Source organism: Enterobacter cloacae complex sp. 309I3 (assembly GCF_050031595.1).
Lineage (GTDB): Bacteria > Pseudomonadota > Gammaproteobacteria > Enterobacterales > Enterobacteriaceae > Enterobacter > Enterobacter cloacae.
Genome location: NZ_JBLGWI010000001.1, coordinates 1,034,641 through 1,091,319 on the forward strand (window position 1 = coordinate 1,034,641; position 56,679 = coordinate 1,091,319).

General features: G+C 55.2%; 56 protein-coding genes (2 of these 56 cut by a window edge). 38 read left to right on the top strand and 18 right to left on the bottom strand.

The window, feature by feature from the left end:
• Window positions 1-254 carry the start of an MASE1 domain-containing sensor histidine kinase gene (locus tag ACQG22_RS04780; protein ID WP_013095791.1) on the bottom strand. It extends 1,288 nt beyond the left edge of the window, so only the first 254 of its 1,542 coding nucleotides appear in the window; the start codon lies at window positions 252-254; its stop codon lies beyond the left edge, outside the window.
• Window positions 254-883 carry a response regulator transcription factor gene (locus ACQG22_RS04785; RefSeq protein WP_013095792.1) on the bottom strand — a complete coding sequence of 210 codons (630 nt, stop codon included), beginning with the start codon at window positions 881-883 and terminating at the stop codon, window positions 254-256. The genes ACQG22_RS04780 and ACQG22_RS04785 overlap by 1 nt, the downstream gene beginning before the upstream one ends.
• A 241-nt stretch (window positions 884-1,124) precedes the next feature.
• Between ACQG22_RS04785 and tauA the strand changes: the two genes are divergently transcribed.
• From tauA to tauD, 4 genes are read left to right on the top strand one after another with little or no spacing between them, the layout of a single operon-like run.
• Window positions 1,125-2,087: a taurine ABC transporter substrate-binding protein gene (tauA, locus tag ACQG22_RS04790; protein ID WP_369706583.1), complete on the top strand. Its 963-nt coding sequence runs from the start codon at window positions 1,125-1,127 to the stop codon at window positions 2,085-2,087.
• A gap of 10 nt (window positions 2,088-2,097) precedes the next feature.
• Entirely contained in the window at window positions 2,098-2,865 is a 768-nt protein-coding gene (gene tauB / locus ACQG22_RS04795) for a taurine ABC transporter ATP-binding subunit (protein WP_094916650.1), read from the top strand.
• Window positions 2,862-3,689, top strand: a complete 828-nt coding sequence (gene tauC, locus ACQG22_RS04800; protein WP_369706584.1) for a taurine ABC transporter permease TauC — start codon at window positions 2,862-2,864, stop codon at window positions 3,687-3,689. Before tauB ends, tauC begins: the two co-directional genes overlap by 4 nt.
• On the top strand, window positions 3,686-4,534 hold the full coding sequence (gene tauD, locus ACQG22_RS04805) for a taurine dioxygenase (protein WP_013095796.1): 849 nt from the start codon (window positions 3,686-3,688) through the stop codon (window positions 4,532-4,534). Before tauC ends, tauD begins: the two co-directional genes overlap by 4 nt.
• A gap of 76 nt (window positions 4,535-4,610) precedes the next feature.
• Here the strand turns inward: tauD and ACQG22_RS04810 are convergent, their stop codons facing one another.
• On the bottom strand, window positions 4,611-6,311 hold the full coding sequence (locus ACQG22_RS04810; RefSeq protein ID WP_038418777.1) for a lysophospholipid acyltransferase family protein: 1,701 nt from the start codon (window positions 6,309-6,311) through the stop codon (window positions 4,611-4,613).
• 127 nt (window positions 6,312-6,438) lie between these two features.
• Window positions 6,439-7,413: a porphobilinogen synthase gene (gene hemB / locus ACQG22_RS04815; protein ID WP_013095798.1), complete on the bottom strand. Its 975-nt coding sequence runs from the start codon at window positions 7,411-7,413 to the stop codon at window positions 6,439-6,441.
• Window positions 7,414-7,864: 451 nt separating this feature from the next.
• On the opposite strand from hemB, the gene ACQG22_RS04820 reads away from it, so the two are divergent.
• Together ACQG22_RS04820 and ACQG22_RS04825 are read left to right on the top strand one after the other, a co-directional pair.
• A complete protein-coding gene (locus tag ACQG22_RS04820) occupies window positions 7,865-10,639 on the top strand; it encodes an autotransporter outer membrane beta-barrel domain-containing protein (protein WP_369706585.1) in 2,775 nt (924 codons plus the stop codon).
• An 87-nt stretch (window positions 10,640-10,726) separates the two neighbouring features.
• Window positions 10,727-11,350, top strand: coding sequence for a helix-turn-helix domain-containing protein (locus tag ACQG22_RS04825; RefSeq protein ID WP_100168803.1), 624 nt, complete (start codon window positions 10,727-10,729; stop codon window positions 11,348-11,350).
• Here the strand turns inward: ACQG22_RS04825 and ampH are convergent.
• Window positions 11,347-12,513, bottom strand: a complete 1,167-nt coding sequence (ampH, locus tag ACQG22_RS04830; RefSeq protein ID WP_369706586.1) for a D-alanyl-D-alanine-carboxypeptidase/endopeptidase AmpH — start codon at window positions 12,511-12,513, stop codon at window positions 11,347-11,349. The genes ACQG22_RS04825 and ampH overlap by 4 nt on opposite strands.
• A gap of 204 nt (window positions 12,514-12,717) precedes the next feature.
• Here ampH and ACQG22_RS04835 point away from each other — a divergent pair, with 204 nt between their 5' ends.
• The 3 genes from ACQG22_RS04835 (at window position 12,718) to ACQG22_RS04845 (ending at window position 15,699) form a co-directional block, all read left to right on the top strand.
• Window positions 12,718-13,251: an isochorismatase family protein gene (locus ACQG22_RS04835; protein WP_029882454.1), complete on the top strand. Its 534-nt coding sequence runs from the start codon at window positions 12,718-12,720 to the stop codon at window positions 13,249-13,251.
• Between the two features lie 115 nt (window positions 13,252-13,366).
• Window positions 13,367-14,587 carry a peptide antibiotic transporter SbmA gene (sbmA, locus tag ACQG22_RS04840; protein ID WP_013095803.1) on the top strand — a complete coding sequence of 407 codons (1,221 nt, stop codon included), beginning with the start codon at window positions 13,367-13,369 and terminating at the stop codon, window positions 14,585-14,587.
• A 14-nt stretch (window positions 14,588-14,601) separates the two neighbouring features.
• Window positions 14,602-15,699, top strand: coding sequence for a DUF1615 domain-containing protein (locus ACQG22_RS04845; RefSeq protein ID WP_369706587.1), 1,098 nt, complete (start codon window positions 14,602-14,604; stop codon window positions 15,697-15,699).
• Here ACQG22_RS04845 and ACQG22_RS04850 read toward each other — a convergent pair.
• Window positions 15,696-15,998 carry a DUF2755 family protein gene (locus ACQG22_RS04850; RefSeq protein ID WP_369706588.1) on the bottom strand — a complete coding sequence of 101 codons (303 nt, stop codon included), beginning with the start codon at window positions 15,996-15,998 and terminating at the stop codon, window positions 15,696-15,698. The genes ACQG22_RS04845 and ACQG22_RS04850 overlap by 4 nt on opposite strands.
• A 247-nt stretch (window positions 15,999-16,245) precedes the next feature.
• Between ACQG22_RS04850 and ACQG22_RS04855 the strand changes: the two genes are divergently transcribed.
• Complete coding sequence (locus ACQG22_RS04855; protein ID WP_013095806.1) at window positions 16,246-16,482, top strand: DUF2754 domain-containing protein; 237 nt, start codon at window positions 16,246-16,248, stop codon at window positions 16,480-16,482.
• Here the strand turns inward: ACQG22_RS04855 and ddlA are convergent.
• Complete coding sequence (ddlA, locus tag ACQG22_RS04860) at window positions 16,479-17,579, bottom strand: D-alanine--D-alanine ligase (RefSeq protein ID WP_048970445.1); 1,101 nt, start codon at window positions 17,577-17,579, stop codon at window positions 16,479-16,481. The genes ACQG22_RS04855 and ddlA overlap by 4 nt on opposite strands.
• A 102-nt stretch (window positions 17,580-17,681) precedes the next feature.
• Here ddlA and ACQG22_RS04865 point away from each other — a divergent pair, with 102 nt between their 5' ends.
• The 5 genes from ACQG22_RS04865 (at window position 17,682) to adrA (ending at window position 22,041) form a co-directional block, all read left to right on the top strand.
• On the top strand, window positions 17,682-18,365 hold the full coding sequence (locus ACQG22_RS04865; RefSeq protein ID WP_102752444.1) for an extensin family protein: 684 nt from the start codon (window positions 17,682-17,684) through the stop codon (window positions 18,363-18,365).
• 169 nt (window positions 18,366-18,534) lie between these two features.
• Window positions 18,535-19,749 carry a multidrug efflux MFS transporter gene (locus ACQG22_RS04870; protein ID WP_013095809.1) on the top strand — a complete coding sequence of 405 codons (1,215 nt, stop codon included), beginning with the start codon at window positions 18,535-18,537 and terminating at the stop codon, window positions 19,747-19,749.
• Window positions 19,750-19,960: 211 nt separating this feature from the next.
• Complete coding sequence (gene iraP / locus ACQG22_RS04875) at window positions 19,961-20,221, top strand: anti-adapter protein IraP (protein WP_013095810.1); 261 nt, start codon at window positions 19,961-19,963, stop codon at window positions 20,219-20,221.
• 292 nt (window positions 20,222-20,513) lie between these two features.
• The gene (gene psiF, locus ACQG22_RS04880) at window positions 20,514-20,834 is read left to right on the top strand and encodes a phosphate starvation-inducible protein PsiF (protein ID WP_013095812.1); all 321 of its coding nucleotides are present in this window, start codon (window positions 20,514-20,516) and stop codon (window positions 20,832-20,834) included.
• A 103-nt stretch (window positions 20,835-20,937) separates the two neighbouring features.
• On the top strand, window positions 20,938-22,041 hold the full coding sequence (gene adrA / locus ACQG22_RS04885; protein WP_369706589.1) for a diguanylate cyclase AdrA: 1,104 nt from the start codon (window positions 20,938-20,940) through the stop codon (window positions 22,039-22,041).
• 17 nt (window positions 22,042-22,058) lie between these two features.
• Here adrA and proC read toward each other — a convergent pair whose 3' ends face one another.
• On the bottom strand, window positions 22,059-22,868 hold the full coding sequence (gene proC, locus ACQG22_RS04890; protein ID WP_013095814.1) for a pyrroline-5-carboxylate reductase: 810 nt from the start codon (window positions 22,866-22,868) through the stop codon (window positions 22,059-22,061).
• Between the two features lie 96 nt (window positions 22,869-22,964).
• On the opposite strand from proC, the gene ACQG22_RS04895 reads away from it, so the two are divergent.
• The 5 genes from ACQG22_RS04895 (at window position 22,965) to ppnP (ending at window position 25,604) form a co-directional block, all read left to right on the top strand.
• On the top strand, window positions 22,965-23,426 hold the full coding sequence (locus tag ACQG22_RS04895; protein WP_013095815.1) for a YaiI/YqxD family protein: 462 nt from the start codon (window positions 22,965-22,967) through the stop codon (window positions 23,424-23,426).
• Between the two features lie 142 nt (window positions 23,427-23,568).
• Window positions 23,569-24,093 carry a shikimate kinase AroL gene (gene aroL, locus ACQG22_RS04900; RefSeq protein WP_369706590.1) on the top strand — a complete coding sequence of 175 codons (525 nt, stop codon included), beginning with the start codon at window positions 23,569-23,571 and terminating at the stop codon, window positions 24,091-24,093.
• Window positions 24,094-24,137: 44 nt separating this feature from the next.
• Complete coding sequence (yaiA, locus tag ACQG22_RS04905) at window positions 24,138-24,329, top strand: protein YaiA (RefSeq protein WP_013095817.1); 192 nt, start codon at window positions 24,138-24,140, stop codon at window positions 24,327-24,329.
• Window positions 24,330-24,567: 238 nt separating this feature from the next.
• Window positions 24,568-25,245, top strand: a complete 678-nt coding sequence (locus ACQG22_RS04910; RefSeq protein WP_013095818.1) for an AroM family protein — start codon at window positions 24,568-24,570, stop codon at window positions 25,243-25,245.
• Window positions 25,246-25,316: 71 nt separating this feature from the next.
• Window positions 25,317-25,604, top strand: coding sequence for a pyrimidine/purine nucleoside phosphorylase (ppnP, locus tag ACQG22_RS04915; RefSeq protein WP_013095819.1), 288 nt, complete (start codon window positions 25,317-25,319; stop codon window positions 25,602-25,604).
• A gap of 46 nt (window positions 25,605-25,650) precedes the next feature.
• On the opposite strand, the gene rdgC is transcribed toward ppnP, so the two are convergent.
• Complete coding sequence (rdgC, locus tag ACQG22_RS04920; RefSeq protein WP_013095820.1) at window positions 25,651-26,565, bottom strand: recombination-associated protein RdgC; 915 nt, start codon at window positions 26,563-26,565, stop codon at window positions 25,651-25,653.
• Window positions 26,566-26,688: 123 nt separating this feature from the next.
• Between rdgC and mak the strand changes: the two genes are divergently transcribed.
• Entirely contained in the window at window positions 26,689-27,600 is a 912-nt protein-coding gene (mak, locus tag ACQG22_RS04925; protein WP_058678423.1) for a fructokinase, read from the top strand.
• A 99-nt stretch (window positions 27,601-27,699) separates the two neighbouring features.
• Here the strand turns inward: mak and sbcC are convergent, their stop codons facing one another.
• On the bottom strand, window positions 27,700-30,831 hold the full coding sequence (gene sbcC, locus ACQG22_RS04930) for an exonuclease subunit SbcC (protein WP_369706591.1): 3,132 nt from the start codon (window positions 30,829-30,831) through the stop codon (window positions 27,700-27,702).
• Complete coding sequence (gene sbcD / locus ACQG22_RS04935) at window positions 30,828-32,033, bottom strand: exonuclease subunit SbcD (protein ID WP_061772549.1); 1,206 nt, start codon at window positions 32,031-32,033, stop codon at window positions 30,828-30,830. The genes sbcC and sbcD overlap by 4 nt, the downstream gene beginning before the upstream one ends.
• A 187-nt stretch (window positions 32,034-32,220) precedes the next feature.
• Between sbcD and phoB the strand changes: the two genes are divergently transcribed.
• From phoB to malZ, 5 genes are all read left to right on the top strand, one after another.
• Complete coding sequence (gene phoB, locus ACQG22_RS04940; RefSeq protein ID WP_010428026.1) at window positions 32,221-32,910, top strand: phosphate response regulator transcription factor PhoB; 690 nt, start codon at window positions 32,221-32,223, stop codon at window positions 32,908-32,910.
• A gap of 21 nt (window positions 32,911-32,931) precedes the next feature.
• Window positions 32,932-34,227: a phosphate regulon sensor histidine kinase PhoR gene (gene phoR / locus ACQG22_RS04945; protein ID WP_029883416.1), complete on the top strand. Its 1,296-nt coding sequence runs from the start codon at window positions 32,932-32,934 to the stop codon at window positions 34,225-34,227.
• A gap of 409 nt (window positions 34,228-34,636) precedes the next feature.
• Window positions 34,637-35,956, top strand: coding sequence for a branched-chain amino acid transporter carrier protein BrnQ (gene brnQ, locus ACQG22_RS04950; protein ID WP_038418789.1), 1,320 nt, complete (start codon window positions 34,637-34,639; stop codon window positions 35,954-35,956).
• A gap of 81 nt (window positions 35,957-36,037) precedes the next feature.
• Window positions 36,038-37,411 (top strand): proline-specific permease ProY, encoded by a 1,374-nt coding sequence (proY, locus tag ACQG22_RS04955; protein WP_045902420.1) that lies wholly within the window; start codon window positions 36,038-36,040, stop codon window positions 37,409-37,411.
• Window positions 37,412-37,549: 138 nt separating this feature from the next.
• Window positions 37,550-39,364 carry a maltodextrin glucosidase gene (gene malZ, locus ACQG22_RS04960; protein WP_369706592.1) on the top strand — a complete coding sequence of 605 codons (1,815 nt, stop codon included), beginning with the start codon at window positions 37,550-37,552 and terminating at the stop codon, window positions 39,362-39,364.
• A gap of 55 nt (window positions 39,365-39,419) precedes the next feature.
• Here the strand turns inward: malZ and ACQG22_RS04965 are convergent, their stop codons facing one another.
• Together ACQG22_RS04965 and acpH are read right to left on the bottom strand one after the other, a co-directional pair.
• A complete protein-coding gene (locus tag ACQG22_RS04965) occupies window positions 39,420-40,022 on the bottom strand; it encodes a peroxiredoxin (protein WP_013095829.1) in 603 nt (200 codons plus the stop codon).
• A gap of 127 nt (window positions 40,023-40,149) precedes the next feature.
• On the bottom strand, window positions 40,150-40,731 hold the full coding sequence (acpH, locus tag ACQG22_RS04970; protein ID WP_369706593.1) for an ACP phosphodiesterase: 582 nt from the start codon (window positions 40,729-40,731) through the stop codon (window positions 40,150-40,152).
• 92 nt (window positions 40,732-40,823) lie between these two features.
• Here acpH and queA point away from each other — a divergent pair, with 92 nt between their 5' ends.
• From queA to ACQG22_RS05005, 7 genes are all read left to right on the top strand, one after another.
• Window positions 40,824-41,894, top strand: a complete 1,071-nt coding sequence (queA, locus tag ACQG22_RS04975; protein WP_029883413.1) for a tRNA preQ1(34) S-adenosylmethionine ribosyltransferase-isomerase QueA — start codon at window positions 40,824-40,826, stop codon at window positions 41,892-41,894.
• 55 nt (window positions 41,895-41,949) lie between these two features.
• Entirely contained in the window at window positions 41,950-43,077 is a 1,128-nt protein-coding gene (gene tgt, locus ACQG22_RS04980; RefSeq protein ID WP_013095832.1) for a tRNA guanosine(34) transglycosylase Tgt, read from the top strand.
• A gap of 22 nt (window positions 43,078-43,099) precedes the next feature.
• Entirely contained in the window at window positions 43,100-43,432 is a 333-nt protein-coding gene (gene yajC / locus ACQG22_RS04985) for a preprotein translocase subunit YajC (RefSeq protein ID WP_000007630.1), read from the top strand.
• Between the two features lie 27 nt (window positions 43,433-43,459).
• Window positions 43,460-45,307, top strand: a complete 1,848-nt coding sequence (secD, locus tag ACQG22_RS04990) for a protein translocase subunit SecD (protein ID WP_071830016.1) — start codon at window positions 43,460-43,462, stop codon at window positions 45,305-45,307.
• A 10-nt stretch (window positions 45,308-45,317) separates the two neighbouring features.
• Window positions 45,318-46,289, top strand: coding sequence for a protein translocase subunit SecF (gene secF / locus ACQG22_RS04995; RefSeq protein WP_013095834.1), 972 nt, complete (start codon window positions 45,318-45,320; stop codon window positions 46,287-46,289).
• A gap of 139 nt (window positions 46,290-46,428) precedes the next feature.
• On the top strand, window positions 46,429-46,794 hold the full coding sequence (locus ACQG22_RS05000) for a VOC family protein (RefSeq protein WP_020686373.1): 366 nt from the start codon (window positions 46,429-46,431) through the stop codon (window positions 46,792-46,794).
• 14 nt (window positions 46,795-46,808) lie between these two features.
• Window positions 46,809-47,489 (top strand): helix-turn-helix transcriptional regulator, encoded by a 681-nt coding sequence (locus ACQG22_RS05005; RefSeq protein ID WP_020686374.1) that lies wholly within the window; start codon window positions 46,809-46,811, stop codon window positions 47,487-47,489.
• A gap of 78 nt (window positions 47,490-47,567) precedes the next feature.
• Here ACQG22_RS05005 and ACQG22_RS05010 read toward each other — a convergent pair whose 3' ends face one another.
• Both ACQG22_RS05010 and ACQG22_RS05015 read right to left on the bottom strand, forming a co-directional pair.
• Window positions 47,568-48,452 carry a nucleoside-specific channel-forming protein Tsx gene (locus ACQG22_RS05010; protein WP_025756198.1) on the bottom strand — a complete coding sequence of 295 codons (885 nt, stop codon included), beginning with the start codon at window positions 48,450-48,452 and terminating at the stop codon, window positions 47,568-47,570.
• Between the two features lie 271 nt (window positions 48,453-48,723).
• Window positions 48,724-49,263 (bottom strand): DUF3251 domain-containing protein, encoded by a 540-nt coding sequence (locus ACQG22_RS05015; protein WP_014830864.1) that lies wholly within the window; start codon window positions 49,261-49,263, stop codon window positions 48,724-48,726.
• Window positions 49,264-49,415: 152 nt separating this feature from the next.
• Here ACQG22_RS05015 and nrdR point away from each other — a divergent pair, with 152 nt between their 5' ends.
• The 5 genes from nrdR to thiL all read left to right on the top strand — a co-directional run bounded on the left by nrdR (window position 49,416) and on the right by thiL (window position 53,021).
• On the top strand, window positions 49,416-49,865 hold the full coding sequence (gene nrdR, locus ACQG22_RS05020; RefSeq protein ID WP_008503337.1) for a transcriptional regulator NrdR: 450 nt from the start codon (window positions 49,416-49,418) through the stop codon (window positions 49,863-49,865).
• A gap of 4 nt (window positions 49,866-49,869) precedes the next feature.
• Entirely contained in the window at window positions 49,870-50,973 is a 1,104-nt protein-coding gene (gene ribD, locus ACQG22_RS05025; protein ID WP_262819941.1) for a bifunctional diaminohydroxyphosphoribosylaminopyrimidine deaminase/5-amino-6-(5-phosphoribosylamino)uracil reductase RibD, read from the top strand.
• A gap of 87 nt (window positions 50,974-51,060) precedes the next feature.
• Window positions 51,061-51,531 (top strand): 6,7-dimethyl-8-ribityllumazine synthase, encoded by a 471-nt coding sequence (gene ribH / locus ACQG22_RS05030; protein ID WP_003859098.1) that lies wholly within the window; start codon window positions 51,061-51,063, stop codon window positions 51,529-51,531.
• Window positions 51,532-51,552: 21 nt separating this feature from the next.
• Window positions 51,553-51,972, top strand: coding sequence for a transcription antitermination factor NusB (gene nusB / locus ACQG22_RS05035; protein WP_006809908.1), 420 nt, complete (start codon window positions 51,553-51,555; stop codon window positions 51,970-51,972).
• 77 nt (window positions 51,973-52,049) lie between these two features.
• Complete coding sequence (gene thiL, locus ACQG22_RS05040; protein ID WP_013095840.1) at window positions 52,050-53,021, top strand: thiamine-phosphate kinase; 972 nt, start codon at window positions 52,050-52,052, stop codon at window positions 53,019-53,021.
• A 74-nt stretch (window positions 53,022-53,095) separates the two neighbouring features.
• Here thiL and ACQG22_RS05045 read toward each other — a convergent pair whose 3' ends face one another.
• The 3 genes from ACQG22_RS05045 to ispA form a co-directional block, all read right to left on the bottom strand.
• Entirely contained in the window at window positions 53,096-54,070 is a 975-nt protein-coding gene (locus ACQG22_RS05045) for an aldo/keto reductase (protein ID WP_048970470.1), read from the bottom strand.
• Between the two features lie 63 nt (window positions 54,071-54,133).
• Window positions 54,134-55,996, bottom strand: coding sequence for a 1-deoxy-D-xylulose-5-phosphate synthase (gene dxs, locus ACQG22_RS05050; RefSeq protein WP_023622252.1), 1,863 nt, complete (start codon window positions 55,994-55,996; stop codon window positions 54,134-54,136).
• 24 nt (window positions 55,997-56,020) lie between these two features.
• A protein-coding gene (ispA, locus tag ACQG22_RS05055) for a (2E,6E)-farnesyl diphosphate synthase (RefSeq protein WP_014830869.1) crosses the window boundary here: on the bottom strand, window positions 56,021-56,679 show its 3' portion. The gene runs 241 nt beyond the window's last position; the window shows 659 of its 900 coding nt (coding positions 242-900); its start codon lies off the right edge, out of view; it ends in the stop codon at window positions 56,021-56,023.

Below are 56,679 nucleotides of genomic sequence, written 5' to 3' on the forward strand. Positions count from 1 at the left end.
ATCATATAACGTGTGAGGAGTTGCTCGCCGTGCAGCCACAGAATGGCGGCAAGGGGGGGAAGAATTAATGCAGGCCAGTAGTGGCGTGAAAGTAAAATCATCAGTGCCAGCCACACCCCCTGCGGCAGAAACAGCACCGCCTGCTGGCCGTTGTGGGTAAGGTAGAAACTCAGCGTCCACAGCATCAGCCAGCCGGTTCCCCAGGCCAGCATAATGAACAGGGACAGGATCAGATGCCGGACAGCGCGCCGCATCAGTGACCCGTCAGCAGTTGGTTATCAAGCGCAAAGTGCACCAGGTCGATGGTGCTGTTGCACTGAAGCTTGCCCAGTACATTGGCACGATGAACGTGTACTGTTTTATGGCTCAGCGCAAGCGTATAGGCGATCTCCTTCACGCTTTCTCCTTTCACCAGCAGTTCAAACACTTCGCGTTCGCGCGGGGTGAGCGCCTCAAGCACTTTTGGCATCGGCTCGCCGCCGCGCAGCGCTTTTACCGCATCGGCACACAGATAATGCCCGCCCATGCCGACGGTGCGCACGGCCTGCACCAGTTCCTCCGGGCCGCAGCGCTTGGTCAGATAGCCGCTTGCACCCGCGTCAAGAGCACTTTGCACAAAGGCCGGGGTATCGTAGATGCTCAGGATGATGGCGCGAAACGTTGGCCGCTGCTGGCGCAGGCGCTTGAGCAGGCTAAGACCGTTTTCGTCCGGCATCGCAACATCCATCACCGCCACGTCGATATCGTTACGCGACAGGACGGGCCACGCCTCTGCAGCGCTGCTGAACTGACCCTCTACGACTAAATCCTCTTCCAGATTTAACAGTTGGGCGAAACCGGAACGCACCACCACGTGATCGTCCACCAGCACCACTTTAATCATCTCGACACCTTTTGCTCATTCGTTGACCTATGATGCCCGTTGCCGACGGGCTGGCAATACTGCGGCTGCGGTTATGGAATCGATGTAACAAAATTGCAATAAAGCCACAGCCCACTTTTTTAACTATCCTTTCCCGCTTTTTTTCTAAAAACGAATCGTTATTAGCGATTCGTTTTAATTCCTTTATCAAAATTCCCGCGCCGGAAATACTGCCCTCATAACAACAAGGGGAGCAGACAGGATGGCAATTACATCGCGAATTACATTACTCGGCGCGCTGGCGCTGTGGGCATTTCAGGCGCAGGCGGTGGACGTCACCGTCGCGTATCAGACCTCCGCAGAGCCTGCGAAAGTCGCGCAGGCGGATAACACCTTTGCCAAAGAGAGCGGCGCAAACGTCGACTGGCGTAAGTTCGACAGCGGGGCGGCCGTGGTGCGTGCGCTTGCGTCCGGCGACGTGCAGATTGGTAATATCGGCTCCAGCCCGCTGGCGGTAGCGGCCAGCCAGCAGGTGCCGATTGAAGTTTTCCTCCTCGCTTCACAGCTGGGTAACTCCGAAGCGCTGGTGGTGAAGAAAAACATCACCAAACCGGAAGACCTGATCGGCAAGCGCATCGCCGTGCCGTTCATTTCGACTACTCACTACAGTCTGCTGGCGGCGCTGAAACACTGGGGCATCAAGCCAGGCCAGGTGCAAATCATTAATCTGCAGCCACCGGCGATTATTGCGGCCTGGCAGCGCGGCGATATTGATGGCGCATACGTCTGGGCACCGGCCGTCAATGAGCTGGAAAAAGACGGCACCGTGCTGACCGACTCCGAAAAAGTGGGCCAGTGGGGCGCGCCAACGCTCGACGTGTGGGTGGTGCGCAAAGATTTTGCCGAGAAACATCCTGAGGTCGTGAAGGCCTTTGCCAAAAGCGCCCTCGACGCTCAGCAGCCCTATATCAGCAACCCGGATGCATGGCTGAAGCAGCCTGCCAATCTCGAAAAACTGTCCCGTCTGAGCGGCGTGCCGCAAGCAGACGTTCCGGGGCTGGTGAAAGGGAATACCTATCTCACGCCTGCCCAGCAGGTACAACAGCTGACCGGGCCGGTAAACAAAGCGATTGTCGATACCGCCACGTTCCTGAAAGAGCAGGGCAAAGTGCCGACGGTGGCGGCGGACTACAGCCAGTACGTGACCGATCGCTTTGTGAAATAAGGGGGCTGCGATGCTGAATATTACAAATCTGTCTGCTGATTACGGTGGCAAACCGGCCCTGGAGAACATCAACCTGACCCTGGAGAGCGGTGAGCTGCTGGTTGTGCTTGGCCCGTCCGGGTGCGGGAAAACCACGCTGCTGAATCTGATTGCCGGGTTTGTGCCATATCAGCATGGCTCCATTCAACTGGAAGGGAAAAAAGTGAAGGGCCCGGGCGCTGAGCGCGGGGTGGTCTTTCAGAACGAAGGTCTGCTTCCCTGGCGCAACGTGCAGGAAAACGTGGCGTTTGGGTTGCAACTGGCGGGTGTAAGCCGCGAGCAACGGCTGGCAACAGCACGGGACATGCTCAAAAAGGTCGGTCTTGAAGGGGCTGAAAAACGGTTTATCTGGCAGCTTTCCGGCGGCCAGCGTCAGCGGGTTGGTATTGCCCGCGCGTTGGCGGCCAATCCGCAGCTTTTGCTGCTGGATGAGCCGTTTGGGGCGCTGGATGCCTTTACCCGCGAGCAGATGCAAACCCTGCTTTTACGCCTGTGGCATGAAACGGGTAAACAGGTGCTGCTGATCACCCACGATATCGAAGAGGCGGTGTTTATGGCGACCGAGCTGGTGCTGCTGTCCCCTGGCCCGGGGCGCGTGCTGGAGCGGCTGCCGCTTGAGTTTGCCCGTCGCTATGTCGCGGGGGAGCCGGTACGCAGCATCAAATCCGATCCGCGGTTTATTGAACAGCGTGAATACGTCTTAAGCCGCGTATTTGAACAACGGGAGGCCTTCTCATGAGCATCGTCTTCAGCGAGAAAACGCGACGCGCGCGCCCGGCCTTACGCTGGCCTTTCTCGCGCCAGATAACACTCAGTGTCGGCACGCTGCTGGTGCTGCTGGCGGTGTGGTGGCTGGTTGCCGCGCAGGCATGGATCAGCCCGCTGTTTCTGCCGCCGCCGGGGCAGGTGCTGGCAAAACTCATCACCATTGCCGGGCCGCAGGGCTTTATGGACGCTACGCTCTGGCAGCACTTAGGGGCAAGCCTGGCGCGCATTCTGGTGGCGCTACTGGCGGCGGTGATAATCGGCATTCCGGTCGGGATCGCGATGGGCTTAAGCCCGACGGTGCGCGGCATCCTCGACCCGCTGATTGAGCTTTACCGTCCGGTGCCGCCGCTGGCCTATCTGCCGCTGATGGTGATCTGGTTCGGCATCGGTGAAACGTCAAAAATCCTGCTGATTTATCTGGCGATTTTCGCCCCGGTAGCCATGTCGGCTCTGGCGGGCGTCAAAAGCGCTCAGCAGGTGCGGATCCGCGCGGCGCAATCACTGGGAGCCAGCCGGACACAGGTACTGCTGTTCGTGATTTTTCCGGGCGCACTGCCGGAGATTTTAACCGGATTACGCATCGGCCTTGGCGTGGGCTGGTCAACGCTGGTGGCGGCAGAGCTGATCGCCGCCACCCGAGGGTTAGGGTTTATGGTGCAGTCGGCGGGGGAGTTTCTGGCGACTGACGTGGTACTGGCCGGGATTGCGGTTATCGCCGTGATCGCCTTTGGATTAGAACTGGGGCTGCGTGCGCTGCAGCGTCGTCTGACGCCCTGGCATGGAGAAATACAATGAGTGAACGTCTGACCATTACCCCGCTGGGGCCATATATTGGTGCGCAGGTGTCGGGCCTGGATGTGACCCGTCCGCTGAGCGATAACCAGTTTGAGCAGCTTTATCATGCGGTGCTGCGCCATCAGGTGGTATTCCTGCGCGAACAGGCAATCACCCCGCAGCAGCAGCGCGCCCTGGCACTGCGCTTTGGCGATCTGCATATCCATCCGGTTTATCCGCATGCGGAAGGGGTGGAGGAGATTATTGTGCTCGACACGCATAACGATAACCCGCCGGACAACGACAACTGGCACACGGATGTGACGTTTATCGAGACGCCACCTGCAGGGGCGATTCTTTCGGCGAAGCTGCTGCCGGAGACGGGCGGCGATACGCTGTGGGCCAGCGGCATTGCGGCCTTTGAGGCGCTGTCCGCACCCTTCCGTACCCTGCTGAGCGGCCTGCGGGCGGAGCATGACTTTAAAAAATCATTCCAGGAGTACAAGTACCGCAAAACAGAAGCGGAGCATCAGCGCTGGCAGGAGGCGGTTGCGAAACATCCGCCGCTGCTCCATCCGGTCGTGCGCACCCATCCGGTAACCGGCAAGCAGGCGCTGTTTGTGAATGAGGGATTCACGACGCGGATTGTGGACGTGACGGAAAAAGAGAGCGAGGCGCTGTTACGTTTCCTGTTTGCTCATATCACCAAACCGGAGTTTCAGGTGCGCTGGCGCTGGCAGGAGAACGATCTGGCGATCTGGGATAACCGCGTGACGCAGCACTATGCGAATGCGGATTATCTGCCACAGCGTCGGATTATGCAGCGGGCGACGATTTTGGGAGATAAGCCGTTCTACCGTCCTTGAACCATCGCACCCGGCAATTGTGCATCGTGCTTGCCGGGTGGCGCTGCGCTTACCCGGCCTACAAAAAACCGCACAGTTAAAGGTGCGCCTCAATATACCGCTGATAGCGGTTTGCCTTGAGGTAGCACAAGTCCACCAGCACCAGCCCGTCGATGCAGTTGTTGAACGCCGGGTCGCTGCCAAAATCGATAAACTGCACGCCGCCGGGTTCACACAGCTCGGAATACTGTTTGTAGAGCGGTGGAATACCGCACCCCAGATTACCGAGCAAGGATTTCAGCTTCGTCAGGTCATCCACGTAATCGACCCCGCCAAACTGCGCCAACACGTCCGGCAGGGAGGCCGGATAAGGCTGACGTGACGCGGCTAAGGGATGTGTCGCCGGGAACCAGAGGCGGTAAAACGCCACCAGCAGATCCCGTGCGGCAGGCGGTAAGCCACCGGAAATCGAGACCGGGCCAAAGAGGTAGCGGTAGTGCGGATAACGTGCCAGATAAGCACCAATACCGGACCACAGATAGTCCAGACCGCGACGACCCCAGTAGCGCGGTTGAATAAAGCTGCGCCCCAGTTCAATACCGTGTTCCAGCACGTCCTGCATTTTATCGTCGTAGTGGAACAGACTGTAGCTATAAAGCCCTTCCAGACCGCGTTGCTCGACCTGTCTGGCAGTGGGCATAAAGCGATAGGCGCCGACGATCTCCAGATCGTCTTCATCCCACAGGATCAGGTGCAGATAGTCATCGTCGTAACTGTCGGTGTCCCGACGTTTACCGCTCCCTTCCTCCACGGCGCGAAACGCGATCTCGCGCAGGCGTCCCAGTTCGCGCAGCAGGGGAGCCTCTTCCTGCCCGTTGCGTTGCCACAGATAAATGGTTTTGCCATCGCTGGTTTTGCCCAGACATTCGGCCTGGGCCAGCTCGCGCTTCAGCGTGGCCCGGTCTTCCGGACGGGCAATGGCGCATTGGGTTTTAAAGACGCCAGGCACTCCCTTGCCAAGACGTATCACGTGCTGACGGCACTGCTCGGCCATCTCACGCGATGAAAGGGTTGTGCTATACCAGTGATGCCAGGCTATCTGCTGGCCGATCTTTATCGGTAGCTGGCTGTGGCGGCGGCGGAACATCTGCTGCATCAGCAAGAGCATCGATACGGTGGGGGACACCAGCGTGCTGGCATAAAAGAGCAGGCTGTTGTGTGCCTGAATATGCACCGGCAGCAGCGGTACGCGCAGCTTACTGGCGAGTTTAATAAAGCCGGGGTGCCATTTTTTATCGCGGATCCCTTTGCGCGTAGGACGGGACACTTCTCCCGCCGGGAAGAAGATCAGCACCCCTGCGTTTTGCAGATGCTGTTCCATCTGCATCAGGGACGTTTTTGCCGTTCTGCCGCCCATATTGTCCACCGGAATAAACAGCGAGCTAAGCGGTTCAAGGTGGGTCAGCATCCGGTTAGTGACGACTTTCACATCGCGCCGTACACGGGAAACGGCATACATCAGCGCCAGCCCGTCCAGCGTTCCGGTTGGGTGGTTGGCAATAATGACCAGCGGGCCATGTTCAGGGATTTGTTCGAGATCGCGGGCGGAAACGGTGCAGAGAATATCGAGGTGCTCCAGAACCTGCTCCACCATATCTAGGCCTTTCAGATGGCGGTGTGTCGCGGCAAATTGCTGGAATTCTTCTTCGTAGAACAGTCTTTTTAACAGACTTTTTTGCCAGGGTGCAGGCCTCGCCTGAGGCCAAAGGTCGTCGAGAACGCTATCGAGACTAAACATGGTTACTCCTCCTGCCGTCTTGCTCAGACAGTAGAAGGGAGAGATGTCGGTTGTATTGCAGTTTGGTGAAGATTAGCGCAGAGAGGAGGCCGGGTAAGGCGAAGCCGCCACCCGGCGCTAAAGCGGATTAACGCAGAATTTTCTTCTCGGCCAGATCCAGCGCAAAGTAGCTGAAGATCAGATCCGCGCCAGCACGTTTGATCGCGCCCAGGCTTTCCAGGATCACTTTCTCTTCGTCGATCGCACCCGCCTGCGCGGCGAATTTGATCATCGCGTACTCTCCGCTCACCTGGTATGCACCCAGCGGCAGTTCGGTGCGCTCGCGAATGTCGCGCAGGATATCCAGATACGCGCCAGCCGGTTTCACCATCAGGCAATCTGCGCCCTGGGCTTCGTCCAGCAGCGATTCACGGATGGCTTCACGGCGGTTCAGCGGGTTCATCTGATAGGTTTTGCGATCGCCCTTCAGCGCAGTACCGGCCGCTTCACGGAACGGACCGTAGAACGAAGAGGCAAACTTGGTGGAGTAGGACATGATGGCGGTATCAGTGAATCCGGCCGCATCAAGCGCCTGGCGGATCGCCTGAACCTGCCCGTCCATGGCAGCGGAAGGTGCGATGAAATCCGCACCGGCTGCTGCAGCTACCACCGCCTGCTTGCCGAGATTCAGCAAAGTGGCGTCGTTATCGACACCGTGATCGCACAGCACACCGCAGTGGCCATGAGAGGTATATTCACAGAAACAGGTGTCTGACATGACGATCATTTCCGGCACGGTCTCTTTGCAGATCCGCGACATCCGGGCGACCAGACCGTCCTCTTTCCAGGCATCGCTGCCGGTAGCGTCAGTGTGGTGGGAGATGCCAAAGGTCATCACCGAGCGGATCCCCGCGTTGGCGATACGTTCGATTTCACGTGCCAGATATTTTTCCGGAATGCGCATCACGCCTGGCATGGCGTCGATGGCTTTGTAGTCATCGATCTCTTCTTCAACAAAAATCGGCAACACCAGATCGTTTAAGGTCAGTGTTGTCTCTTCAAACATAGCGCGCAGTGCAGGTGACTTGCGCAGACGACGGGGACGAGCAATTAAATCGGTCATGATATGCCTGACGTTTGTGGAACAAAGAAGGCTAGTGTACATGAAAGTGGAGGAGAGGGTTTTACGAAAGTAGGCTTTTTGTTAATGCGAAATGGGGTTTGCGATGTTTCACATGGTCAATATATATATCCAGTGTCAGCCTGTTTTTCACACGCTCGAGATATTGGTGCGATTTCTAAATTGAAGTAAATATATCATTAATAATGATCTATTATTCTTTATTATATTTTCTATATTTATATCAGATGATTTTAATTCGCTGTTTTTATAGTGTTTATTTATAATTTTTAATGTCGTTGCATTTTTTTCATGTTATTAGTCTGGATACGGACTTAATGGAATCATTCATTGAACCTTTTCGAAATGAAAATGCATAATTCCCTCCGCAATACAATGTTGCCAAATGATTTGATGGACAAACTTGCTTACGTCCCTGAGGAGGGATGACCCAATGCAAACATGGAAAAAGAAACTGGTTGTATCACAACTTGCATTAGCCTGCACCCTGGCTATCGCTTCTCAGGCCAATGCGAAAGATATTTCTGGTACCACATATAATACCTTCGGATATGATAATACAGCATCAACACCCTGGTATTATGGCTACGCTGACTGGGATTACTCGGATGCCACCCACGACGGTGATATTTATCCGGTGATTAATAAGTCAACGGTGAACGGTGTTATTTCGACGTACTACCTTGACGATGGTGTCAATGGAAGAGCGAATGCGCTGAGCATTTCTAACAGCACCATTAATGGCATGATCACCTCAAAGTGCATGACCACCACGTGTGCTGATGGGGTTGATACGGACGGCACGACCCATACGCAGTACGATCGTTTTAGCCTGACCGTCGATCACTCCACCATTAACGATACCTATGAGCATTATGCGTATGATGTTCTGAATGGTGACAACACCGAAACCCACTATCTGGATACCTATGGACTGGGTAATGCGATTACGCTGGATGTGGAATCGGATATTGTTATCCAGAACAACTCCCACGTTGCAGGTATCACGCTGACTCAGGGTTACCATGAGCTGGACAATACCCCGTATGACGGCGTTGAAGGCGTTGCGGATAGCAGTAATGTCTTTACTAACACCCTGGTGGTCAAAGACTCTGTTTTGACCTCCGGCGCATACAGCGATCTGGGTACCAGCGGGTTCTATGGTCAAACCGCGAAGCCGAGCGACTACGGTGAAACCAACGCGACCGGCGCAGATGACGCGGCACTGATCGTCGCGGCCAGCGCGTCTGACAACGCCATGCAAACCACCGCCACCTTCGATCACTCTACCGTTACCGGCGATATCCTGTTCTCCAGCACCTTCGACAATAACTTCTACGAGAATGGCGACCCGGCAACCGATACCACCGAAGACGGTGTGTATAACCCAACCACCAACGGCTGGGATGGTACCGATAAGCTGGATGTCACACTGACCAACGGCAGCAAATGGGTTGGCGCAGCACAATCCAGCGTTGAAGCGATCGGCACCGCGCAGATGTATGGTGAGGGTTACAGCAGCGTTGACTGGAGAACCTTGTCGCCAAACAGCATCTGGCCTGATTCCACCTACGACACCAACGGTCACGTTGCAGGTGAAGAGGTCTACCAGAGCGGTCTGTTCAACGTCACCCTGAACAACGGTTCAGAGTGGGATACCCGCAAACTGTCTAACATCGACACGCTGGCAGTGAATAACCAGTCGCAGGTTAATGTTGAAAACTCTGGCCTGCTGGCGGATTCCATCACCCTGACCAACGCCTCTACCCTGAATATTGGCGACAGCGGTGCAGTGGCGACAGACAGCCTGTATCTGGACAGCTATAGCCGTGCCGCGCTGACGGAAGAAACGGCTGAACTGTATGCCAACACCATCACCGTCGACAACGGTGCGGAACTGGCACTGGGCCTGGGTCAGGTGGACACGCACAACATGGTGCTGACCGATGGCGGTGTGCTGAACGTTGCCAGCCGTGACTACGTGCTGAACAGCGATCTGAACAACGCCCGCTTTATCACCAACGACAAGAGCAAAGCAGATTACGACTATGGCGTCGTGGCGCTTAACTCAGACGGTCATCTGGCGGTGAACGGTGATGTGGCAGGTAACTACACCGTGCGTATCGATGATGCAACCGGCGCCGGTTCTGTTGCTGATTATAAAAACAAAGAGATCATCCGCGTTTATGACAATAACGCAGACACTGCGGCCCGCTTTACGGCAGCAAACAAAGCCGATTTAGGTGCCTATACCTACCAGGCGCAGCAGAAGGGTGACACGGTTGTTCTGCAGCAGAAAGCGCTGACTGACTACGCCAATATGGCGCTGAGCATTCCGTCAGCGAATACCAATATCTGGGATCTGCAGCAGGATACCGTTGGAACCCGTCTGACTAACAGCCGTCACGGTCTGGCCGATAACGGCGGGGCGTGGGTGAGCTACTTCGGCGGCAACTTTGACGCTGACAATGGTGTTATCAGCTACGATCAGGACGTAAGCGGGATTATGGTTGGTCTGGATACGCAGATTGACGGTAACAACGCGAAGTGGATCGTGGGTGGCGCGGCAGGTTTCGCGAAGGGGGATATCAGCGATCGTACCGGTCAGGTTGATCAGGATAGCCAGACGGCGATGATCTATGCCTCTGCGAAGTTTGCCAACGATGTCTTCCTCGACAGCTCCCTGAGCTACACCCGCTTCAATAACGATCTCTCCGCGACCATGAGTAACGGTCAGTACGTGGACGGTAATACCACGACAGATGCGGTTGGTTTCGGTATGAAACTGGGTTATGACTGGAAACCAAACCTGTCCGGCTACGTCACGCCTTATGCGGCAGTGTCTGGGCTGTTCCAGTCGGGTGACGACTACCGCTTGAGCAACGACATGCGAATTGATGGCCAGTCTTACGACAGCCTGCGCTATGAACTCGGTGTCGATGCAGGGTATACCTTCAACTACGGCGGCGATCAGGCTCTGACGCCATACGTCAAACTGGCATATGTGTATGACGATGCTGATAACAATGCGAACGTGAATGGCGACAGCATTGATAACGGCGTTGAAGGCTCTGCGGTGCGTGTGGGCCTGGGCACACAGTTCAGCTTCACCAAAAACTTCAGTGCGTACACGGATGCCACTTACCTGGGCGGCGGTGACGTTGACCAGAACTGGGGCGCCAATTTGGGTGTGAAATATACCTGGTAAAGTATAAAAGCGGGGGAATATATCCCCCGCTTTGTCATCTAAAAAAAATAATATTGAACCGACAAATACGGATGTCCAGAGGTCTGCATGAAAGTTAATGCGAAACCACTTTCTGAATTAAGCCGGCTCGAACAGTGTTTGAAAGTAGCCAGTACCCCATTTAAATCTGCTCCCCAGCAGGTTATTTCAAATGATGATAATGATGAACCCAGCACCTTTGTATTACAGACCGGCGTTATTGAAATCTATCGCCGTTCAGACGAGTTGCTGATTGGCATTGCTACTGCGCCCTTTATTCTGGGGCTGACTGCAGGCATGCTTGATTACAGCAAGGAATATCGGGTCGTTGCCAAAAATCCGTGCACAGGCTTTTATTTACCTGCTTCGACCTCTCTGCAGCTTATTCAGCAAAGTTCTCTCTGGAAAGAAGCTTTCTGCTGGCTGTCCTGGATTAAATCCATTCTGGAAAAGCGGGACAGGCAACTGGTAGGAAATAACTCCTATCACCAAATCCGCGCCATGCTGCTGAATATGGCCGAATGGGATGAAACCCTGCGCTCAAAAATTGGTGTGATGAATCATATTCAACAAAGCACGCGCATTTCGCGTTCGGTCGTGGCAGAGGTGCTCGCTGCGCTTCGACAGGGTAACTACATCAATATGAGCCGGGGCAAACTGGTTAGCATCAACCGTTTGCCCACGGAATATTAAGGCTGGACGGAGGCGGTAAGCACCTGGGCTTTATTGGCGCTGAGCTCAGCCACTAAGTTATTGATCCCATCGCTCATATTGACGAAACGGGTATTTGGCGAGCGGGTGACCACCACAAAAGCGCCCACGTTGGACTGGGGGATCATTGCCATATAGGTAATGAATCCTCCACCACCCCCCGTTTTCTGAATAATGCCCGGACGGCCATTTTTAGGTGCCATATATACCCAGCCCAGACCGAGGGCGTCGGCTTTGCCCGGCACGTCCATACCGATCACGCGGTGCAACTGGCTGCGCTGGTAAATCAGCGTCTGCATACGGTCGGCCTGATGGCTGCGTGAGTAGAAGTCTGATGAAAGGAACTGCTGCATCCAGCGCATCATGTCGCCAGGGGTGGAATAAACCCCGCCGCTGCCGATGGCTGCCAGCGTGTTGTTACACGGGCTGGCACCTTTTTCGGCGACCATCAGACGGCGGCACTGATCCGGTGATGGGGTGAAGGTGGTGTCCTTCATGCCCAGCGGGCGCGTGATCTGCTCTTCAAACAGCTGCGTATACGGTTTGCCCGCTGCCGTCGACAGCGCATCGGCCAGCAGGTCAAACGCCAGGTTGGAGTAAGAGGCCTGAGAACCGGGCGCGGACTTCAACGTGGCTTTGCTCAGGTAGTTCCAGCGCTGTTCACGCGTTGGCCAGACAAAAACGTCGCGATGCGCCGCACCACCTGGCTGCTCGCGAGGCAGGGCGCTGGTATGCGTTGCCAGGTTGACCAGCCTTATCGGCGTTCCCTGATACGTCGGGACACGTGCGCCTGGCGGAGCATACTTGCTGAGCGGATCGTCGAGTTTCACCACGCCCTGGTCCAGCAATTTCACCAGCATTTCGCTGGTCATCAGCTTGGTCAGGGACGCGATGCGGATGACGGAATCCAGCTGCGGATGAATGTTATTACCGGGACGCGTTTCACCGAAACTGCGAAACACGCGCTGATTACCGTCGATGACGACCATCGCCATTCCCGTCGCGCCGCTGCCGTAATAAATCAGGTTCGCGTAGCGATCGGCAATATCTGATGCCAGAACGGGCGCCGTCAGCGATTGGGCTGCCTGGGCGGTTGAGAAGCTCACCGCACACAGCGCGGCGAAAAAGAGCAGACAACGTTTCAACGAAAAGCATCCATAGTGTGAATGAGGAAAGTAATGGGTATTTATACTACTAAACCGTACGGTGCAATGCCCCGAATTACATAACGATAACCAGAAAAACGTAACTGCGAGTAAATCAGAAGAATTTACTTACTGTCAGTCTCCCATTTTGTGACATCGGCCTTATGATAGAGGGCTGTGTTACTCAATCTTGCGGAGAAGAGTATGTCCGGAAAGCGTGTGGTTATGGTTGTCGATATGCAGCAGGGGGTGTTCGAAACGCCTCGTCATCAGCGTGAAAAATGTGTTTCATTGATCAATCAGCTTACGCAGGCAGCCGATCGGGTGATTTTTATTCAGCATACTGAGCCTGGCGGTCTGGAAGAGGGCAGTGACGGGTTTGCCTTGCTGCCAGAACTGCATCAGCCTGCAGATGCCCTCTACGTGACCAAGACGGCCTGCGATGCGTTCTATAACACCTCGCTTGAAACGCTGCTCCGCGAGCAGGGGATCCGGGAGTTTGTCATCTGCGGTTGCGCTACTGATTACTGTGTCGATGCCACGTTCAAGAATGGCGTCAGCCGGGGCTACCACATCACCGTGGCGGAGGATGCGCATACCACCGCGAATCGCCCGGCGGCCGAAGCCCGCATTCTGATTAACCACTACAACGACGTCTGGCGCAACTTCATTGCGCCCGCAAACCCGCCCGCGGTGAAACGCACCGAAACAATTCTTGAAAACTGGAAAGCGAACTAATAATAAACCCTCGGGTCTGACCTTTTTGCCTGCGCCAGGCACCTGGCCCAGGCAAGATTTTCGTGTGGTGATGTGTTGAGCACAGCAACAGCCATAACAACAAGAAGGATGTATCATGTTTAAGTCTTTTTTCCCAAAGCCGGGGCCATTTTTCCTGTCGGCATTTATTTGGGCACTGATCGCTGTCATTTTCTGGCAGGCCGGCGGCGGAGCGTGGTTGACGCGCATCACGGGCGCGACGGGCGAGGTTCCCATTAGCGCGGCGCGTTTCTGGTCGCTGAGCTATCTGCTGTTTTATGCTTACTACATGGTCTGCGTAGGGCTCTTTGCCCTGTTCTGGTTTGTCTATTCGCCACATCGCTGGCAGTACTGGTCGATTCTGGGCACGTCGCTGATCATCTTTGTCACCTGGTTTCTGGTGGAAGTGGGGGTGGCGGTTAACGCCTGGTATGCCCCGTTCTACGATCTGATCCAGAGTGCGCTGAGTTCACCGCATAAGGTGACTATCAATCAGTTCTACCATGAAGTTGGCATCTTCCTCGGTATTGCCCTTATTGCGGTGGTGATTGGCGTCATGAACAATTTCTTTGTCAGCCACTACGTCTTCCGCTGGCGTACCGCGATGAACGAACATTATATGGCGCACTGGCAACACCTGCGTCATATCGAAGGCGCCGCACAGCGTGTGCAGGAAGACACCATGCGTTTCGCCTCGACCCTTGAAGACATGGGCGTGAGCTTTATCAATGCCATTATGACCCTGATTGCCTTCCTGCCGGTGCTGGTGACGCTCTCGGCGCACGTGCCGGACCTGCCGATTGTTGGTCATCTGCCGTATGGCCTCGTGATTGCCGCTATTGTCTGGTCATTAATGGGAACAGGGCTGCTGGCCGTGGTGGGGATCAAGCTGCCTGGGCTGGAGTTTAAAAATCAGCGCGTTGAAGCGGCGTATCGTAAAGAGCTGGTGTATGGTGAAGATGACGCCAACCGCGCCTCGCCGCCAACCGTACGTGAACTGTTTGGCGCCGTGCGTCGCAACTATTTCCGTCTTTACTTCCACTATATGTACTTCAACATTGCGCGCATTTTGTATCTGCAGGTGGATAACGTTTTCGGTTTGTTCCTGCTGTTCCCGTCCATTGTTGCGGGTACGATAACGCTGGGTCTGATGACACAGATCACCAACGTATTTGGTCAGGTTCGCGGGTCGTTCCAGTATCTGATTAGCTCCTGGACCACGCTGGTGGAACTGATGTCCATCTACAAACGTCTGCGCAGCTTTGAACGCGAGCTGGACGATCGGGATCTGCAGGAAGTCACCAATACATTTAGCTAAAACAGGGAATTGCTATGTCTTTTGCCGTACCACGTACATTATCGCTCTCTTTACTCGCCGCACTCGTGCTGGCGGGGTGTGCCGAAAAAGGGGCCGCCCCGCTTAAAAAAGGTGAGAAACCTGTAGATGTGGCGAGCGTGGTGCGGCAAAAAATGCCCTCTACGGTGAAAGACCGCAATGCGTGGGCCGAGGCATTAGCGAAGACCTTTGAAAGTCAGAAAATTGCCCCTACCGAGGAGAATATCTGCTCGGTACTGGCAGTGGCGCAGCAGGAGTCAATGTACCAGTCAGACCCGGTGGTGCCGGGGCTGAACAAAATTGCCTGGAAAGAGATCGACCGTCGCGCGGAATCGATGCATATCCCGGTGTTCCTGGTGCATACCGCCCTTAAAATCACCTCGCCAAACGGAAAAAGCTACAGCGATCGGCTGGACACGGTGAAAACCGAGAAACAGCTGAGCGCCATTTTTGATGATTTCATCAATATGGTGCCGATGGGGCAGAAACTGTTCGGCTCGCTTAACCCGGTGCACACCGGCGGCCCGATGCAGGTCAGCATTGCGTTTGCCGAGCAGCATACGGACGGTTATCCGTGGAAAATCGACGGGACGGTGCGCCAGGAAGTCTTCTCCCTGCGTGGCGGACTGTGGTTTGGCACGTACCATCTGCTGAACTATCCGGCGAGCTACAGCGAGCCGTTGTACCGCTTTGCTGACTTTAACGCGGGCTGGTATGCCAGCCGAAACGCGGCGTTTCAGAGTGCGGTCAGCCGTGCCAGCGGGGTGAAACTGGCGCTGGACGGCGATCTCATCGCCTACGGCAGCAGCAAGGCGGGGGCAACGGAACTGGCGGTGCGCAAACTGTCAGCAACTCTTGGCATGAGCGATAGCGACATTCGCCTTCAGCTGGAGAAAGGGGATAGCCTGGCGTTCGAGAAGACGGATCTCTACAACAAGGTTTTCGCGCTGGCCGAGAAGAAGAGTGGAAAAGCGTTACCGCGGGCAATCCTGCCGGGTATTCAACTGGAAAGCCCGAAAATCACGCGTAACCTGACAACGGCATGGTTCGCCAAACGCGTCGACGATCGTCGGGCTCGTTGCATGGGACGTTAATGGCGACGACGCAGGCGTACGACTAACGCGACAACACCGAGAGTCAGACAACCCGCGAGGAAGGGGACAAGGCCAAACAAGGTGCTCACACCCAAACCAATCTCAACCCGCGGGCGTCCGTTATCCTGCACCTGCATCAGATGTTCATAGACGCCAGGCGCGTGAACCAACATGTTGAGAAGCTGAGAGCCTGCCCAGAAGCAGAACAGGACAAACAGGGCATACGCAATATTACCCGCAGTGGAGGTTTTTGGTGGTGTGCCGCCAAAAATCGGTTTCGACAATGTAAAGTCAGCCATAAAGACCTCCGGAAATATCACTCTGTTAATACGCTTCGCACACGGTGAGTTTGACAGGTCATAGCATTTGTCAATATCAGAATCGTGGTAATTTCCCCTGCGGAATTCTCCTGGATTGTCGATTTCTGCAGCACATCACAAATTCATTACTTAACTGAAATTGCGTCGTGTTTCAGATTTTCCGCATCTGCCACAGACCCGATCGTAAAACTGTGAGAGGATGTCTTTTTTTCCTGCCGGAGTTGTTATGAAGCTCACGTCCAAACTACGCCGTGACTGGCACTACTACGCCTTTGCTATCGGGCTGATCTTTATTCTTAACGGTGTCGTAGGGCTGCTGGGGTTTGAAGCCAAAGGATGGCAAACCTATGCTGTCGGGCTGGTGACCTGGGTGATCAGTTTCTGGCTGGCTGGGTTAATTATCCGCCGTCGTCCGGAAGAGACGACAGCGGATGAGGCGGAGACGGTGAAAAGAACCGATTAACCGTTTACTGAACTTTTGAGTGCGCTGTCAGCGGCGTGACGCTCCAGCGCCAGTTCGATCAGACGGGTGATCAGCTCAGAGTAACCCAGACCGCTGGCCTGCCACAGTTTTGGATACATGCTGATGTTGGTAAAGCCCGGCAGGGTGTTGATTTCATTAATCACCACCTCATTATCTGGCGTCAGGAACACATCCACACGCGCCATGCCGCAGCAGCCAAGAGCCTGATAGGCGTTGATGGCGATCGCCCGGATCTTATCGTTGATGGCCGGATCGATATTTGCCGGCACGACGACCTGAGCGCCTTTATCATCAATGTATTTGGTGTCGTAAGAGTAGAAATCGCTGTTTAACACCACTTCACCGCAGGTGCTTGCCTGTGGGAAATCATTGCCCAGCACCGCGCACTCAATTTCACGGCCTTTGATACCCTGCTCAACCACGACTTTGTGGTCAAACTCAAAAGCCAGACGAACGGCTTCGGTGAACTGCGCTTCGCTTGTCACTTTGCTGACGCCAACGGAGGAGCCCTGGTTCGCAGGCTTCACGAACAGTGGCAGACCCAACTGGGCGGAAATCTGGCTGAAGGTGTATTTATCGCGGTTGGCGCGGGTGAGCGTCACGAACGGGGCAACGTTCAGCCCGGCATCGCGCAGCAGGCGTTTGGTGACGTCTTTATCCATACAGGCGGCGGAGCCCAGCACATCGGAGCCGACAAACGGCAGGTTCGCCATGCGCAGCATACCCTGCAGCGAACCATCTTCGCCCAGCGTGCCGTGGACGATTGGGAACACGACGTCAATCTGAGCAAGAGCCTGTGCATTACCGGCGTCGATAAGTTGCCCCTTCACTACGCCAGGGACGGTGGCGACGCTGATTTCAGAAGGATTAAGGGCGATATGTGCCGGATCGTTGGCGTTTAACAGATACTGGCTCGCATCGTTCACATGCCACTGGCCCTGTTTATCAATGCCCAGTAGCACTACGTCGAAACGGTTTTTATCAATCGCATCGACAATATTTTTTGCCGACTGCAATGAAACCTCGTGCTCCGCTGATTTTCCCCCAAAGACAATACCTACGCGCTGCTTTGCCATCTTACTCTCTTCCAGTCTGACGAAAAGCCAATAACATACCACGATGCCCTGCGGGTTTCGCGACCTTCTGCCATAATGTTTTGGGAGTAAAGAGGGGGGAGTGTGAAAGGCAAAACGTTGCTGATCGTTTTCATTCTGGTGGCAGTCGCAACGGTGGGTTACCGCTGGTTGCCGTCTCACTACAACCCTTTTACGCCGATCTCGCTTGACGACCCGCCAGGCCCAATCACTCAGTACAAACTGCGGCGCCTTACCCCCGAGGCGTGTGCCAGCCTGTTATCGCAGGCCAATCAGAAGGCCCTTATTCGCACACAGCCTGTCGCCGACAGCGCCGGAGCATGCCCCCTTCACAACGTGGTGCGCGTGCGTGACTTCGGACCAGTCAGCCTGAACAGCAGCTTTCTTGCCAGCTGCCCGCTGGCGCTGAGTTCTGCACTGTTTGTCAGCCAGCAGGCCCGGCCACTCACCAGAACCTGGACCGGAAGCGAGCTGGTGCGCATTGAGCACCTGGGCAGCTACGCCTGTCGCAATATTTACCACCGCCCTGATGCAAGACGCAGCGAACATGCCACGGCAGAGGCGCTGGATATCAGCGCGTTTCGGCTGGCGAACGGTGAACGAGTCACCATTCTGCACGGCTGGAGATCGACCAAAACGCAGCCGTGGCTGCAGGCGCTGCTGACAGCGAGCTGCGGCTACTACGGGAACGGCCTGGGGCCGGAGTATAACGCGGCGCACGCCAACCATTTCCATCTGGGAATGCGCGGCTTTGGACTCTGCCGCTAAAGCATAATCTTCCGCCAGAAATTGGATGATTTGTGACATATTTCACAAATATGATGACTGGGAAGATAAAACACCAAAGTCAGCAAGGCCGCATCTCTGGCACGGCGTAGATGCCGGTAACTTGCTAATCTGTCGGCGCATTTGCCTAAAAATGAAGACTATTTCTTTTATGGAATCCTGGAAAGTTAACCTCATCTCGGTCTGGTTCGGGTGTTTCTTCACCGGGCTGGCCATCAGCCAGATTTTGCCCTTTCTGCCGCTGTACGTCTCGCAGCTGGGCGTGACCTCGCATGAAGCCCTCTCCATGTGGTCGGGGCTGACGTTCAGCGTGACGTTTCTGGTTTCCGCCATTGTGTCACCTATGTGGGGGAGCCTGGCGGATCGAAAAGGGCGCAAACTGATGCTGCTGCGCGCTTCGCTGGGAATGGCAATAGCCATCCTGCTGCAGGCCTTTGCCACTAACGTCTGGCAGCTGTTTATCCTGCGGGCGATCATGGGGCTGACATCCGGCTATATTCCGAACGCCATGGCGCTGGTCGCTTCACAGGTGCCGCGTGAACGTAGCGGCTGGGCGTTGAGTACGCTCTCCACCGCACAGATCAGTGGCGTTATCGGCGGCCCGTTGTTAGGCGGCTTTCTGGCCGACCACGTAGGGTTGCGCGCCGTCTTCTTCATTACCGCTATCCTGCTGGTGATCAGTTTTCTGGTGACGCTGTTTCTGATCAAGGAGGGGGGACGCCCGGTGGTCAGTAAATCCGAACGCCTGAGCGGCAAAGCGGTCTTCGCCTCGCTGCCGTATCCCGGGCTGATGATAAGCCTGTTCGTAACCACCATGGTGATCCAGCTCTGTAATGGTTCGGTAGGCCCGATTCTGGCGCTGTTTATAAAATCGATGGAGCCAGACAGCAGCAATATTGCGTTTCTCAGCGGGATGATTGCTGCCGTGCCGGGCGTATCGGCGTTAATCTCTGCGCCGCGGCTGGGAAAACTGGGCGACAGGATCGGTACGGCGCGTATCCTGATGGCCACGCTGATTTTTGCCGTGGTGCTCTTTTTTGCGATGTCGTTCGTCACCTCACCGCTTCAGCTCGGCGTGCTGCGATTCCTGCTCGGCTTTGCCGATGGCGCCATGTTACCTGCGGTGCAGACCTTGCTGGTGAAATATTCAAGTGACCAGGTGACAGGGCGTATTTTTGGCTATAACCAGTCATTTATGTATTTAGGTAATGTTGCCGGTCCGCTTATTGGCGCATCCGTTTCGGCGATGGCCGGTTTTCGTTGGGTATTTGCGGCCACGGCGATTGTGGTGTTGATCAATATTATCCAGCTGGCGATTGCGCTGAGACGCCGTCGCCAATTAGAGCAGGCGAGAGCAGCGCGTTAATCATTTGCTGTAATGTATTATATATTCTTATGGTTGCCGCATTTTTATATAACTAAATGCGGCTTTTTCTAAAGAGAAAAACGTTTCGCTGCTTGCCATTCATCTTTATTTTGGCAGCAGCATCACTTTTGCATAAGATAATACTTTTCTCCTCTTTGCATTATTCATTCTGAATGCTAAGTTCAGAAAAAACGCATAAGGAAATAGCACGATGAAAAATCTCATTGCTGAGTTGCTGGTCAAGCTTGCACAAAAGGAAGAAGAGTCAAAAGAACTGGTCGCCCAGGTCGAGGCGCTGGAAATTGTCGTTACGGCGTTGCTCCGACAAATGACACAACCGCAGCAACAGGCGTTAATCGATAATGTAGAAAGCGCGCTGGACAAGGCTCGCCCCGATTCGCTGGTCCCTGCTGAAGATGCGGAGATGCTTCAGCAATACGTAAAGAAGCTATTAAGGCATCCTCGCAGCTAGCCTGCTGAAAGATAATGGCCTGTCATAGAATGGTCATGCAGGATGCCTGTCGTCGCTCTGTTTTTATTTTTGGCCTTCGCACTGGGAGAAAAGAATTTAAACAGAGCCTCTATTTCATCTCATGCCTCTCGCTATTAAATACCCTAACGCGTCAGGCGAAACCGGGTAATGAACAGCGTGCCGCGCCAGAGATGAAATAATGCATAAACCCGAAGAAAATCATTGTCGCAGGGTGGTTTTTTTCCCGCAACGAACCAGACTTAATGTGGAACTTCACATAAAGGATGGTGCAATGAAAACAACAATACTGGTTACCCTGTTTTCCGGCCTGTGCCTGATCGCCTCAGCGCATGCGGAAGAGAAAACCTTAACACCTCAACAGCAGCGTATGACGACCTGCAATCAACAGGCGACAGCAAAAGCGCTGAAAGGGGATGCCCGTAAGACATATATGAGCGATTGCCTCAAAAATGGTGCATCCAAACCAGATGAAAAAAGCCTGACGCCGCAGCAGCAAAAAATGCGTGAATGTAACGCTCAGGCCACGCAACAAATGCTGAAAGGCGACGATCGCAGCAAGTTTATGAGTGGTTGTCTGAAGAAACAGGCATAGTCCTATCGGGTGAGTCCTTACGGTGACTCACCCGAAATTTCATACTTTCTCCGCATCCCCCCTCTCTATAATTTGGGAAAATGTTTCAGAATATTCCCAAAATATGATGAACGACGAAAACTTTTACAATAAAGAGCGTATCGGGGAAGAGTGGCTTCAAAACCTTTCTCAGGATGACGCGCACCGTACCGGCATACGCTTTGCCCGGCGCGTCCGGCTGGGGCGGATTGTGGGTCTGGCGGCGATGTTTTTTCCTGTTGCCGGCGTTCTGGTCACGCATTTTCTGCCCGGCGGCTGGTGGTTATTACTGGTGAGCTGGGTTTTTATCTGGCCGCATCTTGCCTGGCAGTTCACCTGCCGTTCATCTCAACCTTATCAATGTGAAATCTTCAATCTGAAGATCGACGCTATTTTTACCGGCATCTGGATTGGCCTGATGGGCGTGAACGCTCTGCCATCGGCTGCGCTGGTTATGATGATGGGCATGAATATGATGGGATCCGGCGGCTGTCGCCTGTTTCTCTCAGGCATTGCCATAACCACGTTATCCGCTGTCGTGACGCTGAAGCTAACCGGAAATGTTGTGGTGCTCTCTTCCGGATCGCTGGAGTGGTGGCTGACGCTGCCGGTCTTGATGATCTACCCAATACTCTTTGCCTGGGTGAGCCATCAGACGGCCATTCGCCTGGCGGAAAATAAGCGAAAACTTGAGCTGATGAGTACCCGCGATGGCATGACGGGCGTTTATAACCGGCGCCACTGGGAAACGTTGCTGCGGATGGAGTATGAAAAGTGCCGACGGGATCATTGTCAAACCACGATCCTGCTTATCGATATCGATCACTTCAAGAGCATCAATGACACCTGGGGACATGATGTGGGCGATGAAGCGATCATTGCTATCACTCGTCAGCTGCAGATGACGCTGCGGGCCGGGGATTATATTGGCCGTTTCGGTGGCGATGAGTTCGCGATCATCATGTCCGGCACCCCGGCAGAAAGTGCAATTGCGGCGATGTCCCGCGTCCACGAGCGGCTGAAAAAACTGTCGTTACCCTGCGCCCCGAACGAACGGCTTCGCATCAGCGTGGGGGTTGCGCCATGGGGAACACAGTTTGCCCACTACCGCGAATGGTTAAAAGCGGCAGATATCGCGCTTTATAAAGCCAAAAATGCCGGACGCGGACGTACCGAGGTGGCCGCCTGACATCCGGCTTAGTTTGGTCAGGACTTACTCAGCTTCTCTGACTTTTCCATGCATTTCGCCATCGCTTCAATGACCGCCGCACGGAACCCGCGCTCTTCCAGCACCCGCACCGCTTCGATGGTGGTACCGCCAGGCGAGCAGACCATATCTTTCAGTTCCCCTGGATGCTTACCGGTTTCCAGCACCATTTTGGCTGAGCCCATCACCGCCTGTGCGGCAAATTTATAGGCCTGCGCACGTGGCATACCGCCAAGCACCGCAGCATCCGCCATCGCTTCCAGGAACATGAAGACATACGCAGGAGCAGAGCCACTCACGCCCACAACCGGATGGATCATCGATTCGGCAATCACTTCCGCTTCGCCGAAGCAGCGGAAAATGTTCAGCACATCGGCCACATCTTCCGTGGTCACCAGCGCGTTAGGGGTGATGGAGGTCATCCCAGCATTGACCAGTGAAGGGGTATTGGGCATTGCGCGAACAATTTTACGGTCATGACCCAGTGCACGGGCCAACTGATCGAGCGTCACGCCTGCGGCAATCGACACCACCAGCGTGTCTTTATTCAGGCTGGAGGTGATCTCGCTCAGGACTTTGATCATGATGTTCGGTTTAACCGCCCCAAAGACGATATCGGCGACCTGGGCCACTTCCTGCGCGCTTTCGGCTGCGTTAATACCATACTCATCACGCAACGCCGCGACTTTATCCGGTGATGGTGTATAGACCCAAATCTGACCCGGCAGGACCTGCCCGCTGGCGATCAGGCCACCCAGGATGGCTTTGCCCATGTTACCGCAGCCAATAAACCCGATTTTCTTATCCATCACGTTTCTCCGTCGTTATGCGTTGTTTTCTCTGATTGATAGCTTAACAACGAAATGCAGGCGACAATAGTCGCCAGTATCAATAGGGGAGACATTATGGCGATTTGGGTTGATGCGGACGCATGTCCGAATGTGATTAAAGAGATTTTATTCCGTGCTGCCGAGCGTGTTCAGATGCCGCTTACGCTGGTGGCAAACCAAAATATCCGCGTACCGCCTTCCCGATTCATTCGTGCGTTGCGGGTTCCTGCCGGTTTTGATGTGGCGGATAACGAGATCGTACGGCTGTGCAGCGCGGAAGATTTGGTGATCACGGCGGATATTCCTTTGGCCGCAGAGGTACTGGAAAAGGGCGCCGCAGCGCTGAACCCGCGCGGGGAGCGTTACTCACCAGCAACCATCCGGGAAAAACTGACCATGCGCGATTTCATGGATACGCTTCGCGCCAGCGGTGTGCAGACCGGCGGGCCAGACAGTTTATCTCAACGTGACCGCCAGCAGTTTGCCGCAGAGCTGGATAAGTGGCTGCTGGAAGTGAAACGTCGCACTGCTAAATGATAATCATTGTCAATATGTGGTACAGTATGGCAGTGACAGGGTTGTCATTCCGTACCGCTTTGCAGTAAAGTAAACGCAACATCTTCTGCAATTATTTCTTTACACTCTTCAGCCATCCGGCATCAAGGGGAAACACCTGGTTATGACCCAACCCATCTTTTTAGTTGGCCCCCGCGGCTGTGGGAAAACCACCGTTGGCCTGGAGCTGGCGCGTGCCTGTCAACGTCATTTTGTTGATACCGACCACTGGCTGCAGACGCAGGCCGGACAAACCATCGCGGATATCGTCGAAAAAGAGGGCTGGGAGAGCTTTCGCAGCCGTGAAACGGCCGCGCTGGAAGCGGTAACGGCACCCGATGCGGTAATTGCCACAGGCGGCGGAATTATTCTGGCGGAATATAACCGCCGCTTTATGCGCGAAAAAGGGATTGTGATTTATCTCTGTGCACCCGTGGTTGCGCTGGTGGGGCGTCTGGAAGCGTTTCCGGAAGAGGGGCAACGTCCTGCGCTGACCTCCAGACCGCTCTGCGAAGAGGTGAGCGAGGTGCTGGCGGAGCGCGATGTGTTATACCGCGAAGCGGCACATCACGTGGTGGATGCTTCCGCGTCGCCTGAAGAGGTTGTGATTCAGATTATTACCGCCCTGCGTTTGGCTTGTGCCAGCTAACCGCCGTCTATACTTATAGCTCTGACATAAAAAAAGGATGAGCTATGCCAACCAGACCTCCCTATCCGCGTGAAGCACGTATTGTTACCGTTGAAAAAGGCAATGGCGATCAAACCGTGACCTGGTATCAACTGCGTGCCGATCACCCTAAACCCGACTCTCTCATCAGTGAACATGAGACTGAACAGGAAGCGCTGGATGCGAAACGGCGCTACGAAGATCCCGATAAGTCATGAATGTTTTCCTAAACGCTCCAATACCGTGCCTGAATCACACTTTTTACTCATCGCTAATGTTAAGCAGGAGTTAATATTTAGTTATTACAGGTAGCTCCGTTACCGGCAGGTGATCTTTACATTTCGGGATGGAGATCACCTGCTACGCTTGGTGCTGTTTTGTTGAAAAAACGAACTGTGCAGCGTAGTGAGCCTGTACCTGTGTAATAAGTTTTTGTAGTAATGGAAGGCGAAGACGATGAAGGCAACGTTGGCGATCATCACTATTGGTGTGGTCCCTGTAAGCGAAGTGTTACCGCTCTTAACCGAGCATGTATCTGAACAACAGATCACGCATCTCAGCCTGCTGGGGAAGATGAGCCGGGAAGAGGTCATGGAGGACTACGCTGTAGAGGCGGGGGAGGATCCCCTGGCGACGTTATTAAGCGACGGTAAACTGGCGCATGTTTCACGACAGAAAATTGAGCGCTCGCTGCAGGCAGTAATAGAAGTGCTCGATAATCAAGAGTATGACGTTATTTTGCTGATGAGTACTGCTCCCATTAAGGGACTCATGGCTCGTAATGCGATTTTACTCGAGCCGATGCGAATCATTCCGCCGCTGGTGGCATCCATTGTGGACGGACACCAGGTGGGGGTGATTGTGCCCATTGAAGAACTCATGGACAACCAGGAAGCAAAATGGCACGTGCTTGAAAAAACGCCCCTGTATGCGCTGGCCAATCCCTTCTGGGACAGTGAGGCCAAACTCATTGCGGCCGGGAAGGAGCTACTGGAGCGCGGGGCTGATGTGTTGATCCTCGACTGCCTGGGGTTCCACCAGCATCACCGCGATCTACTGCAAAAAGCGCTGGATGTGCCGGTACTGTTGTCGAACGTTCTGATGGCGCGTCTGGCCTCAGAACTCCTTACCTGATGATTTTGCGTGACAGGTCATGAGCATGGCCCCTATAGTGAATTTTTATCTAAAAATATAAGGGCCAGTTCATGCTTCAAAGTAACGAATACTTTTCCGGTAAAGTGAAATCCATTGGTTTTACCAGCAGCAGCACTGGCCGCGCCAGTGTCGGCGTGATGGCTGAAGGGGAATACACCTTTGGTACGGCCGAAGCTGAAGAGATGACGGTGGTAAGTGGTGCGCTTAACGTCTTACTGCCGGGTGAAACGGAATGGAAAGTTTACTCTGCCGGCGAAGTTTTCAACGTCCCTGGCCACAGTGAGTTCCATCTGCAGGTTGCTGAACCGACCTCTTATCTGTGCCGCTATCTGAAATAATCTTCTTCCCTCTCCCCGTTGGGGAGAGGGTCAGGTTGAGACGAAATTATCTCTGCGCTTCGCCGCCGAGGCCTTCTACCAGATTTTGAATCAACGCGGCCAGCTCGCCGGTCATCAGGATAAAGTCCGCATCAAAGCGCTGGGCGTAATCTTCACGATCGATATCTTCGTTCTGATCGCGCAGTTCATCGCAGAACTTCAGGCGCTTAACAGAGCCATCGTCACACATCACAAACTGAATACGCTGCTGCCAGTCGAGCGCCAGTTTAGTGACCACTTTGCCTGCTTCAATGTGGACGGCGATCTCATCGCTCACCAGATCCTGTTTTTTCGCACGAATGACACCGCCATCCTCAAGCAGGGCTTTCAGTTCGGCTTCATCGAGGATCTGGAACCCTTGCGCTGCGGTGCCGCTGCGAACCCATTCGGTCAGGGTTAACTCGATAGGCGTTTCCAGCGCCAGTGGAACCACCGGCAAAGAGCCGATGCTCTTACGCAGCAGGGCCAGCGTATCTTCCGCTTTTTTGGCGCTGGCGCAGTCCACCATGATCAGCCCGTTGACGGTATCGATCCACATCATGGTCTGGCTGAAGCGGCTAAACGCGCGCGGCAGCAGGGAGTGCAACACTTCGTCTTTCAGGGAATCTTTTTCGGTCTTTTTCAGCTTGCGGCCCTGTTCGGCTTCAAGCTTAAAAATTTTCGCTTCCAGCGCTTGCTTCACCACCGGCGTGGGCAGGATTTTCTCTTCTTTACGGGCGCAAACGATGATTTGACCCGTGCTGCTGGCGTGGGTCAGGGCATCGCTTTGTGAACCCATTGGCGGAACCCAACCGGTTTTTGCCATATCCTGGCTTCCGCAAGGGGAAAAGGTATAAGCGGCTAACTGTTTTTCCATCTCTTCTGCACGCAGCGAAACGTCGCGGCTGAGACGGTAAACCATCAAATTTTTGAACCACAGCATGATAATTTCCACGGCCTTGTCGTTAAATCAGCGGGCATGATAACGAATTGTCGCATCGCTTGCATTGCTAATCGGGAAGCGTGCTTCTACTCTGTTGATAATCAAAATAATGAGGAGAGTCTTGTGCGTATTGGGATTGATTTGGGCGGCACCAAAACTGAAGTTATCGCACTGAGCGAGCAGGGGGAGCAGCTTTTCCGTCACCGCCTGCCCACGCCGCGCGACGATTATCACCAGACTATCGAGACGATTGCCCGGCTGGTTGAGATGGCAGAGCAGGCGACAGGACAGACCGGCTCCGTCGGGATGGGCATTCCCGGATCCATTTCGCCTTATACCGGGGTGGTGAAAAACGCCAACTCCACCTGGCTCAATGGCCAGCCTTTTGATAAAGATTTGAGCGCGCGTCTGCAGCGCGAGGTGCGTCTGGCAAATGATGCGAACTGTCTGGCGGTCTCAGAGGCGATTGACGGTGCGGCGGCGGGTGCCCAGACCGTTTTTGCTGTCATCATTGGTACCGGCTGCGGGGCCGGTGTGGCGTTCGGCGGGCGTGCGCATATTGGCGGTAACGGTACGGCAGGCGAGTGGGGACATAACCCATTGCCATGGATGGATGAAGACGAACTTAAATACCGTACTGAAGTGCCGTGCTACTGTGGAAAACAGGGCTGTATTGAGACGTTTATCTCCGGCACCGGTTTTGCCACCGATTACCACCGCCTGAGCGGTCAGCCGCTTAAGGGTAACGAGATCATGCGTCTGGTTGAGGAGCAGGATCCCGTGGCGGAACTGGCGTTGAGCCGCTACGAAATGCGCCTGGCGAAATCGCTGGCGCATGTGGTGAACATTCTCGATCCTGATGTGATTGTGCTGGGCGGTGGGATGAGCAACGTCGACCGGCTGTATGCGACGGTGCCTGCTCTCGTCAAACAGTGGGTCTTCGGCGGGGAATGCGAAACCCCTATCCGCAAAGCCGTCCACGGAGACTCCAGCGGCGTGCGCGGCGCAGCGTGGTTATGGCCAGCAAATTCGTAGGCCCGGTAAGCGAAGCGCCACCGGGCGAATTCAGGCAGCCGCAATAAAAAAGCCGGGTGGCGGCTACGCCTTACCCGGCCTACAGAATGCAGTGGGCCTTTACTGTAACGCAAACTCCTTATCCAGCCTGCTATACCCCAGTCCATTAATCTTCTTCACTTTGATTTGCACCGGAATACGCTCCTTCATGGCCTCGACATGGCTTATCACGCCGATGGTTTTCCCGGTGGCATTCAGCGCGTCGAGCGCATCCAGCGCGGTGTCCAGCGTCTCGCTGTCGAGCGTGCCGAAACCTTCATCCAGGAACAGCGAATCGATTCGCGTTTTGTGGCTCACCAGGTCGGAAAGTGCCAGCGCCAGCGCCAGACTGACGAGGAAGCTTTCGCCGCCAGAAAGCGTGCGGGTATCGCGTACGGCATCGGCCTGCCAGGTATCGACCACCTCCAGCTCCAGTGCGTCGCTGACTTTACGCTGCAGCAGATAGCGCCCGTGCAGGCGGTTAAGCTGCTGGTTAGCGAGCCAGACCAGATTATCCAGCGTCAGACCCTGGGCGAATTTACGGAACTTGTCGCCGGTGCTGGAGCCTATCAGCGCATTCAGATAACCCCAGTCCTCGGCCAGACGTGAGGCCTCGTCAATTTGCTGCATCAGCGCCAGCTGGTGCTGGCGGTTATCGCTGTCCTGCTTAAGCTGCTGGCGGATCTCCCCCTGATGAGTGGTGTTCTCGCGAAGCTGCTGCGTCAGCTGCTGTAGCTGCGCATGCAGGGTTTGCGCGTCGGCGTCCAGCCCTTCCGGTTGCTGGTGCTGGTGGGCCTGTAGCTGCTGTTCAGCCTGCCCGCTAAGCGCAATTGCCTGCTGAAGCTGGCTCTCCAGCGTCTGCTTGCGTTGTTCAAGACGGTGGATGGTCTCCTCATCCAGCAGCGCGGCGAGAAAGGCCTCGCGATCGGCGAAGCAGCTTGCCGCCAGCGCGGTGGCAAATTGCGCTGTGGCGTGCTGTAGCCGCTCGCTTTCCAGACTCTCCTGCTGCTGCAGGGTGGCAAGCTGGCTTTGCAGGGACAGGCATTCGTCGTGGATCTCGCGCCAGTTCTCAGGAATGGCCGGTTCTGCCTCGGTGTCATCGCCTGTCGGAAGCGTGTCGAGCAGCGGTTTCAGGGTATTAATGCGCTCCTGAATCGCAGCATACTGCGTCTGTTTTTCCTGCCACAGGTTGAATTCCGTCTCCCGGGCGTACAGCCAGGCGGTCTCTTCCCCCTCTTCAGGAACATGCAGCGACAGCGCGAGCAGGGCGTTTTCCAGTGCCTGACGCGTTGCCGACAGCTGCTGCTGGTACTGACGCTCCTGCGCTTGCTGTTCGTTAAGCTGGTTTTGCAGCGTCAGGCGCTGGCTGAGCTGATAGAGCTGACGTTCGTACTGTTCCTGTTCGTTCATCCATGGGGCGATATCTTCCTGAATATTCAACGAGATATTCAGGTCTGCACAGACCTCCTGCCACTCTTTAGTGAGTGCTTGCTCTTCCTGAGAGAGCGTCTGCGCTTCGTCTGTTGCTCGCTGGATCTGCTGTGTCAGGGCATTGACCTGTCCCAGCACCAGCAGACCTTCCTCTTTAAGCGCGGCGACCTCTTTTTCCAGCGCGTCCCGGCGCCGCTGGTTATCGGTGAGTTCAAGCGCCTGATACGTATCAATGGCGGGATGTTCACTGGAGCCGCACAGTGGGCAGGGTTTTCCGGCCTCAAGCTGCGAGCGGTAGCTTTCCAGCTTTTTGATCGTCGCTTCGCTTTCACACAATGCTTTCAAATCGACATAGTGCTGGTTTTTTTCTTTGTACTGCTGGCGGCGCAGCGTCAGCGTTTCATTGAGTTTTACCTGCTCGGACTGCGCTTTTTGCCGGGTATCCGCGTTCTCTTGCAGCCGTTTTTGCAGCGGCTGATAGCGGGCATGAAGCGAGGTCAGGCGCTGGCGTAAAGGGCGTGACCGGGACTGTTGCTCCATTGCCGCTGCCACGTCATCCGCCGTCAGCGTCAGGGGGTTTTCCGGCATCCCGGCGAGCTTCTGACGTAATTCAGCAATACGGGCTGCAAGCGTGGCAATCTGATGTTTATCGCGGTTCAACTGCGCAAAATGGGCGCGCCAGCCAGCAATCTCCTGGCCCCACACGCGGTAACGTTCATGCTCCGCCAGCCATGTTGCCTGGATCGTAAGGTCACTCTGCAATTGCGCATGGGTACGCAGCGCCGTATGACGGATGCGTGAGCGCTGCGCGGCTTTGGCCTGTAAGCGAGTATTTACTTCGACAATGCGCTGCTTTGTCTGCGCGAGGCGCGTGGTTTGTTCTTGCTGGCTATCCCACAGGGGGCGAAGCTGGGCGGCGGGCTGCGCAAGCTGGAGCTTGGCCAGCTCAGGCGCGGCGTCGGTCAGCGCCTGCTGCGCCTGCTGTTGCAGGAGCATGACCCGCTGCTGCTCGCGAATAAGCTCGTCGTTGCGCGTCAGCCACTGAAAATCGCGCTGTTGGTTCTGCTGCTGAGTCAGCAGGGTTTTCTCTTCGTCAGTAAGTGCCTGCAAACTCTGCTGTAACTGCTGCTGTTGCGCTTCGCTCAGTAACACCACGCCTGCGGCCTGCGCCTCGCACATCTCAAGCGCGTTACGGGCGGCCTTATGTTTTTCGAACACCATCGCTGAGATCTGACCGTAGATCTCGGTGCCGGTCAGCTCTTCCAGCAGTTCGGCGCGATCGCCCGGTTTAGCGTTGAGGAAGGCGGCAAACTGCCCCTGGGAGAGCAACATTGAACGGGTAAAACGGCTATAATCCAGCCCGGTGAGCGCGGCGGTTTGATCCAGTTTGTCCGTCACTTTATCGGCCAGAATTTTACCGTCTTCACAACGCGCCAGTTCGACGCGCGGTGCCTGAAGGTTTCCGTCTGGTTGATTGCGCGCGCGGTTCTGGCTCCAGAACGCACGATACGCTATGCCTTTTACCTCAAACTCCACCTCGGCCAGGCACTCGGCGGTATCGCGGGTCATCAGGTCGTTTTGTGCCTGGGAGACTTTTTGCAGACGCGGCGTTTCGTGGTAAAGGGCCAGACAGATGGCGTCGAGCAGGGTCGTTTTCCCGGCACCGGTCGCGCCGGTAATGGCGAACAGCCCGTTGCTGGCAAACGGCTCGGCGGTAAAGTCAATTTTCCACTCGCCCTTAAGGGAGTTGAGGTTTTTCAGACGCAGGCTCAGAATTTTCATGCGTTTTCTTCCTCATCGCTGAGCGCGTGCAGGGTATGAAGGAATAGCTCGTTAAGCCTTGCGCGCGTGGTGTCGTCAATCTCTTCCTGCGACAGTCGGCGTTCAAATACCTCTTCCACCCTCAGTTCGCTGAGCGTTTCACGCTGTGCACCCAGCAGAATTTTCTCGCGCTGTTCGCGGCTGCGGCGAACCAGTAAGACCTCGACGGGCAGATCTTCCGTCAACGCCTGAATTTTACGCTGCATATCATGCAGGTAGTCGTCGGTCGTGATTTCAATATCCAGCCAGATGGGCGGATTTTGCTCGACACCGCGCCACTGCTCCAGCTGAGCGGTAATCGCCGCCAGATCGCCCTTCAGCACCGCCAGCGGTTGGGTGACGGGGATCTCCAGCGACTCCACGGCACTGAGTTTGCCCTCATTAAAGCTCACCAGGTGCACACATTTGGCTTTGCCGGTCTCATCAAAACTGAGCGCAATGGGCGAGCCGCAGTAGCGAATGTGCTCGCAGCCGCCGATGACCTGCGCCCGGTGAATATGCCCGAGCGCGATATAATCCGCTGGCGGGAAATTTTGCGCCGGGAAGGCGTCCAGCGTACCAATATAGATGTCACGCACCGCGTCACTTTTACTGGCGCCGACGGTAGTAAGATGCCCGGTGGCAATCACCGGAATGGCCTGATCGCCGCGCAGGGCGCAGGCATTAGTATGTTGCTGGTGATAATAGTCCGTGATGCTCTGCAACAGATGCTGCTGCTTTTCCCCGCCGGACATCCCCGCCTGACTCTGAACGATATCGCGTGGGCGCAGGAAGGGCACCGGACACAGCACCGCTCCCGGTGTACCGTCACGTTTTTTCAGGATCTGCGGCGCATGACCGGCGCTGGCTACCACGGTCGTGTTAAGGAAGGCCAGGATATCGCGGGATTCATTCAGCGTTGCGACGGAGTCGTGGTTACCGGCGACAATCACCAGATGACAGCCGGTTTGTTGCAGATTTACCACGAAGCGGTTGTAGAGCTCACGCGCATAGCTTGGCGGCGAACCGGTATCGAAAATGTCACCCGCAACAATAATCGCGTCCACCTCGTGCGATCGGGCCGTGTCCAGCAGCCAGTTCAGGAACGCTTCATGCTCCGCTGCCCGGCTTTTGCTGTAAAAGTTTTGACCCAGATGCCAGTCCGAGGTGTGTAATATGCGCATAGCGAATCCGTGGCAAAAAAAGGGAATGGGGATTATAAACTTTCAGAAGCTGGAAAATAACCGCTGTAATAAAACAACAGTTTGCCATTTTACGTGGTACTGTTTTTCATAAATCTGTCATAAATCTGACGCATAATGACGCCGCATTACAAACTTGTAACTTAAATAAGATAAGACAGGGCAAAGTATGGCGAGACGTATTCTGGTCGTAGAAGATGAAGCTCCAATTCGTGAAATGGTGTGCTTCGTGCTCGAACAAAATGGCTTCCAGCCGGTTGAAGCGGAAGATTATGACAGCGCGGTGAACCAGCTGAATGAACCCTGGCCCGATCTGATCCTGCTTGACTGGATGTTGCCTGGCGGCTCCGGACTGCAGTTTATCAAACACCTCAAGCGTGAAGCGATGACCCGCGATATCCCCGTTGTCATGCTTACCGCGCGCGGTGAAGAGGAAGATCGCGTGCGCGGCCTTGAGACCGGCGCGGATGATTACATTACCAAACCCTTCTCACCGAAAGAGCTGGTTGCCCGTATTAAAGCTGTGATGCGCCGTATTTCACCGATGGCGGTGGAAGAGGTCATTGAGATGCAGGGCCTGAGCCTTGATCCCACCTCGCACCGTGTTATGACGGGCGAAAATCCCCTCGACATGGGGCCTACCGAATTCAAACTCCTGCATTTCTTTATGACTCACCCGGAGCGTGTTTACAGCCGCGAACAGTTGCTGAATAACGTCTGGGGAACTAACGTGTATGTCGAAGACCGGACGGTTGACGTACATATCCGCCGCCTGCGTAAAGCGCTGGAACTGAGCGGACACGATCGCATGGTACAGACGGTCCGCGGCACGGGTTATCGTTTTTCTACCCGTTTCTGAACAATGACAGGAGTGTGACGCGTGCTGGAACGTCTGTCATGGAAAAGGCTCGTCTTTGAACTGATCTTATGTTGTATTCCGGCCTTCATTTTGGGGGCCTTTCTTGGATACCTGCCGTGGTTTCTGCTGGCGTCCGTGACCGGGCTGCTGATCTGGCATTTCTGGAACTTACTGCGCCTCTCCTGGTGGCTGTGGGTTGACAGAAGTATGACGCCTCCCCCGGGAAGCGGGAGCTGGGAGCCGCTGCTTTACGGCCTGCACCAGATGCAGATGCGTAATAAAAAGCGCCGTCGCGAGCTGGGAAGCCTGATTAAACGCTTTCGCAGCGGTGCGGAATCGCTGCCGGATGCGGTGATTCTGACCACGGAAGAGGGGACAATCTTCTGGTGTAACGGTCTCGCCCAACAGCTGCTGGGCCTGCGCTGGCCGGACGATAATGGCCAGAATATCCTCAATCTTCTGCGTTATCCGGAGTTCACGCAGTATCTGAAAAAACGTGATTTCACGCGTCCGCATAATCTGAAGCTCAACAATGGCCGCCATCTTGAAATACGTGTAATGCCCTACAGCGATCGGCAATGGCTGATGGTGGCGCGCGACGTCACCCAGATGCACCAGCTGGAAGGGGCACGACGCAACTTCTTCGCCAACGTGAGCCACGAGCTGCGCACGCCGCTGACGGTGCTGCAGGGCTATCTGGAGATGATGCAGGAGCAGACGCTTGAAGGGGCGCCGCGTGAGAAGGCGCTGCATACCATGCGCGAGCAGACGCACCGTATGGAAGGGCTGGTGAAACAGCTGCTGACGCTGTCGAAGATTGAGGCGGCTCCGACACTTGCCTTAAATGACACTATCGACGTACCGATGATGCTGCGGGTAGTGGAGCGCGAAGCGCAAACCTTAAGCCATAAAAAACATCATCTGACCTTTGACGTCGATAACAGTCTGAAGGTGCTCGGGAGCGAGGATGAACTGCGGAGTGCTATCTCTAACCTGGTCTATAACGCGGTTAATCATACCCCGGAAGGAACGGATATTATGGTGCGCTGGCAGCAGACACCAACGGGGGCCGAGTTTAGCGTCGAGGATAACGGGCCGGGCATTGCGCCTGAGCATCTTCCACGTCTGACCGAGCGGTTTTACCGGGTAGATAAAGCCCGTTCCCGGCAAACGGGGGGAAGCGGGCTGGGGCTGGCCATTGTGAAGCACGCGGTGAATCACCATGAAAGCCGCCTCGATATTCAAAGCACGCTGGGCAAAGGAACCCGTTTCAGTTTCGTTATACCGGAACGATTAATTGCCAAAAAGATCGCCTGACGGCGGGTGTGTCATTTTACCTTTCCACGGGCCAGCTATTGCTGGCCCGTTTGCTTTGCAGTAAAGCGAAACGCGAATGAATTTTATACGGCTGGTGCTTTTTTGTTCGCATGATTAGCCATGGCTTTTTCATGATATTAGCGAATTATTCTGGTTGGTATTTTCATGATGGTATATTGTTCTGGTTTTACGATCCCTCCTTGCCTTTAAACGTTATAAGCGTTTAAATTGCCCCCCAGATACTGTCAGACCGACTGTATTTGCGTGGTAAATCGAAAAACTATTCTTCTCCACGCCAGGACGGGAGCATATCCCGCTGAAATTGAGCAAAATTTCCGCTGTATCGTCCCATTGGGGATGGCGAAAATCTCAATATATTCAACACCACATCCACAGGCAGTAAGGTTTTATGACCCATCACTTAAAATCGCGTGACATCATCGCGCTGGGCTTTATGACATTTGCGCTGTTCGTTGGCGCAGGCAACATCATTTTTCCCCCAATGGTTGGCTTACAGGCGGGTGAACACGTCTGGACAGCAGCATTTGGTTTCCTGATCACTGCCGTGGGCCTGCCGGTGTTGACCGTGGTTGCGCTGGCGAAAGTTGGCGGCGGCGTTGATAGCCTCAGCACCCCAATTGGTAAAGTGGCTGGCGTCCTGCTGGCAACGGTGTGTTATCTGGCCGTTGGCCCGCTGTTTGCGACCCCGCGTACCGCGACAGTCTCCTTCGAAGTGGGGATTGCGCCACTGACCGGTGACGGTGCGATGCCGCTGTTTATCTACAGCCTGGTTTACTTCGCTATTGTGATTCTGGTCTCCCTCTATCCGGGCAAACTGCTGGATACCGTGGGTAACTTCCTGGCTCCACTCAAAATTATCGCGCTGATCGTGCTGGCGGTTGCGGCCATTATCTGGCCTGCGGGTCCTATCAGCAGCGCGATGGATGCCTATCAAAATGCGGCCTTCTCTAACGGATTTGTGAACGGCTATCTGACAATGGATACGCTGGGCGCGATGGTGTTTGGTATCGTTATCGTGAACGCCGCTCGTTCCCGTGGTGTGACCGAAGCGCGTCTGCTGACCCGCTATACCATCTGGGCTGGTCTGATGGCCGGTGTGGGCCTGACGCTGCTCTATCTGGCGCTGTTCCGCCTGGGTTCCGATAGCGCCACGCTGGTCGATCAGAACGCGAATGGTGCGGCAATTCTGCACGCTTACGTTCAGCACACCTTTGGCGGTGCGGGCAGCATGCTGCTGGCGGCCCTGATCTTCCTGGCCTGTCTGGTGACGGCGGTTGGCCTGACCTGTGCCTGTGCGGAGTTCTTTGCGCAATATCTGCCGCTCTCTTACCGCACGCTGGTATTCATCCTCGGCATCTTCTCCATGGCGGTGTCTAACCTCGGTCTGAGCCACCTGATTCAGGTCTCCATTCCGGTGCTGACGGCCATCTATCCGCCATGTATCGTGCTGGTGGTGTTGAGCTTTACGCGCCCGTGGTGGAACAACTCCTCGCGAATTATTGCGCCAGCCATGTTTATCAGCCTGATTTTTGGTATCCTTGACGGGATTAAAGCATCAGCGTTTGCTCACATCCTGCCAGCCTGGACACAGCGTCTGCCGCTGTCTGAGCAAGGTCTGGCCTGGCTGATGCCTACCGTTGTTGCACTGGTTCTGGCCATTATCTGGGACCGTGCTGCAGGGCGTCAGGTTACATCGAACGCCCATTAATCAACGGCAACAAACTGTTTAACCACGGGGCTTAAGGCCCCGTGGTTTTTTGTTTTTTTCGTGTTGAATGGCAAGATTTAAATGGAAAGCACTAACAAACTCAAACGTGGGCTGAGCACGCGCCACATTCGCTTTATGGCGCTCGGCTCCGCTATCGGTACCGGTCTTTTTTATGGCTCGGCAGATGCCATCAAAATGGCCGGTCCAAGCGTTCTGCTGGCCTACATCATCGGCGGCGTGGCGGCGTATATCATCATGCGTGCGCTGGGAGAGATGTCGGTTCATAACCCTTCAGCCAGTTCATTCTCGCGCTATGCGCAGGAGAATTTAGGCCCGCTGGCCGGGTTTATCACCGGCTGGACCTACTGCTTCGAAATTCTGATTGTGGCCATTGCCGACGTCACCGCCTTTGGCATCTACATGGGCGTCTGGTTCCCGGCGGTACCGCACTGGATTTGGGTGTTGAGCGTGGTGCTGATTATCTGTGCCGTCAACCTGATGAGCGTGAAGGTCTTTGGAGAACTGGAGTTCTGGTTCTCCTTCTTCAAGGTTGCCACCATCATCATCATGATTGTGGCCGGTTTCGGCATCATCATCTGGGGGATCGGTAATGGCGGCCAGCCAACCGGTATTCATAACCTCTGGAGCAACGGTGGCTTCTTCAGCAACGGCTGGCTCGGCATGGTGATGTCGCTCCAGATGGTGATGTTCGCCTACGGCGGGATTGAGATCATCGGGATTACCGCCGGGGAAGCCAAAGACCCGGAGAAATCCATTCCACGCGCCATCAACTCGGTGCCGATGCGTATTCTGGTGTTCTATGTGGGTACGCTGTTCGTCATTATGTCTATCTATCCGTGGAACCAGGTGGGGACCAACGGTAGCCCGTTTGTGCTGACCTTCCAGCATATGGGCATCGCCTTTGCGGCCAGCATCCTGAACTTTGTGGTCCTGACCGCGTCGCTGTCAGCGATCAACAGTGACGTCTTTGGCGTGGGCCGCATGTTGCACGGCATGGCAGAGCAGGGCAGTGCGCCAAAGGTCTTTGCCAAAACCTCCCGTCGCGGCACGCCATGGGTGACGGTTATGGTGATGACCGTTGCGCTGCTGCTGTCGGTCTACCTGAACTACATCATGCCGGAAAACGTCTTCCTGGTGATCGCTTCTCTGGCGACCTTCGCGACCGTGTGGGTGTGGATCATGATCCTGCTGTCGCAGATTGCGTTCCGCCGCCGTCTGTCCCCTGAGGAGGCAAAAGCGCTGAAGTTTAAAGTGCCAGGCGGGGTAGCGACGACCGTCGTTGGGCTGATCTTCCTGGTGTTTATCATCGGCCTGATTGGCTACCATCCTGATACCCGTATTTCCCTCTACGTGGGCTGTGCGTGGATCGTACTGCTGCTGGTGGGTTGGGGGTTTAAATGCCGCCGCGACCGTCAGCTGGCGCAAGCGCAGTAATATTTTATGCCCTCTCCCACAGGGAGAGGGAATTTTGTCTCCTCCTCCTTTCTCCTCCCCCAATAAATCACGTCATGGTGAGCTAACCTTAATCACCCTGTGGCAAGGTGACGTCAATTTCATCAAAGGGGATTCGTGATGTTAAACGCCTGGCACCTTCCGGTTGCCCCATTTGTTAAGCAAAACAAAGACAACCTTGTGATTACGCTCTGGCTGGCGGGGGAAAATCAGCCTGAACGCGTGACGCTACGCGCTGAAGTCGATAATGAAGAAACCACGCTGAAAATGCACAAGCAGCGCAGCCAGCCGCAGCCTGGCGTAACGGCATGGCGGGCAAACATCGACTTGCGCAGCGGCCAGCCGCGCCGACGCTATAGCTTTAAGCTGCTCTGGAATAACCGCCAGCTGTGGTTTACCCCGCAGGGATTTAGCCGTTTTCCTCCGGCGCGGCTGGAGCAGTTTGCCGTCGATTACCCGGACGCTGGCCCGCAGTGGGTTAACGATCAGGTCTTCTATCAGATCTTCCCGGATCGCTTTGCGCGCAGCGAAACGCGCACCGCCGGGCAGGATAAGGTCTATTATCACCACGCCGCAGGACACGACATTATCCTGAAAGAATGGGATGAGCCGTTAACCGCGCAGGCGGGCGGCTCGACGTTCTACGGCGGCGATCTTGACGGCATCAGCGAAAAGCTACCGTATCTGAAGAAGCTGGGCGTGACGGCGCTGTACCTTAACCCGGTGTTTAAAGCACCGAGCGTGCATAAATACGATACCGCCGATTATCGCCACGTTGACCCGCAGTTTGGCGGTGATGACGCGCTGCTTCGTCTGCGTAAAAATACGCAAAAAGAGGGCATGCGTCTGATTCTGGACGGCGTGTTCAACCACAGCGGCGACTCACACGCGTGGTTTGACCGTCATAACCAGTCGATGGGCGGGGCGTGCCATAACCCGGATTCACCCCAGCGCGACTGGTACAGCTTCAACGAGGAGGGTCACGCGCTGGACTGGCTGGGCTATCCGAGCCTGCCGAAACTGGATTTCCAGTCGCCAACGCTGGTGAACGAGATTTACGGCGGTGAAAACAGCATTGTGCGCCACTGGTTGAGTGAGCCATGGAATGTGGATGGCTGGCGTCTTGACGTGGTGCATATGCTCGGTGAAGCGGGCGGGGCGCGTAATAACCTTCAGCACGTCGCCGGGATCACCCGTGCAGCAAAAGCTGCGCAGCCGGAGGCGTTCGTGTTTGGCGAACATTTTGGCGACGCGCGCCAGTGGCTGCAGGCGGACGCAGAAGATGCGGCAATGAACTATCGCGGTTTTACCTTCCCGCTGTGGGGATTCCTTGCTAACACCGATATTTCCTACGATCCGCAGCATATTGATGCGGAAACCTGCATGGCATGGATGGATAACTACCGCGCCAGTCTTTCGCATCAGCAGCAGTTACGGATGTTTAACCAGCTGGACAGCCATGACACCGCGCGATTTAAATCCCTGCTCGGTAAGGATATCGCGCGCCTGCCGCTGGCGGTGACCTGGCTCTTTACCTGGCCGGGCGTGCCGTGCATCTATTACGGCGATGAGGTGGGGCTGGACGGGAACAACGATCCATTCTGCCGCAAAACCTTCCCATGGGATCCGGCGAAGCAGGACAAAGCGCTGTTCAGCCTGTACCAGCGTCTGGCGAAACTACGTAAGCAGAGCCAGGCGCTGCGCTACGGCGGTTGTCAGGTGGTTTATGCCCACGACAACGTGGTGGTGTTTGTCCGCGTTTATAACCAGCAGCGCGTGCTGGTAGCCATCAACCGGGGCGAGGCGTGCGAAGTGGTGCTGGATGACTCTCCGCTGCTTAACGTGAGCGCGTGGCAGCTAAAAGAGGGGAAAGGGAGCGTGCAGGAGGGGATCCTCTCCCTGCCGGCGATTTCTGCTTCCGTCTGGTTTGGCTGACGGCGTGATTACAAAAAGGCCCGCATAAGCGGGCCTTTTTCGTAAACCGTGCCGATTACAGGCTGGATACGTTCTCGGACAGGTATTTCGCAACGCCGTCTGGGGACGCAGACATACCTTCTTTACCTTTTTCCCACTGAGCCGGGCACACTTCACCGTGCTCTTCGTGGAACTGCAGCGCGTCAACCATACGCAGCATTTCGTCGATGTTACGACCCAGCGGCAGATCGTTCACAACCTGGTGACGCACGATGCCGTTCGCGTCGATCAGGAAGGAGCCACGCAGCGCAACGCCAGCGTCCGGATGTTCGATACCGTAAGCCTGCTGGATTTCGCGTTTGATGTCCGCAACCATTGCGTATTTCACCGCACCGATGCCGCCTTTGTCGACAGGGGTGTTACGCCATGCGTTGTGTACAAACTCAGAGTCGAAGGAGACGCCAACCACTTCTACGCCACGCTTCTGGAATTCTTCATAACGTTTGTCGAACGCGATCAGCTCAGACGGGCAAACGAAAGTGAAGTCCATTGGCCAGAAGAACAGAACGGTCGCTTTACCGTTGGTGTGCTGTTTGAAGTTGAAGTTTTCAACGATTTCACCGTTGCCCAGAACTGCTGCAGCTGTAAAATCCGGAGCCGGACGAGTTACCAGAACCATATGATTCTCCTGTAGATACTAAGGTTATTTGGAACGCAACGCGAGCCAGTATAGAGAGTGTTCATGGATAAGACAAAGAGGTGGTGACAATCGTTCCGCCAGCTTTTACCTATCAATGCGAATTCTGTCAGAGCTGTTTGTTTTTCGCCTGCGCCATCATTCGCGGGTAAAACTGCCAGAAACGCGATTCCAGCGCATCGTAATGTTCGTCCAGGTCATGCCATGAATCGCGTAGCGCATCCAGACGCGGTCGGCGGCTCGCCATCCCATTTAACACATTCTGGATGAAGTCCATCTCGCGATAGCGCTCCAGCCAGCGTTCCGACCACAGGTAATTATTCAGATTCACAAAGCGCGGCGGCGAGTCGGGCAGAATGATCGACACCTGCTGGTGGGCATAACGCACAAAATCCGGCAATGGCATCTTCGGCGACAGCTGCTCCCAGTGGCGCGACAGGAAATGGTCCCACATGACATCAAGCGAGATTGGCGCAACGCGGCGCGTTTCAGGGCGAAACCACGCTTTGGCCTCGGTTACTTCTGGCAGGTTATCCGTCATGACATCGATACGACGATGCATAAAAATCCCGTCGACAACCTCAGCGGGCCAGGTTTCGGCGGGGTTGCCGCGGACGAAATCGGCCAGCAAATTGCCGGAAAGGGAGCTGTCAGCGAGGTGAGCGAGGTGCAGGTGAGCGAGAAAATTCATGCGTTTTATTTGTCCGGGGGCGGCTAGTTGTTGCAGCAAAAGGGTGTGAGCACTAGACTATGCCGCCTGTTTTTAAGTCACGAGTATACGTCATGCGCGTCGCCGATTTCTCCTTTGAACTACCTGAATCCCTGATTGCTCACTATCCAATGCCTGAGCGCAGTAGCTGTCGCTTGCTGTCACTGGACGGGCCAACGGGCGAGCTGACGCACGGTACTTTCACCGATCTGCTCGACAAGCTCAACCCTGGCGATCTGCTGGTCTTTAACAATACCCGCGTGATCCCGGCGCGTCTGTTTGGCCGCAAGGCCAGCGGCGGCAAGATTGAAGTGCTGGTCGAACGTATGCTCGATGATAAACGTATTCTGGCACATATTCGCGCCTCTAAAGCACCTAAACCGGGTGCCGAACTGCTGCTGGGCGATGACGAGAGCATCAAAGCAACCATGACCGCGCGCCACGACGCGCTGTTCGAAGTGGAATTCAACGATGAGCGCACGGTGCTGGATATTCTCAATGCCATCGGCCACATGCCTTTGCCGCCGTACATTGAGCGCCCGGATGAAGAGGCCGATCGTGAGCTCTACCAGACCGTCTACAGTCAGAAGCCTGGCGCGGTAGCGGCGCCGACGGCGGGTCTGCACTTTGACGAACCGCTGCTGGAAAAATTACGCGCAAAAGGCGTGGAGATGGCGTTTGTGACGCTGCACGTCGGCGCGGGCACCTTCCAGCCGGTGCGGGTAGACAGCATTGAAGATCACATCATGCACTCTGAGTATGCTGAAGTGCCGCAGGAGGTTGTTGATGCGGTTCTGGCGGCAAAAGCGCGCGGCAGCCGCGTTGTTGCGGTAGGCACCACCTCCGTACGTTCACTGGAGAGCGCTGCCCAGGCGGCTCAAAAAGATCTGATCGAGCCATTCTTTGGCGATACGCAGATCTTTATCTATCCGGGCTATCAGTACAAAGTCATCGATGCACTGGTGACCAATTTCCATCTGCCTGAATCAACGCTGATTATGCTGGTCTCCGCCTTTGCGGGGTATCAGCACACCATGGCGGCATACAAGTCTGCGGTAGAACAAAAATATCGCTTTTTTAGCTACGGGGACGCGATGTTTATCACGTACAATCCGCTGGCTTTGAATGAGCGTGTCGGGGAATAAGTCCGCGGCACCGGAATAATGTGTTGGACTGTTTTTCTGGCACAGAGGAATAAAAATGAAATTTGAACTCGATACCACCGATGGCCGCGCGCGTCGCGGTCGCTTGGTGTTTGATCGCGGCGTGGTGGAAACCCCCGCGTTTATGCCTGTGGGGACTTACGGCACCGTAAAAGGGATGACGCCGGAAGAAGTAGAAGCCACTGGCGCCCAGATTATCCTCGGTAATACCTTCCACCTGTGGCTGCGTCCTGGTCAGGAGATCATGAAGCTTCACGGCGATCTGCATGACTTCATGCAGTGGAAAGGCCCGATCCTGACCGATTCTGGCGGTTTCCAGGTCTTCAGCCTGGGTGATATTCGCAAGATCACCGAGGAGGGCGTCCACTTCCGTAACCCGATCAACGGCGATCCGATTTTCCTCGATCCTGAAAAGTCTATGGAGATTCAGTACGATCTCGGCTCTGACATCGTGATGATCTTCGACGAATGTACGCCATACCCGGCGGACTGGGATTACGCTAAACGTTCCATGGAGATGTCGCTGCGCTGGGCGAAGCGTAGCCGCGACCGTTTTGACTCCCTGCAGAACAAAAATGCGCTGTTCGGCATTATCCAGGGCAGTGTTTACGAAGATTTACGCGATATCTCTGTTAAAGGTCTGGTAGAGATAGGTTTTGATGGCTACGCTGTCGGCGGTTTAGCTGTGGGTGAGCCGAAGGAAGACATGCACCGTATTCTGGAACATGTCTGCCCGCAAATCCCGGCGGATAAACCCCGTTACCTGATGGGTGTGGGTAAGCCAGAAGACCTGGTTGAAGGTGTGCGCCGCGGCATTGATATGTTCGACTGCGTCATGCCAACCCGTAACGCACGTAACGGTCATCTGTTTGTTACCGATGGCGTGGTGAAAATCCGTAACGCGAAGCATAAGAGTGACACCAGTCCGCTCGATGCCGAGTGCGATTGCTACACCTGTCGCAATTATTCTCGCGCGTATTTGCATCATCTCGATCGTTGCAATGAGATTTTGGGCGCGCGTCTCAATACCATTCATAACCTTCGCTATTATCAGCGCTTAATGGCTGGTTTACGCAAGGCTATCGAAGAGGGTAAATTAGAGAGCTTCGTGACCGATTTTTACCAACGTCAGGGTCGAACCGTTCCACCTTTGAACGTTGATTAATATTAATAATGAGGGAATTTGAATGAGCTTTTTTATTTCTGATGCGGTAGCGGCAACAGGTGCTCCAGCGCAGGGCAGCCCGATGTCTCTGATTCTGATGCTGGTTGTGTTCGGTCTGATCTTCTACTTCATGATCCTGCGCCCACAGCAGAAGCGTACCAAAGAGCACAAAAAGCTGATGGACTCCATCGCGAAAGGTGATGAAGTCCTGACTAACGGTGGCCTGGTCGGTCGCGTAACCAAAGTGGCTGAAAGTGGCTACATTGCTATCGCCCTGAACGACACCACTGAAGTGGTTATCAAACGTGACTTCGTAGCTGCCGTTCTGCCGAAAGGCACCATGAAGGCGCTGTAATCCCAACTTTTCCCAAAGGGAACTGCCGTGTTAAACCGTTATCCTTTGTGGAAGTACATCATGCTGGTCGTCGTGATTCTCGTCGGCCTGCTGTACGCGCTTCCCAACCTGTATGGTGAGGATCCGGCTGTTCAAATCACTGGCGCGCGCGGTGTCGCCGCCAGTGAGCAAACGCTGATCCAGGTCCAGAAAACGTTACAAGAAGAAAAAATTACCGCTAAGTCTGTGGCTCTGGAAGAGGGCGCAATTCTTGCTCGCTTCGACACCACCGACACGCAGCTCCGCGCTCGCGAAGCGCTGATGGGCGTGCTGGGTGATAAATACGTCGTGGCGCTTAACCTTGCTCCTGCTACCCCACGTTGGCTGGCTGCGCTGAGCGCAGAGCCAATGAAACTCGGTCTTGACCTCCGTGGCGGCGTACACTTCCTGATGGAAGTGGATATGGATACCGCGCTGGGCAAACTGCAGGAACAGAATATCGATAGCCTGCGCAGCGATCTGCGTGAAAAAGGCATCGCGTATACCACCGTTCGTAAAGAAGATAACTACGGTATGAGCATCACGTTCCGCGACAGTGCGGCGCGCGATCAGGCTGTAGATTACCTGACCCAACGTCACCGTGACCTGGTGATCACCGCTCAGGGCAGCAACCAGCTGCGCGCGGTAATGACCGACGCCCGTCTGAAAGAAGCGCGTGAATATGCCGTTCAGCAGAACATCAACATTCTGCGCAACCGTGTAAACCAACTGGGCGTGGCTGAACCGCTGGTGCAGCGTCAGGGTGCTGACCGTATCGTTGTAGAACTGCCGGGTATTCAGGACACCGCGCGCGCGAAAGAGATTCTGGGCGCCACTGCAACGCTGGAATTCCGTCTGGTGAACACCAACGTTGACCAGTCTGCTGCCGCTTCTGGCCGTATTCCGGGTGACTCGGAAGTGAAAGAGACCCGCGAAGGTCAGCCCGTTGTGCTGTACAAACGCGTGATCCTGACCGGTGACCATATCACCGACTCCACCTCCAGCCAGGACGAGTACAACCAGCCGCAGGTTAACATCTCGCTGGACAGCGCGGGTGGTAACATCATGTCTAACTTCACCAAGGACAACATCGGTAAACCGATGGCAACCCTGTTCGTGGAGTACAAAGACAGCGGTAAGAAAGACGCTAACGGCCGTGCGGTGCTGGTGAAAGAGGAAGAGGTGATTAACATCGCCAATATCCAGTCTCGTCTGGGTAACAGCTTCCGTATCACTGGTATCAACAACCCGAACGAAGCGCGTCAGCTCTCTCTGCTGCTGCGTGCCGGTGCGCTGATTGCGCCAATTCAGATTGTTGAAGAACGTACCATTGGTCCAACTCTGGGTATGCAAAACATCCAGCAGGGGCTGGAAGCGTGTCTGGCCGGTCTGGCGGTCTCTATCCTCTTCATGATCTTCTTCTATAAGAAGTTTGGTCTGATTGCCACCTCCGCGCTGATCGCGAACCTGGTGCTGATCATCGGCATTATGTCCCTGCTGCCAGGGGCGACGCTGACCATGCCGGGGATTGCGGGTATCGTTCTGACCCTTGCGGTGGCGGTCGACGCCAACGTACTGATTAACGAACGTATCAAAGAAGAGTTGAGCAACGGTCGCTCTGTTCAGCAGGCGATTGATGAAGGCTATAAAGGCGCATTCAGCTCCATCTTCGATGCGAACGTAACAACACTGATCAAGGTTCTTATCCTGTATGCAGTGGGGACTGGCGCAATCAAAGGCTTTGCGATTACCACCGGTATCGGTGTTGCAACGTCAATGTTTACTGCTATTGTCGGCACCCGTGCCATCGTGAACCTGCTGTACGGCGGCAAGCGCGTCAAAAAGCTGTCTATCTGAGGAGTGCGTTGTGGCACAGGAATATACTGTTGAACAATTGAACCACGGCCGTAAAGTCTGGGACTTTATGCGCTGGGACTACTGGGCCTTCGGCATTTCAGGTTTACTGCTGATTCTGTCCATCGTCGTTATGGGCGTAAAAGGCTTTAACTGGGGTCTGGATTTCACCGGTGGTACGGTGATTGAAATCACCCTGGAAAAACCGGTCGATATGGACCAGATGCGTCAGTCACTGCAGAAAGCGGGCTTTGAAGAGCCGCTGCTGCAGAACTTTGGCAGCAGCCGCGACATCATGGTGCGTATGCCGCCGGTACACGATGCCAACGGCAGTCAGGAACTGGGCAGCAAGGTTGTTAGCGTGATTAACGAAACAACCAGCCAGAACGCCACGGTTAAGCGTATTGAGTTCGTCGGCCCGAGCGTGGGTGCGGACCTGGCGCAAACCGGTGCGATGGCACTGCTGGTGGCGCTGATCTCCATCCTGGTGTACGTCGGTTTCCGCTTTGAGTGGCGACTGGCGGCGGGTGTGGTTATCGCACTGGCGCACGATGTGGTGATCACCATGGGCGTACTGTCTCTGTTCCATATTGAGATTGACCTGACAATTGTGGCATCCCTGATGTCCGTTATCGGTTACTCCCTGAACGACAGTATCGTGGTATCTGACCGTATTCGTGAAAACTTCCGTAAGATCCGTCGCGGTACGCCGTACGAAATCTTTAACGTGTCGTTGACCCAGACGCTGCACCGTACCTTGATCACATCCGGTACCACCTTGATGGTGATCCTGATGCTGTATCTCTTCGGTGGCCCGGTGCTGGAAGGCTTCTCGTTGACCATGCTGATCGGTGTGTCTATCGGTACTGCGTCGTCAATCTACGTGGCGTCCGCTCTGGCACTGAAACTTGGCATGAAGCGCGAGCACCTGCTCCAGCAGAAGGTCGAGAAAGAAGGGGCGGATCAGCCGTCTATTCTGCCGTAAGACGTTTATCGCGTTATCGAAATCCCGGTCTGTTGACCGGGATTTTTTTTATCTGCTCCTGACAAACACTCCTGACAGTATGCTGTCAGGAGCCCTGTCGTAGACTCCTGTTGAACCCAAACAAGAGGCAGGAGGATTTATGAAAAGTGTGATTAACTGGTTTGAGATCCCGGTCGCGGATATGGATCGCGCCATCAAATTTTATGAGCCGGTGATGCAGGTTTCACTGAGGCGCGAGAAAATGGACAGCGCCGAGCTGGCGGTATTCCCGCATGAGGATCCGGCCACCGGCGGCGCGCTGGCAAAATTTGAGGGGATTATTCCCTCGGTGCAGGGGGCCATTATCTACCTGCATACTGACAATCTGACAGCAACGCTCGATCGCATTGCCTCTGCGGGCGGCGAGTGCGTGTTTGGCCCGCTGGAGTTACCGCGCGGTATTGGTACTATTGCTTTATTTACCGACAGCGAAGGTAATCGCGTCGGCCTTCATCAACCTGCCTGAGAGCGTAAGCAAAAATGACCCGACGCGCTGACCGTTTGTTTCAGATAGTACAGATCCTGCGGGGCCGACGTCTGACAACGGCAGCGCATCTTGCGGACAGGCTGGGCGTTTCTGAGCGCACAGTGTACCGCGATATCCGCGACCTGTCGCTTTCCGGCGTGCCGGTGGAGGGCGAAGCGGGGAGCGGTTACCGGCTGATGTCGGGGTTTGACCTGCCGCCGCTGATGCTGACAAACAAGGAGTCTGAGGCGCTGATTGTGGCTATTCGCCTGCTTACCACCTGGGGCGGGGAGTCGCTGTCGCGCGAACTGGAGTCGGCACAGGAGAAAGTGCTCGCGATCCTGCCCGAAGAGAGCCGCCGAAAGGCAGAGCAGACGCGGATCTACGCCCCGGATTTTGGCATGAAAAGCCACTCCCGCAGTGATTTTGATGTCATACATCAGGCGATCTCGGCCCAGCGCGTGCTCGTGCTGCATTATCGTGACGAAGCGGGGCAATTTTCAACGCGTGAGGTTCAGCCGCTGGGGCTGTTTTTCTGGGGTGAACGCTGGTTACTGGCGTCATGGTGTGAACTGCGCGATGACTATCGCTGTTTCCGTCTCGACAGATGCCTCAAAATTGTCCTTACGGAAAGACGCTTTAGTGAGAGTGCAGACCGATCGCTGGCGGATTTTTTGCGCAAGGTGAAGCAGTAACAAGCCACGGGGAGAGGCAGCCCGCACAGGTTTTGTAGGCCGGGTAAGCGTCAGTGCCACCCGGCAACAATCACACGATTAGAAGTTGTAACCCACTACCAGGTAACCACCCCAACCGGTAGAACGGACGCTGAAGTCGCCGTTGCCGAAGTTCAGGCTGGCGTCGTCGTTCCACTGTCCACCGTTGTGCCAGTAACGCGCAACAACAGAGTAGTGCCAGTGATCGTAGTTCAGCGCCAGGATGTGGCTGGAGGCGATGGAGTCGTTGGTGCGCGCTTTCTTACCGTTCAGATCGCGGAAGTCGTTGTCGCCCAGATCGGAACCCCAGTCAAAGTTGGTGAAGCCGATATAGCTCAGGTTGCCGCCCCACAGCTGGGTGATTGGCACAAAGTATTTCACTTTGAAACGGTAACCATCCCACTCGTTTTCGTTCGCGGCACCGTAGTTCTGCCATTGATACTTAGCGTACACGTTCAGAGACAGGCTCATTGGCAGGCCCGTGTCGATGTCGGTACCCAGACCCATATACCAGGTGCTCTGGCGACCGGACTTGTTACGGCCCATGTCGTAGATATAGTTGTTCGCGAAATACCACTCTTTGAACGGACCAAACGCCAGGCTGGTACCAGTCAGTTTATCAATAGAGAAGCGCGGTTCGATCTCCATGAACAGTGGGGAACCGTGGTTCCAGATACCTTTTGCGTCGGTGTTACCACCGAAGAAGACCGGTGCATCCATATAGCCGTAGAAATCAAACCAGTCTTTCTTGGCGAACGCTTCGTACTCCAGGTAGGTATCGTTACGGATCTGAGGTCCGAAACGGGTGTGGTAGCTGCCGACCACGTTAACGCTCTGGTGCCACCAGTCGGAGAGGTATTGTGGTTTATCGTTTTCCGCTGCGTTAACAGTGAAAGAGGAGGACAATGCCAGCACGGCGCCGGCTGCGAGTAATGTTTTTTTCATAATCATGCCACTGATTGAAATTCCCTTCCGGGAGTGAAAAATGCGCGAATTGCGTTTCTAAATATTTCGTGTTTCTGCGGAGCCTATTATAGGAATCCTTGCTCACAAAAATATGTGTTGTTTCACATATCTCTCACACGCGTAATCGATTGCGTTCACGTTTGCGTACTTTAAACGGCCGGGATTGTAGCGGCAATCATTTATGTTGCCAATCCATACGAAATGTAAATGTTAGCGGAGTGACATTTCACTCCGCTCAAAAGGAGGGGGATTACTGTGCGGCGGGTTGGATGTCGTGAATGCGGATAAAGCCTAACTGATCGGGCGTAAGGCCGCTTAACTGCAGCGGAATATCCACATCACTCGGCGCTAAAACACTGGCCGGGGCGGTGAAGAGCTGATTCTTCACGTTCACCTCCTGGTAATTCTCGGTGGTGCCCTGGATCTGGCCCCACTCGACGGTGCCGCTAAAGGCTGGCAGCGGATCGTTGGACTCACCCTGAATGCGTAATGTTGCGCGAGTACCATCCGCATTTGCAGCCACATTCACCAGCGACATTTTTAACGTGCCAACCTGGCTGTTGAGACGGGCAGGGGTGTTGGCCCCCGGCAGCAAATACACTCCGCTGGTGGATTTTGCATTCAGCGCGTTTTGCTGGGTGATCTTCACGGTCTCTTTGTTCAGTTTGTCCATTGCCGTATTGAGCGTATTCACGCTCTGTTTCATCTGGCGGACTTCGGTTTGCTGTGCACAGGCGCTAAGGGTGAAGAGGCTCCCCACCAGCAGAATTTTCAGGTAACGTCTTGTCATTGCGTTTAATTCCTTGAAATAACGGATCACCGTAATGGTAGCCAGCATCATCCCGACAGACATAGATCCTTTGTCTCAAAAAGCTCTTCCTTTGTTGTCAGGCCAGTTCAGGGTAAAATGAAAGTCAGTTAACCAGATAACAGGGATACCGTATGCATTGCCCATTCTGCTCCGCTGTGGATACCAAAGTCATCGATTCTCGCCTTGTGGGCGAAGGGTCTTCCGTACGCCGCCGTCGGCAGTGTCTGGTATGTAACGAGCGTTTCACGACCTTTGAGGTGGCAGAGCTGGTCATGCCGCGTGTGGTAAAAAGTAACGACGTGCGCGAGCCGTTTAACGAAGAGAAACTGCGCAGCGGAATGCTCAAGGCGCTGGAAAAACGCCCCGTCAGCGCGGATGACGTCGAAATGGCGTTAAACCACATTAAATCTTACCTTCGTGGTCTGGGTGAACGTGAAGTACCCAGCAAGATGATCGGCAATCTGGTGATGGAGCAGTTGAAAAAGCTCGATAAGGTTGCCTATATCCGCTTCGCCTCTGTCTACCGCAGTTTCGAAGATATCAAAGAGTTTGGCGAAGAGATCGCCCGCTTACAGGATTGAGTCTATGCAGGATGAGATGTACATGGCGCGCGCCATGAAGCTGGCGCAGCGCGGTCGATTTACCACCCATCCTAACCCCAACGTCGGGTGCGTCATTGTTAAAGATGGCGAGATCGTGGGCGAAGGTTTCCACTACCGTGCGGGCGAGCCCCATGCTGAGGTGCATGCCCTGCGTATGGCGGGTGAAAAAGCGCGTGGGGCTACGGCCTACGTGACGCTTGAGCCGTGCAGCCATCACGGGCGCACACCGCCATGCTGTGAAGCGCTGATCGCGGCGGGAGTGTCGCGCGTTGTCGCTGCGATGCAGGATCCTAATCCCCAGGTGGCCGGACGTGGTCTGTACCGTCTGCAGCAGGAAGGGATCGATGTTAGCCACGGCCTGATGATGCAGGATGCGGAAGCGATTAACAAAGGCTTCCTGAAACGTATGCGTACCGGGTTCCCGTATATTCAGCTCAAGCTGGGCGCCTCACTGGATGGCCGCACGGCGATGGCGAACGGCGAAAGTCAGTGGATCACCTCGCCGCAGGCAAGGCGCGATGTGCAACGTCTGCGTGCGCAAAGCCATGCTATCCTCACCAGCAGTGAAACGGTGCTCGCGGACGATCCGGCCATGACCGTGCGCTGGAACGAACTGAATGCCGATACCCAGGCGCTGTACCCACAGGAAAACCTGCGTCAGCCGCTGCGTATTGTCATTGATAGCCAGAACCGCGTCACGCCTGAACACCGCATTGTGCAGCTGCCCGGTGAAACCTGGATTGCCCGCACAAAAGATGATTCACGCGACTGGCCGGAAAGCGTGCGCAGCATTATGGTGCCGGAGCACAACGGTCATCTGGATCTCGTGGTGCTGATGATGCTGCTGGGTAAGCAGCAGGTGAACAGCATCTGGGTGGAAGCCGGCCCGACGCTGGCAGGCGCACTGCTCCAGGCAGGTCTGGTCGATGAACTGATTGTCTACGTTGCGCCTAAACTGCTGGGTAGCGACGCGCGTGGCCTGTTTGTGCTGCCCGGCCTTGAAAAACTGGCCGATGCACCACAACTCAAATTTAGCGAGATTCGTCCGGTGGGTCCGGATGTTTGCCTCCATTTAACGACAGCGTAATTGCTCCTGAAATAGGGAAGCAGTGCGCAAAGTATTATGATAAAATCCGCCCCCCTGCGGGGCCAAATGAACCCGTAAAGGAAGAGTATGAACATTATTGAAGCTGCTGTAGCTACCCCGGACGCTCGCGTCGCCATCACCATTGCGCGTTTCAACAACTTCATCAACGATAGCCTGCTGGAAGGTGCGGTTGACGCCCTGAAACGTATCGGCCAGGTTAAAGATGACAACATTACCGTTGTGTGGGTTCCAGGTGCTTACGAACTGCCACTGGCAGCGGGCGCGCTGGCGAAAACCGGTAAATACGACGCGGTGATTGCGCTGGGTACCGTTATTCGTGGCGGCACTGCGCACTTCGAATACGTTGCGGGCGGTGCAAGCAATGGTCTGGCGCACGTTGCACAGGACGCTGAAATTCCTGTCGCGTTCGGCGTGCTGACCACCGAAAGTATTGAACAAGCCATCGAACGTGCTGGCACTAAAGCCGGTAACAAAGGTGCAGAAGCTGCACTCACCGCGCTTGAAATGATCAATGTATTGAAAGCCATCAAGGCCTGATTTTTTTGTAAGGGGAATTCCGTGAAACCTGCTGCTCGTCGCCGCGCCCGTGAATGTGCCGTTCAGGCACTTTACTCCTGGCAGTTGTCCCAGAACGACATCGCTGATGTTGAATACCAGTTCCTGTCAGAACAGGACGTGAAAGATGTTGACGTTCTGTACTTCCGTGAACTGCTGTCGGGAGTGGCGACTAATAGCGCGTATCTCGATGGTCTGATGAAACCCTACCTCTCCCGTCTGCTCGAAGAGCTGGGTCAGGTAGAAAAAGCAGTGCTGCGCATTGCGCTGTTTGAGCTGTCTAAACGTGATGATGTGCCGTACAAAGTGGCCATCAACGAAGCGATCGAACTGGCGAAAACCTTCGGCGCTGAAGACAGCCACAAGTTTGTAAACGGCGTTCTTGATAAAGCAGCACCTGCGATCCGTCCCCACAAAAAGTGATCCGCAAACCGGAGCTCTGCATTGCCTGACGGGCAGTGCGGCTCCGGTTTTTTCTTTTATTTGCTGAGGCATAACGTATGGCATGCGGCGAATTCTCCCTGATTGCCCGTTATTTCGACCGTGTCAGAACCTCTCGTCTTGATGTTGAAACCGGCATTGGCGATGACTGTGCACTTCTCAATATTCCCGAAAAACAGACGCTGGCAATCAGCACCGACACCTTAGTGTGCGGGCGCCATTTCTTACCTGATATCGATCCTGCCGACCTGGCGTATAAAGCGCTGGCGGTCAACGTGAGCGATCTGGCTGCGATGGGGGCCGATCCGGCGTGGTTAACGCTGGCCCTGACGCTGCCAGAGGTCGATGAACCCTGGCTTGAAGCCTTCAGTGACGCTCTGTTTGAGCAGCTTAACTACTACGACATGCAATTGATTGGCGGCGATACCACGGCGGGGCCGCTATCGATGACGCTCGCGATACACGGTTATGTGCCGGCTGGACGCGCGCTGAAACGCTCCGGGGCGAAACCTGGCGACTGGATCTACGTCACCGGTACGCCGGGCGACAGCGCAGCGGGACTGGCGATCCTCCAGGATCGCTTAACCGTGAATGACACTGACGACGCGGCGTATCTGGTCAAACGCCATCTGCGGCCAACGCCGCGTATTCTTCACGGCCAGGCGCTACGCGAACGGGCAAGCTCAGCTATCGATCTCTCGGACGGGTTAATCTCAGACCTCGGTCATATTCTGAAGGCCAGCGGTGTCGGCGCGCGCGTTGACCTGGATCTGTTCCCGCTATCAGAGCAGCTGCTTCGACACGTCGAGCCTGAACAGGCGCTGCGCTGGGCGCTCTCCGGTGGAGAAGATTATGAGCTGTGCTTTACCGTGCCTGAGCTCAACCGTGGGACGCTGGACGTGGCGTTAGCGCATCTCGGCGCGAAGTTTACCTGTATCGGCCAGATCATGCCGGAGAGTGAAGGGCTGAAGTTTGTGAAAGATGGTGCGCCCGTTACGCTGGACTGGAAAGGGTACGATCACTTCGGGTGATGTTGTGCGATCTGTACTGCCGGGTGGCGGCTTCGCCTTACCCGGCTTACGTATTTGAGGGTTAGGGAGAGGGATTACTTAAACCCTACCACCGGATGCTGCTGATACGGTGTCTCCAGCTCGGCAACTTGCTCCGGCGTCAGCGTGATATCCACCGCATTCAGCAGTTCATCAAGCTGCTCTTCCCGCGAAGTGCCAATAATCGGTGCCGCGACGCCGCGTTTACCCAGCAGCCATGCCAGCGCGACCTGGGCGCGGGTGGCTCCGGTATCGTCGGCGATCCCGGCTAACCGTTCGGCAATTAACGCATCGCTGGCTTCTGTACTGGAATAAAGATTTTTTCCTACTTCATCCGATACCAGGCGGGCCGTGGTTTCCCCCCACGGACGGGTCAGGCGACCACGTGCCAGCGGGCTCCACGGGATCACCGCCACGCCTTCCTGATAGCAGAGCGGTAGCATCTCGCGTTCTTCTTCGCGATAGATCAGGTTGTAGTGATCCTGCATGGTGACGAAACGCGCCCAGCCATGTTGCGCCTGCAGAGCCAGCGCCTGGGCGAACTGCGACGCGTGCATAGACGATGCGCCGATGTAGCGCGCTTTACCGGCTTTCACCACATCGTTGAGCGCTTCAAGCGTCTCTTCAATGGGCGTGTTGTAATCCCAGCGGTGAATTTGCAGCAGGTCGACATAGTCCATTTTCAGGCGTCGAAGGCTGTCATCAATGGAACGCAGGATCTGGGAGCGAGAAAGGCCCTCAGCCAGATCGCCCACCGGGTAATAGACCTTGGTGGCGACGACGATTTCATCACGACGCGCAAAATCGCGCAGGGCACGGCCGACGATCTCTTCACTGCTGCCGTCGGAGTAGCTGTTGGCGGTGTCAAAGAAGTTAATGCCACCTTCAATGGCGCGTTTGATGATAGGGCGGCTGCTCTCTTCCGGCAGCGTCCAGGCGTGATTACCCCGGTCAGGCTCGCCAAAGGTCATACAGCCCAGGCAAAGTCGGGAAACGTTAAGATCCGTTTTTCCTAATGTCGTGTATTGCATGGTTCCACTCCTGCTTTTTTAAACAATACGTTTAAGCATAGCAGGAGCGGAAAAGGGGAAGGATCAGGCAAGCCAGCTACGAATTTTGGCTTCAATACCTGCGGCGTCCAGGCCAATTGCCGCGCGGGCTTCGTCCTGAGTACCTTGCGGAATGAAGTGATCCGGCAGGCCAAGGTTCAGTACCGGAACGGCTTTACGGTTCGCCATCAGCACCTCGTTCACGCCGCTACCTGCGCCGCCCATTATGGCGTTTTCTTCCAGCGTCACCAGCACCTCATGGGTTTCTGCCATTTCCAGGATCAGGGATTCATCGAGCGGTTTCACGAAGCGCATATCCACCAGAGTGGCATTCAGCGCTTCAGCGACCTTAGCGGCCTCTGGCATCAGGGTGCCAAAATTCAGAATTGCCACTTTCTCACCGCGACGTTTCACCAGACCTTTACCTATCGCCAGTTTTTCCAGCGGCTGCAGCTCAACGCCTACCGCGTTACCGCGTGGATAGCGAACCGCGCTTGGACCATCCTGGTAGTGGTAGCCGGTATACAGCATCTGACGACATTCGTTTTCGTCGCTTGGCGTCATGATAACCATGTCCGGGATGCAGCGCAGGAACGAAAGATCGAATGCACCCTGGTGCGTCTGGCCGTCAGCACCCACGATGCCTGCGCGGTCGATAGCAAACAGCACCGGCAGCTTCTGGATGGCAACGTCATGGATCACCTGATCGTAGGCGCGTTGCAGGAAGGTGGAGTAGATCGCCACCACCGGTTTGTATCCACCAATCGCCAGACCCGCCGCGAAGGTGACTGCGTGCTGCTCGGCAATCGCCACGTCAAAATACTGGTCAGGGTATTTTTTGGAGAACTCGACCATGCCGGAACCTTCTCGCATAGCCGGGGTGATCGCCATCAGCTTGTTGTCTTTCGCCGCGGTTTCACATAACCAGTCGCCGAAGATTTTGGAATAGCTCGGCATACCGCCGCTGCTTTTTGGCAGACAACCGCTGGTCGGATCGAATTTAGGTACCGCGTGGAAAGTGATCGGATCTTTTTCCGCCGGTTCGTAACCACGGCCTTTCTTCGTCATGATGTGCAGGAACTGCGGGCCTTTCAGGTCGCGCATGTTCTTGAGCGTGGTGACCAGCCCCAGCACATCGTGCCCATCAACCGGGCCAATATAGTTAAAGCCCAGCTCTTCAAAGAGTGTGCCCGGCACGACCATGCCTTTGATGTGTTCTTCGGTGCGCTTGAGCAGCTCTTTGATTGGCGGTACGCCAGAGAAGACTTTCTTGCCGCCTTCACGCAGCGTGGAGTAAAGCTTGCCGGAGAGCAGTTGTGCCAGATGGTTGTTCAGCGCGCCGACGTTCTCGGAAATCGACATTTCGTTATCGTTCAGGATAACCAGCATGTCCGGCTTGATATCGCCCGCGTGGTTCATGGCCTCAAAGGCCATCCCGGCGGTGATGGCGCCGTCGCCGATCACGCAGACGGTGCGGCGCTGCTTGTTCTCTTTTTCGGCGGCCACGGCAATACCGATACCCGCAGAGATGGAGGTGGAGGAGTGGCCGACGCTTAACACATCGTACTCACTCTCACCGCGCCACGGGAACGGATGCAGGCCGCCTTTCTGGCGGATCGTGCCAATTTGATCGCGACGACCCGTCAGAATTTTATGTGGATAGGCCTGATGGCCCACGTCCCAGATGAGCTGATCGAACGGGGTGTTGTAGACGTAGTGCAGCGCAACGGTCAGCTCGACCGTGCCAAGCCCGGAGGCGAAATGTCCGCTGGAACGGCTTACGCTGTCGAGCAGATAGCGACGCAGCTCGTCGCACAGCTTCGGCAGGTTCTCTTTCGGCAACAGACGCAACTCCTGGGTGGAGTCAACTAACGCCAGTGTCGGGTATTTGGCAATATCAAAACTCATCAAAGGCTCATCGAGATAGTGTGTTTATTTATCACGCTGGATTATATAGTCCGCTAGCGCTTCCAGTGCCGAGGTATCGAGAGACTGCGCGGCCAGTTCATTCAGCGACTGGCGGGCTTCCTCTATCAGATCCCGGGCTTTACGCTGGGCTTGCTCAAGACCCAGCAGGGCGGGGTAGGTACTTTTGCCAAGCTGCTGATCCGCACCCTGACGTTTACCCAATGTTGCAGTATCGCCCACCACATCCAGAATGTCATCCTGAACCTGGAACGCCAGACCGATACTTTCTGCGTATCTGTCCAGAATCGGCAGGGCTTTGCGCCCCTGTTCACCCGCGCTCAGTGCGCCCAGGCGAACGGCGGCACGAATGAGTGCGCCCGTTTTATGCCGGTGAATACGCTCCAGCTGTTCCAGATTAACCTGACGTCCTTCTGCCTCCAGATCCAGCGCTTGCCCACCGCACATTCCGGCAACGCCGCTGGCCATCGCCAGCTCGGAAACCATTGCCAGACGGTCGCGATCGCTGACTTCTGCCATCGGCGCATCGCTCAGAATAGAGAATGCCAGCGTTTGCAGAGCATCCCCCGCCAGGATGGCATTCGCTTCGCCAAACTTAATATGGCAGGTTGGCTGACCGCGACGCAGATCGTCATCATCCATCGCCGGTAAATCATCGTGGATCA

Bases quoted from the DNA above. Each gene is read 5' to 3' on its own strand.
- nrdR (WP_008503337.1), top strand. From the start codon at position 49,416: ATGCATTGCCCATTCTGCTCCGCTGTGGATACCAAAGTCATCGATTCT.
- ACQG22_RS04910 (WP_013095818.1), top strand. From the start codon at position 24,568: ATGAAGGCAACGTTGGCGATCATCACTATTGGTGTGGTCCCTGTAAGC.
- rdgC (WP_013095820.1), bottom strand. From the start codon at position 26,565: ATGCTGTGGTTCAAAAATTTGATGGTTTACCGTCTCAGCCGCGACGTT.
- ACQG22_RS04835 (WP_029882454.1), top strand. From the start codon at position 12,718: ATGTCCGGAAAGCGTGTGGTTATGGTTGTCGATATGCAGCAGGGGGTG.
- yaiA (WP_013095817.1), top strand. From the start codon at position 24,138: ATGCCAACCAGACCTCCCTATCCGCGTGAAGCACGTATTGTTACCGTT.
- ddlA (WP_048970445.1), bottom strand. From the start codon at position 17,579: ATGGCAAAGCAGCGCGTAGGTATTGTCTTTGGGGGAAAATCAGCGGAG.
- ppnP (WP_013095819.1), top strand. From the start codon at position 25,317: ATGCTTCAAAGTAACGAATACTTTTCCGGTAAAGTGAAATCCATTGGT.
- ACQG22_RS04850 (WP_369706588.1), bottom strand. From the start codon at position 15,998: ATGGCTGACTTTACATTGTCGAAACCGATTTTTGGCGGCACACCACCA.
- sbcC (WP_369706591.1), bottom strand. From the start codon at position 30,831: ATGAAAATTCTGAGCCTGCGTCTGAAAAACCTCAACTCCCTTAAGGGC.
- phoB (WP_010428026.1), top strand. From the start codon at position 32,221: ATGGCGAGACGTATTCTGGTCGTAGAAGATGAAGCTCCAATTCGTGAA.
- tauA (WP_369706583.1), top strand. From the start codon at position 1,125: ATGGCAATTACATCGCGAATTACATTACTCGGCGCGCTGGCGCTGTGG.
- ACQG22_RS04895 (WP_013095815.1), top strand. From the start codon at position 22,965: ATGGCGATTTGGGTTGATGCGGACGCATGTCCGAATGTGATTAAAGAG.
- ribH (WP_003859098.1), top strand. From the start codon at position 51,061: ATGAACATTATTGAAGCTGCTGTAGCTACCCCGGACGCTCGCGTCGCC.
- queA (WP_029883413.1), top strand. From the start codon at position 40,824: ATGCGCGTCGCCGATTTCTCCTTTGAACTACCTGAATCCCTGATTGCT.
- ACQG22_RS04965 (WP_013095829.1), bottom strand. From the start codon at position 40,022: ATGGTTCTGGTAACTCGTCCGGCTCCGGATTTTACAGCTGCAGCAGTT.
- acpH (WP_369706593.1), bottom strand. From the start codon at position 40,731: ATGAATTTTCTCGCTCACCTGCACCTCGCTCACCTCGCTGACAGCTCC.
- ACQG22_RS04825 (WP_100168803.1), top strand. From the start codon at position 10,727: ATGAAAGTTAATGCGAAACCACTTTCTGAATTAAGCCGGCTCGAACAG.
- proY (WP_045902420.1), top strand. From the start codon at position 36,038: ATGGAAAGCACTAACAAACTCAAACGTGGGCTGAGCACGCGCCACATT.
- ACQG22_RS05015 (WP_014830864.1), bottom strand. From the start codon at position 49,263: ATGACAAGACGTTACCTGAAAATTCTGCTGGTGGGGAGCCTCTTCACC.
- tgt (WP_013095832.1), top strand. From the start codon at position 41,950: ATGAAATTTGAACTCGATACCACCGATGGCCGCGCGCGTCGCGGTCGC.
- adrA (WP_369706589.1), top strand. From the start codon at position 20,938: ATGATGAACGACGAAAACTTTTACAATAAAGAGCGTATCGGGGAAGAG.
- tauC (WP_369706584.1), top strand. From the start codon at position 2,862: ATGAGCATCGTCTTCAGCGAGAAAACGCGACGCGCGCGCCCGGCCTTA.
- ACQG22_RS05005 (WP_020686374.1), top strand. From the start codon at position 46,809: ATGACCCGACGCGCTGACCGTTTGTTTCAGATAGTACAGATCCTGCGG.
- iraP (WP_013095810.1), top strand. From the start codon at position 19,961: ATGAAAAATCTCATTGCTGAGTTGCTGGTCAAGCTTGCACAAAAGGAA.
- thiL (WP_013095840.1), top strand. From the start codon at position 52,050: ATGGCATGCGGCGAATTCTCCCTGATTGCCCGTTATTTCGACCGTGTC.
- ACQG22_RS05000 (WP_020686373.1), top strand. From the start codon at position 46,429: ATGAAAAGTGTGATTAACTGGTTTGAGATCCCGGTCGCGGATATGGAT.
- ACQG22_RS04810 (WP_038418777.1), bottom strand. From the start codon at position 6,311: ATGTTTAGTCTCGATAGCGTTCTCGACGACCTTTGGCCTCAGGCGAGG.
- tauD (WP_013095796.1), top strand. From the start codon at position 3,686: ATGAGTGAACGTCTGACCATTACCCCGCTGGGGCCATATATTGGTGCG.
- sbcD (WP_061772549.1), bottom strand. From the start codon at position 32,033: ATGCGCATATTACACACCTCGGACTGGCATCTGGGTCAAAACTTTTAC.
- proC (WP_013095814.1), bottom strand. From the start codon at position 22,868: ATGGATAAGAAAATCGGGTTTATTGGCTGCGGTAACATGGGCAAAGCC.
- brnQ (WP_038418789.1), top strand. From the start codon at position 34,637: ATGACCCATCACTTAAAATCGCGTGACATCATCGCGCTGGGCTTTATG.
- ACQG22_RS04785 (WP_013095792.1), bottom strand. From the start codon at position 883: ATGATTAAAGTGGTGCTGGTGGACGATCACGTGGTGGTGCGTTCCGGT.
- sbmA (WP_013095803.1), top strand. From the start codon at position 13,367: ATGTTTAAGTCTTTTTTCCCAAAGCCGGGGCCATTTTTCCTGTCGGCA.
- hemB (WP_013095798.1), bottom strand. From the start codon at position 7,413: ATGACCGATTTAATTGCTCGTCCCCGTCGTCTGCGCAAGTCACCTGCA.
- ACQG22_RS04870 (WP_013095809.1), top strand. From the start codon at position 18,535: ATGGAATCCTGGAAAGTTAACCTCATCTCGGTCTGGTTCGGGTGTTTC.
- yajC (WP_000007630.1), top strand. From the start codon at position 43,100: ATGAGCTTTTTTATTTCTGATGCGGTAGCGGCAACAGGTGCTCCAGCG.
- aroL (WP_369706590.1), top strand. From the start codon at position 23,569: ATGACCCAACCCATCTTTTTAGTTGGCCCCCGCGGCTGTGGGAAAACC.
- ACQG22_RS04820 (WP_369706585.1), top strand. From the start codon at position 7,865: ATGCAAACATGGAAAAAGAAACTGGTTGTATCACAACTTGCATTAGCC.
- dxs (WP_023622252.1), bottom strand. From the start codon at position 55,996: ATGAGTTTTGATATTGCCAAATACCCGACACTGGCGTTAGTTGACTCC.
- psiF (WP_013095812.1), top strand. From the start codon at position 20,514: ATGAAAACAACAATACTGGTTACCCTGTTTTCCGGCCTGTGCCTGATC.
- ACQG22_RS05045 (WP_048970470.1), bottom strand. From the start codon at position 54,070: ATGCAATACACGACATTAGGAAAAACGGATCTTAACGTTTCCCGACTT.
- tauB (WP_094916650.1), top strand. From the start codon at position 2,098: ATGCTGAATATTACAAATCTGTCTGCTGATTACGGTGGCAAACCGGCC.
- ACQG22_RS04855 (WP_013095806.1), top strand. From the start codon at position 16,246: ATGAAGCTCACGTCCAAACTACGCCGTGACTGGCACTACTACGCCTTT.
- ACQG22_RS05010 (WP_025756198.1), bottom strand. From the start codon at position 48,452: ATGAAAAAAACATTACTCGCAGCCGGCGCCGTGCTGGCATTGTCCTCC.
- ribD (WP_262819941.1), top strand. From the start codon at position 49,870: ATGCAGGATGAGATGTACATGGCGCGCGCCATGAAGCTGGCGCAGCGC.
- malZ (WP_369706592.1), top strand. From the start codon at position 37,550: ATGTTAAACGCCTGGCACCTTCCGGTTGCCCCATTTGTTAAGCAAAAC.
- ACQG22_RS04845 (WP_369706587.1), top strand. From the start codon at position 14,602: ATGTCTTTTGCCGTACCACGTACATTATCGCTCTCTTTACTCGCCGCA.